Raw genomic sequence first — 56,993 nt, forward strand, 5'->3', positions numbered from 1 at the left:
GTTGTAACTTTACCATAGCTTGTATCGGGGCCGAGATACATAGTGACCTCATCGTCAATAACATATAATTCCGAACCATATTTGATCTCTCTGTCAGGCTTGACATAGGAATTATTGTCGCCTATGGTACAGGTCACAGCATTCTTGATAGCGTTTGCAGTGTCCCATTTACCGTTCACCCTTGCAGCTATAGCAACTTTGTAAGTCTTGCCGGGAGTAAGGTTCTTGGGGGAAGTATAGGTAGTTTCAGTTATTTTCGATGTCTGTATTCTCCACTTGCCGGCAAGGTATACAGCTATACCGTATCTGTCAGCACCTTCGACTTTATCCCATGTGATTCTTACCTGGTGATAGTTTTCGCTGTATTCTACCTTGATGTTGGTGGGATATCTGAGATAATACACATAGGGGACACGACGGATGCGAATGTAGGTGTTCTTGCCTTCGTTTTTGATGACAGCATTTTCATGTTCACCGCTGATGCGTTTTGTGGGCTCATTGGCGTTTGCCCAGCCGTTGTAGCTGTGTAGATCCATTTCTTCGGTTATTTCAGTAAACTTCTCACCGAGCGTGAGGGTTTTCAGCTCGCTGCAACCTTGAAACATATTGCGTACACTTGTCTTGCGATTACTTTCATCAGATGCCCGGCTAGTGTCAAAACTGCTCAGATCAAGTTCTATAAGGTTGGAACAATGAAAGAACATCCAAGACATATCAATGACATTACTTGTATCAAAGCTGCTCAGATCAAGTTCTGTCAGAGCGAAGCAGCTTTCGAACATCATATGCATATCAGTAACTTTGCCTGTATCAAATCCGCTCAGATCAAGCGATGACAATTCAAGACATCCACTGAACATACAGCTCATAGTTGTTACATTGCTTGTATCAAATCCGCTTATATCAAGCGTTGTCAATTTTTGGCAGGCATCAAACATACTTTCGAAACTTGTGACCTTGCTTGTATCAAACCCACTCAGATCAAGTGATGTCAATTCAAGACATTTTTCGAACATACTGCTCATATCTGTTACATTGCTTGTATCGAAACCGCTTACATCGATGGTTTTCACTTTATAACAGCGCTCGAACATATTGCTCATATCTGTAACATTGCTCGTATCTGCATTTGAAAGATCGATGGAAGTACAATAACTAAAGCCCAAAAACAGCTCACTGCTATTTTCAGGAAAAACTGTTCCATTTTCAGCGACAATAGATATGACTTTATCCCTGCTTGTTTTGAGAATTTCAATTAATGAACCACGATCTACCGTTCCCCTTAGCTTTAGCACACCTGTCGCTTCATCAAATGAATAACACGCTGTCTCGGAAACAGCTTCTGCCTGTGCTGTGATAGGCTGTGTGATAACGGGTGCACCATAGCTTACAACACCTGCTGTCAAACAAAGCGACATCAATACGGCTAAAACTTTTTTCATCTGCATTTTAATTACCTCCTGAATTATCGATTTGAAAATTGTAATATATATCAATATTTCCCACAATATGATAGCACATATAATTATCAATGTCAATAATTTCGATATATTTTCTTAATCTTTAGTTGCATATTCATAATAGAAAATCATATTAATGTATATTCTTTACAGCAGTGAGTATATATTTGATGGGCGCTGTCGATGTGACTATTTAAAATTTATGCCTTTCCTACGGGCGCAGTGTGGGAACATAAGTTATACTTGATAAAGTACGTCAAGTGACGTGACTGCATATCAAGGAGGTTTAACAAAGTGTTCTGTTGACTTTTTTACGTCCGTTTGATATAATAACGTCAGTAACTATGTAGAACGGGAGATGACATTTTGAAGAAGCTTTCTGCATATTGGCGAGTGCTTATCGTTCTGTTGATATGCTCTGCGGTTATGGGGTTCGCCTGGTTCTTTCCCGAACTTTGCGATAAATACACAGACAGCATTTTCTATAATATATGTAACGGTGTGAGCCGCGTAACAGGACTTGTTCCGTTTGCGATAGGTGAGATTATTATGTATATCGGTGCCGCGGCAATGGTGTTTGCGGTGATATTTCTTTTGTTGCTTATCTTCCTGCGCCAAAAGGGCAGGTACCGCAGGTTCTGTGCAGTGTATTTCAAAACGCTGCTGATGGCTCTTGTCTGTACGGTATTTATCTATATGCCGACCTGGTATATACCCTTCTGCGGGACGGTACTCGGAAAAGGTGAAACAGATGCTCGAACAGAGTTCACACCTGACGAGGTGGAAAAGCTGGTAAGATATTCGGTGGATGGGATCAATTCTGCTGCTGAAGAAATAGAGATAGCTTCCGATGGTACGGTACTTTTCCCGACTGCAAAGGAAACTCAGTCTCTTATCGCAGATGCCATGCGGTCGATGGGAGATGAATTTCCCCGTCTGAATGGTTACTATCCGCCGGTGAAAACGGCACTCTGCTCAGATATACTTGAACGAATGGATATAACAGGGTACAACTATCCGTTTACGATGGAGCCCACTCACAGTAAGTATCAGGCACCGCTCGACAGCATCGTTACCGATGCTCATGAGCTTGCTCACCACAAGGGATATTTTCTTGAAAACGAGGCGGAGATGCTGAGCATAGTCGCGCTGACCCAAAGTCCCGACCCTTATCTCCGTATTGCAGGTTATCATGCCCTCTATTGGTGGGTATGCGACAGCTATTACGAAAATATCGATACTGATATGGAGAAGGAGTTCAAAAATATGATTGAAAGCGGTGAGCTTGACATTGATCTTCCTATTGATTCAACGGAAGAATCTGAGCGAGCGTATGAAGCAATGCAGCTTCTGTACGACAAGTATTATAAGAACGAACCGCTGATAAGCGATAGGGCACTGAGAATATTTGATGCATCTAACGGTATCGGTGAGGAGATATTCGAGGAAGACGAGCACATCATCGACGAAATGCCCGCAGTAGACAGTGCTATCACGGCGACCGCCGACAAGGGTTGGGAAATACAGGAGGATATCCTCGAAGAGAACTGCTATGACGGCGCTACGCTGCTGCTTTTGCAGTATTATGACGGTAAATTGTACTAACCGGAATAATTATGTCTTACATTATTATAGGAACACGTTCGCAGTACCTTCCGTGACGGAAGAAACTCTGTCTAAGTAAAAAAGCCGCAGTTTGGTCTGCGGCTTTTTTTTACTAATTGGCAAATATTTTTGATGGTGGTTTACAATAGAATCTGCAAATTAAAAATATAGCTTTTAGTCGTGATAACTGCTTGCTAATTTTTGGTAAATATATTACCTAGTGTTTCTTATTTGTACGATATGTACAATAAATGGTTAATATTTTGTGATATATACTATTGACGTTATATATTTAAAATGATATACTATTAGTAAACATAATCATGATGATGTTTACCATAGTATGGTAAATAGCTATATCTGGATTTTTACTTAATATAAATATTTTGCTGTTTGCTAAGTTGTTTCTGGGAATAATATTGGTCGTACTTAAAGTGTTATAATATTGAGTAATAATATGATTATATGTTGAGGAGCTTGCATCGTGCCTTAATTACGCAGGTAGTTTCTCTGACGTTTTTGAGTTTGAAAGATCTTATACAGTGATCCGACTTGAAATTCAGACAAAATCCGGTCTCAAAACCCATATATCCGAGCTTTTGCGACCGGATTTTGTGAATTTAAATAGTTGGATGGCTATAAGTATATAATGTTGATAACTCGTAGAACTAATGCGAGGAGATCTTTAAAAAAGAAGGAGGATTTGTGAATGTTTCAGAAATTGTTTAATGTCGCACAAGATATCGCAAAACAAAAACTAAACACCGGTCAATGCACACCGGATGACACTGTTTGCGTGATCTTTGCGGCATCCCAGCGCGTATTCTATGGTGTCAATCATCTTGAAATGCAAAATGGTATGCAAGTGAATGTTCATGCTGAAATTGATGCGATGCAGCATATGATCGCAGGCGGGGAATTCGTTGCGGAGTATCTCCTGCTGATCAATGTCATGTCTATGCAGGCGATGCTCCCATGTGCCAACTGTGCCGGCTATATTATGAGCCAGGCTCCGCTGAATGCAAATTGTCAGATCGTCCTGCCCGATCGTATGATGCCGCTTGCACAGCTTGTTCAGATGAACGGTAATGCCGGATTCAATCAGGGAATGCCCGCAGGCGGTCAGATGTACGGTAATATGCAGTACGGTGCGCAGCCGCAGAACGGGATGAACGGACAGGCTACGATGTCCGGATATGTCAGTATGCCGTTCCAGCCGCAGAATCCGGGCGTGACAACATCCAAGTATACCAGCGGCAACGCCAGTGCATATCTCAGCGGCATGATGCGTGCCAAAAAATCCACTGGCAGTAAACTGAAAGACAGAGTTAACGGATTGACGAATGCCGGAAAGGATATTGGCAGCGACGAACCGGAAGAGAGCGAGTTCATGAAAAAGCTCTTTAAGAAGTAAATCAATCAGAATCATACAAAAAATATAATTTAGAAAGGATTAGATAATATGGCTACGAAGAAAAGAAAACCGAAAAAGCTTTCACCGATTACCTGGATTCTGATCGGTGTTCTGGCAGTCATGGCGATCCTGATTACATTTATGACGGTTTCAGTCAGCCGAATCACTGCAAGAAATGCACAGAGCAATATGCAGACCGTAGCTGCTGAGCGTGCAAAGGTCATTGAAGACTACGTGATCTGGGCGGAAGATACTCTGACAAACTTCAGCCATGCAAGTGATGTCAAAAATCTGCTGCTCAATCCGAATGATACTGAAGCAAAGAATCAGGCACAGAAATATACCTCCGATTTTGCATCCAAGATCGGCGACCTTGAAGGTCTCTACATCGCTGACTGGAATTCAAAAACTCTGACGCACAGCAATCCGGAAACAGTCGGCACGATCATCCGTGAGGGCGAGCGTCTGGATCAGCTCCATAATGCGCTGCTCGCAGCGGGTGATGATACATATACCGCCGGCATACTGATCTCCCCGTCATCCGGCAAGCAGGTCGTTGCGATCTATAGGTGTATCTACAACGGCAGCGAGCCCATCGGCTTCGTCGGTCTTGCTATACAGTCTGAAAAAACACTGAGTGACCTTGCGGATATGCAGATCTCCGGTCTTGAAAATGCGTCATATCTGCTGCTCAATACCGAGGATAATGTGTACATATATGCGCCGGATCCTTCGATGGTCGGTCAAGTCTGCGAGTTCCCTGATGTTCAGAATGTCAATGCTTCGATTATTTCAGGTTCTGGAGAATATAAAGGCGTTGGTGAATTCAAGGATGATTACTCCGGTACAATGATGCTTTCAACCTATGTTTATCTGGATGAGTACGGCTGGACACTGCTATTTAATGCGCCTTCTTCGGAAGTTTACAGCATGAGAAACCAGCTCCAGATCTTCATTCTGATCTTCGGTGTACTGATCCTGCTGCTGGTTGGTATTTTCGGTATCATCAATGCGCACCAGGAGAATGTTAACCGTAAGCTTGGTCTCCAGGTACAGAAAAACGCTGCAACGGAAGAATCTCTCCAGACAGCGATGTTCCAGGATATCCTGACAGAAGTTCAGAACCGTGTATCGTTCTCTGTCGATATCGAGAATATCCAGACAGATATCGATAACCCCTGCTACTGCATTATGTTCGATATCAGCGAGCTCGCTGCGATCAATATGCAGTTCGGCAATGATGCCGGCGACGCGGTGCTCACACGTACTGCACAGGTTTTGAAGGAAGCATTCCCGGACGGAAAGGTTTACAGAACAGGTGATGACGAATTTGTTATCACGATCCTGAAAAATGACAATTCTCCCTTTGCCCATAATCAGGTCGTTAACGAGATCATAAAAGCACAGAGCGAATTGATGAAGAAACAGGATATTCCTGACGGCCAGATCGATGTCGCATATAAGATCGCAGCCGTGCGCACTGCCGATGAACTTAATACCACGGTTATTGCAGTTCTCAAGGACATGGCAAAACACAACGGCATCAGCTCGATCGGTCAGTTCCCGTTCCTCGATCTCGATTCGATGTAATTCACAGTTCTCTGTTTGCCGATGAGAATATTATAGTATCCTTTTACAGTTTGACCGCCCCATTTCGAAAGAGAGTGGGGCGGTTGTTTTGGGTAAAACTGTGCATCAGCGGAAACGACCTTTCCGTACCCGCTGACATCCGCAGCAGTCAGTGTGCCGGAATTGCCGGTCATGACTTCGGTATCGTGGATCAGTGCTAGCTGCTGTTCTTCAGGGAGATTGTTTTTCATTTAGTGAAGCGATAGATGTGCTTACGCTGAGAGATGGGATCAAAAATACAAAATTTTGATCCTAAAACTAAACCTGAAGTTGAATACGGAAAAGGGGATGTCGTGTGCAACGGCTGTTCAAAAGAAATATCATAATGCAGCTCGCGTAATACATGCTGTATACATATGATAAAGTTTTTTATGCAAAATCTATAAATCCGTTAGCTTCTTATTATTTCTTTTACGAAAATCAACGTTGCTATTTATATGGTTTTGTGCTATAATATTTAGGTATAAATCTATTTATGGGACTGGTCAATGAAATGAAACTTGAATATGCCAACCGCATACTGAAAAACGAATACTATAAGGATCAGCTCCACAGACTGTGTGAGCTCGAAAAAGACAGGATCTTCTGTCGGCATAATATGGAGCATTTTCTTAACGTTGCAAGGATCGCAATGATACTTTGTGGACAGAAGAGAATCAGGCTTAATGCTGATATCATCTATTCAGCCGCACTTCTCCACGATATCGGCAGAATACAGGAATATACAGATGGTATCGACCATGATATTGCAAGTCAGACCACAGCAGCTGAGATACTTGACAGCATAGATTGTCCGCGGGAGATCCGCGAAAAAATCATCAGTCTCATTGCAGGTCATCGGAAGACAGATCTTCAGCATGATACAGCGGAAGCTATATTCAGTAAAGCTGACAAGCTCTCACGAAATTGCTTTGAATGTGATGCAAGGTCGCAGTGTAAATGGCAGAAAGATAAAATGAATTTGGAAATAGAGGTATAATAATGAAAATTGGCAACAGAGAATTTGATACGGCAAACGAATGTTATATTATGGGCATTCTTAATGTTACACCTGATTCCTTCTCGGATGGCGGAAAGTTCAACAACATCGAAAAAGCAATATCTCACGCAGAGGAAATGATATCAGAGGGTGTTGATATCATTGATGTTGGAGGAGAATCAACAAGACCGGGATTTGTACGTATCAGCGATGATGAGGAGATAGGCAGGATAGTACCTGTTATTGAAGCGTTAAAAGCGAGATTCGATGTTCCTGTGTCTATCGATACTTACAAATACAAAGTCGCATCTGCTGCTGCAAAAGCAGGTGCTGATCTTTTCAATGATATTTACGGACTTAAATATGACAATGGTGAAATGGCAGCGCTAATTGCAAAGACAGGTCTGCCCTGCTGCCTGATGCATAACAGGGATGATATGAACTATAACTGCTTTATGGATGATCTTATAAATGATATGCGTGGTTCTGTTGATATTGCTAAGAGAGCGGGTATCTCCGACGATTCAATTATTCTTGATCCGGGTGTTGGTTTTGCAAAGTCTTTGGAAAATAATCTTGAAGCCGTCGACCGTCTGGATGTACTTAAAAATGAGCTGGGATATCCTGTACTGCTGGGAACATCCAGAAAATCAGTGATCGGACTTACACTTGATCTTCCCAGTGATCAGCGCGTAGAGGGTACAATAGCAACCACTGTAGTAGGAGTTATGCGCGGTGCTGCATTTGTCCGTGTTCATGATGTCAAGGAAAATCTCAGAGCAGTTAAAATGACACAGGCGATTATGAGAGGTTACAAGCGTGGATAAGATATTTATCGAAGAGCTGAGGATATTTGCACACCACGGTGTTTTTGAACATGAAAATATAAACGGACAGAATTTCTATATCAATGCTGCACTGTATGTGGATACTGAAAAAGCAGGCATGAATGATGACCTTGAAAGCTCGGTGGATTACAGTAAAGTCTGCGAACTGCTTGAAAGAGTAATGACTGAAAATACCTACAAGCTGATAGAAACTGCCGCACAGAAAGCAGCTGAAGCTATTCTGCTGGAGTTCCCCCTTGTGAGAGCAGTGGATGTGGAGGTGCGCAAGCCCGAAGCTCCTATAGATATGGATTTCAATTCCGTATCTGTAAAGATACAAAGGGGATGGCACAGAGTTCTGCTCTCTCTTGGTTCAAATATGGGGGACAGCAGGGGATACATTGAAAACGCTTTTGAAAAGCTCCAGAAAAGTCATTATATACGAAATATAAAATGCTCACAGCTTATAATAACAAAGCCTTACGGTTATACAGAACAGGAGGATTTTGTGAACGGCGCAGTGATATGCGAAACGATGCTCAGCCCTCGTGGATTGCTTGAATATACGCGTTCCATAGAGAATGCCGCTGACCGCAGACGTGAGATACACTGGGGTCCCCGCACCCTTGATGTGGATATTGTGTTCTATGATGATGAAGTGATCTCTGATCCTGATCTGATAATACCTCATCCTGATATGCAAAACCGTGGCTTCGTACTTGAACCTGCAGCTGAGATTGCACCCTACTACCGCCACCCAATATTCGGAAAGACGGTTTTACAGCTCCTTGCTGAGCTGCCAAAACAGTGATATGTATTATTGCGGCGGTTGCCGCTAACGGTGTCATCGGATCAAATGGCAGTATCCCGTGGGATATTCCTGAGGACAGACAATATTTCAGAGATACAACTCAGGGCGGTGTTGTGATAATGGGCAGACGCACCTACGAGAGCATCGGAAGACCTCTGCCCGAAAGATACAATATCGTGGTTTCGGGAAATGCTGACTATACAGGCAGTATGCTCAAGACTGCCACGAACCTCGACGAAGCCATCAAAGCAGCAGAAATGTATATACATCGTAAAAGGGAAGGTGATATATTCCTCTGCGGAGGAGCTGAGATATACCGACAGGGGCTCAGGTATGCGGAAAAATTGTATCTCACCGAACTTTATGACGAATATGAGGGCGATGTGTATTTTCCTGAGTTCGACAGAAATGAATTCAATTGTGTAAGCTGTGATGTACACAATGAACTGAAACTCAGGTTTTGTGTATATGAACGTAAAAAAATAATACGCAAAGGTTCGCTGAAACGGATATTATTTCATATGTTATGACAACGAAACTCCGCAATAAATAGTTTAAAAACGTCTCTTTTAAGAGGCGTTTTTTAATTGCAAATCAACTAGAATAAAGCGATAAAATTAAGCTAAAATACTTATACTTTCTGAATGAATAGCTGTTTAACATAGTGATTCAGCAGTGTGGCATGAGAAAAATAATTATAAAATAGCACAAAATGCTAAACGTTTTCATTGAGATTTTAGTGCTATTGCAAAATTTGCGAAATTGCGCAATTTTTGTTTAGCTTATCTATTTAAAAAATGTTATAATTTATATACAGACATTTCATTTATAAATTAAAAACAGGAAACTTCTGCTCTAATTAGTGGGCTCAATCATCGAATTAATTAACATAAATACAGCAGCATATTAATTGAACTTAATGCAAATTCATTTTAATTCTATCTCAAATTAATTACGCAAATCAAATCAATTTTATAATGATTCGGAGATTAATAAATGTTTAAAAAAATTTTTTTATTTAATGGCATTGGACCAAGTTATGAAAAGTTACTAGCAAAACTTACACCTGAGCTTATGGATAAATATACATTCTATTACGAGACCGCCTGCATAAAACTGGGGCTGAGTAAAGATATCGAAAAGAATCATGGCTATGACTCGAAGATCGCTCAGTGGCTTGTGCCGTTTATTTGCGATAGGGTGATCTATGAACACTGCATCAGCAAAGGCATAACTCCTGATATCGGCATCGGCTACAGTTCAGGCATAGTGAGCGCAAGTGCCTGCTTCAAAGCGATACCTCACGAAGCTGCATGGGATATCGTAAAGTCTCATCGGTCTATGCTGATCGCGCTGGATGAGGCGCATGAAGAACTTGATACAGGTATAATCGTGGGATTTTCCTATGATGATCTTTCAGAACTTCTCAGCAAGGAGTTCTCAACGGATGATCTGGTCATAGGCAGTTGCAACTCAACGTTCCACTCTATGATAAGCGGTAAAGCAAGCGCAGTCGAAAAGGCGATCGAACTTTGCAACAATGAAGGAGCGTTGAAAGCCTTCCGACTGAATACAGGCACAGCTTTCCATCATTCCATAATGAAAAAATACTCGCTGGAATACATAGCTTATTGCAATGACCTTAAATACAACGACCCTGAGTACCCGATGATGTCTGTTTTCGATCTTACTGTTCTCAGCACGGCTGAACAGGTCGCTCGTGAAAATCATCTAAATGTGTACACTCAGATGCGCTGGGATCTTGCGATTAAAGAACTTGAAAAGCTTGGCGCAACGGAATTTTTCGATTTAAGTGCAAACGGCTCGCTCAGTAAATTTTCAAGGGTTGGCAGAAAGTGTAAAATGTACACCTTCGATGACATTTGTTCATGATCGGCACTAATAGCTAACAACATCAAAAATCGCACTTTGAAAACAAGAAAAAGTTGAATAAGGTTTGCTTTTAATTATATCTGAGATTGTTAAATAATTGTCAATATGGCGCTAAAATATAGGCATGGTGCTGCCAAAGCTTTAGGAGATGGCTTTCAGTTTTCAAACAAAATGCTTTGTAAGCTGAAAGCAGTACCCAACATTTAAAATTCATTTTTGGAGGTAAACATAATGAGAGAAATTACAAACGAGATCAAAGCAGAGATCAAGGATATGATATTTGATTATTATGCAGAGGAATGCGAAGTTGATAAAGCTTCCATCAATGATAATACCAGTCTTCAGGACGACCTGGAGAGCGATTCTCTGATGTTGGTAGAGCTTATCGAAATGACCGCTGATAAGTTCGATATGGACATCAAGCTGCAGAGCATCGGCAAATATATGCTGAAAACACCGATGAATACCATGAATGATGTTATAGATATGTTCTGTAAGGTATACCAGTTCGGAAACGATATCGTTGAGCAGTAAGAGGATAAGCGGTGAATTCAGTTTTATCAGAGATCCATTCCGAAGGCTGCATTGCAGTACTCACCATTGAGAACGGTGCGAAGAACTTTATATCAGAGCCCGAATTCATCGAGCGTGAGAAACTTCTTGCATGGCTGGAGGATAATCCGCAGATTAAGGCACTGGTCATCACAGGAAAGGGCAGGCATTTTTCCCTCGGTGCTGATGTGTCGCTGTTTGATGCGGCTAACGTAAGCACTATTTCCGAAAAGCTTAAAAAGGGGAGAGAACTGCTGGATACTATCGAGCATCTGCCGATAGTAACTGTTGCCGCTGTTAACGGAGGCTGCTTCGGCGGCGGACTTGAAATAGCAATGAGCTGTCAGTTCCGCATAGCTTCATCTAAAGCACGCCTTGGACTTACCGAGGTCATGCACGGAGTAGTACCGGGTATGGGCGGAATGGAACGGCTTTCACGGATAATAGGCAGAGAAAAGGCTCTGCAAATGATACTTCAGGCCGAAATGCTCTCCGCTGATAAGGCGCTCTCTATCGGACTTGTCACAAAAGTTACAGAGGAAAAGGACGCTCTTCAGGAGGCATTGAAATTTGCTGAGGATATAGTTTCGTCAGTGAGTCTCACACAGATAAATGCGGTGATAAATACTTTGAACCGTGCAGCTGACGGTCATCCTGACCCCTCGTTCGGAGCATTTGAAACGACACTGGAGGAGGCTTTCGGAAAATGAGCAAATGTGTGTACAACCTGACAGTCAGGGGCTATGAGCTCGACTCATTCGGTCATGTGAACAACGCAGTTTACTTGCAGTACGCTGAAGCTGCACTCTGGAACTTCTTCAAAATTAACGAACTAATGGAGTACACTATTGACAGAAGCATATTCCCCGTGCTGATGGAGTGTTCACAGAGGTATATGCACGAACTTAAACTTCTGGATGAGGTGCGTATCGAGTCCGAGTTCACTTCTGACGGCGGAACGATCATCTGCAAACACAAGATCATCAACAACGCTACAGGCGTTCTGTCCTGTAAAATAAAGGGCAAGATAGTTTTTGTAGACCATGAAAGAGTGATACACAGTATCCCTGATGAGGTTCTGGAAATATTAGGGCGTGAGACAGATGAAGATAATAAAAAATGAATTATATACAGATGTAAGCAACATCGATAAGCTTTCGGAACTTATCTGTGCAGACATGGGCGAGCCGTGCCTGCTTATTGTCCATGATAATGGAAGTATGCAGGCAGGTGATGAAGCAAAAGTGGGCAGTATTTTCTCTGACCTGCCATATATCACAGCGTTTGCTTCTGATGAACCATATACAGATATAGCAAAGTTTTTCGATATTGTGATACCTGCTGAAAAAGCTGATGAATATGCAGAGAACCTGTTCAAAGATAAGACTGAATTTCAGATCAGGGAGATCACAAGCTGCTTTGTAACAGCGAGAAACGGCAGCACAGATGATATTCTTAATGCCGAATCAAGGGCATTTTACCGACTTATAGCACATATCGGCAGGGGGTGAGCATGATGGGTGATATCCTGCTAAATAACGAAAACGGAATACTATCCGTTGTGATGAATGCTCCAAAAAATAACCTTATGACCACTCGGTTCCATGAGGAATTTGAGGCTGTCATGGAAAAAGTTGGGGTGATAGCAGAGGGCGGTGGTATAAGAGGTATGATAATCCGCGGCGGCGGAAGACATTTCTCCGTAGGTGCTGATGTTGATGCACTTAAAGAGCGCACTGCTAAGGAGCAATACGACGATGCCGCGGGAAAACTGCCTGAAAGCCACATTGTACAAAAGCGTCATTTCACATTTCTGCGTGATCTGCCATTCCCTGTAGTAAGCGTAGTTTCAGGATTCTGCATAGGCTCAGGCAGCGAGATCGCTCTGAACTGCCATTACAGAGTCGTTGAGAAAGGCGCAAGGATCGGTCAGCCTGAGTCTACATTCGGAATACTTCCCGGACTTGGCGGAATTGCCAGAACTATCGAACTTTGCGGCATGAAGAACACCTATGAGCTTGTTATGACAGGCAGACTTTTTCCATCTGAGGAAGCTTGTGAGCTGGGCTGGGGAGATATCCTCACCGATAAAAAACAGGGTCTTGCCGAGGCGTATTCCCTGATAGATTTTATCTCGGAGAAATGCGGTGAATTCTCACCTGCGGACTACCGCAGGTATATCGGACTTTACAAGAACAAGGGGGAATGACATGAATATCGCAATTGCAGGATTCGGAAAAATGGGAAAAGACATTTTCTCCTTTTTCTTCGATAACCTGAAGAATGCCGGATTTACTATACTTGTCCGTTCAGGTGCGGAAGAATATACTGCCGATGTAGTAAAGATTCTTGATAAACAGCTTCGGCGTAAGAAGCTGACTCAGGAGGATTATGAAGCTAAGAAGTCGGCATTCAGGTTCACTTGTGATCCGTCTGACCTTGATGGCTGTGATGCGGTGATCGAGACTATCACGGAGAACCTTGAGGCAAAGAATTTGCTTTTCAGGAATATTGCAGGTATAGTTTCAGATAATTGCCTGCTTATGACTAACACATCCTCGCTGAACATAGAAAAGGTATTCGAGGGTGTTTCAAACCCTCAGCGATGCATAGGTATGCACTTTTTTTACCCTGTCAAGCTGTCGGAATTTGTAGAGCTTAACATATTGGATAATACTTCGGATGAAGCACTGCATTTTGCGGAAAGTCTTGTGAATGACTGCGGACGCAGGTGTATCCGATTTTACGGGGATTATCATGTGTACCTTAATCAGATCCTTTCCGCAATGGTTTCCCACGGCATATATCTTTGTGAATATTTTCATACTTCCGTTCAGGCACTTTCAGATTCTTTGGAAAAGATGTACACCGTAACAGGCGTATTTGATATACTTGACAGCGTTGGGCTTGGACTTATGGCTGAAAATCAGAATAATTTCCGCTTAGAACGCAATAAGCAGCTCCTTGGATACGGCTGTGAGAAGATGAAATACTGGCTCGGTCAGGGGTGTCCTGATGGTTCAAGGAGTTTCCTTGACTTTATCAGCAGTCAGGAGCAGGAAAGTGTCGGAATCTGTGATGATGCACCGATCTATATGGCTGCATTTATCCTTGCTGAAACTTCTTTCGCACTTGAAGAATCAGGGATCAGACCCGATCTTCTCCTGGAAGCGGTAAGCAGCACTCTCGGCACAGTTGATACTCTGTCTGATATGTACAGAAAATACGGTGCGGAAAAGCTTGTATCTGCACTGGATAAACTTTATGAAAAGACCGGTTTTGCATCTTACAGATATGATGCGGATCTGTTGGAAAAATACTATTCGTGATCCCGCAGGGGAGAGCAATGAAAGAGGTGTAGCAGAATGAAAAAAGTAGTTATAACAGGTCTTGGCGCAGTAACAGCACTGGGAAACAATGTACAGGATTACTGGAATGGGCTGATCGAAGGCAAAAGCGGTATGCGTACTATCACCCGTGTATCGCCGGATGATCATGATACAACAGTTGCAGCCGAGGTTGATGACTCCTTTGAGCAGGCAGCTTCAAAGTACTGGAAAAAACGTATGCTCAGCGCAACTACCAAAGCCGTAAGAATGGGACTTGCTTCCGCGGGCGAAGCTATTGAGGACTGCGGCGCTGATTTTGCTGTCCTTGATCGTTCTAGGATAGGCATTATCTTCGGACTTGCAGATAATACCTACGAGGGTGTTGAGCTGGAGAATAAGTCACACATGACTCTGAAGCGTATGCAGAGTGAGATACCTGCTATGATAGCGATCAAGCACAATATTACAGGGCCGTCCTTCAATATGAGTACTGCCTGCGCCTCATCTGGATATGCGCTGGCTCTCGGTAAGCACCTTATCCAATCAGGGCTCTGCGATATGATAATAGTCGGCGGACTTTCCTATGTGGTCAATGATGCAGTGCTTGACGGATTCAACCAGCTTCTTGCGATGTCTGTAAATCCTGACCCTGATAAGGCGAGCCGTCCTTTCACCAAGAACCGTGATGGTTTCATCATGGGCGAGGGCGGCGGCACTATAGTTCTGGAATCTGAGGAACATGCCAAGTCAAGAGATGCTAAGGTATACTGCGAACTTGCAGGTGCTTCCATAAGCTGCGAGGCAAGCAGCCTTACTGCTCCACAGGCAGACGGTGCAGGCATGGCGTACTCCATGAGATGCGCCCTTGAAGATGCAGGTATCGCTCCTGAGGAAGTTGCGTACATCAATGCACACGGCACTTCCACTACTCTCAATGATCTTTATGAAACTATGGCGATAAAGCAGGTCTTCGGCGAAAAAGCTTATGATATCCCTGTTTCTTCCATAAAAGCTGCTATCGGTCATACCCTTGCGGGCTGCGGAGTACTTGAGGGTATCGCCTGTGTCAAGGCTATCGAGGAAGGCGTACTCCCGCCTACAGTTCATTTCGATGAACCCGATCCGCAGCTTGACCTGAACTACATACCCAATACCGCACTGAAAAAGGATATCAGCGTTGCCGTATCAAATGCATTTGGCTTTGGCGGGCATGATGCGACACTCGTTTTCAGAAAATACAACTGAGAGAGGACTGTATATAATGCCTATTGCACAGATGAAAACCAATTTAAAAATGAACGATGTTTCTAAAACGGAATTCCTCAATGATGTTGCAGAGGAAATGGCAAAGCTTCTGAAAAAACCTCTTCCTGCTGTAATGGTCATGCTGGACGACTGCCCAATGTGCATGAACAGATCTGAAGATACAGTAGTTTTCTCGGAATTTCGCTACGTCTTGCCGCGGGAATTCGCAGACAATAAAAGTGGATTCCTGAAGCAGTTTGCGGATACTATGCTGTTAGTGATACAGAAGCATACAAAGGTCGATCCATACCGAATATATATGCAGTTTACTGAAATGGACCGACAGAGCGCCTGGCGATATACAGAATAAGAAAGGGATGACAATATGAAATGGTCTATCAGAGAACTTCTTAACCCTGTGGTCACAAGATCAATGCTTTATGGAAGTGATCCCTTTGACACTGAGTACGTTCTGAAAAGAGTGGACGAGATAGATGTAATGAGCGGAAAGAAAATACAGGCTGTATGGCTTGGCGAATGGGAAAAGAAGATCTCTCACTACGCAGAACTCCGTGATCAGAATGAGGCTAAGGGAAACAGGATCTCGGCTAGAGCATACGCTAAAATGGTGGCTCAGTGCTGGTATGCGTGCTATATGGTAAATATCCAGGACTTAGAGCAGAAGGTCTCCATATATAATAACATTGCCGAAAGTTACAGAAAATACACCGAACTTTGCGATAACAAGATAGAGTACGTTGAGATAGATACTGCTTTCGGAAAGCTTCCTGCTTATATCCATTATCCCGACGACGGCAGCAAGGAAAGCTACCCGATCGCAATTACATACTCAGGTATCGGAAGCTGCAAGGAAGAGCTTGATATGCTGGCAATGCCTCTGAATGAACGCGGCGTTGCGGTCATCACCCCTGATATGCCCGGTACAGGCGGCGCTGTTATATGGAATAATGTGAAGTGCGGCGGTGACGAACTTGAAGCGGCGTTCGAGGGTATATACAAGTTCATTGAAAGCCGAAGTGAACTGGATAGCAGCCGTATGGCTAACTTTGGTCTGTGCATGGGCGGCGGTTATGCTATCAGAGCAACTGCCAAGAATCCCGCCGTTAAGTGCTGTGTAGCGCTGTTCCCGCTGATGATATGCTATTGCAAGCTTGATTCCGTTCCGATATGGATGAAGAAAGGCAAGTGGACTTCATACCAGACAAATGATGACTATATGGAGACAATGAACGTTCTCTCAGATGGTACTCTCAGCTCCGATTTCTTCCTTGTTCACAGTGACTACGATAACTGGATGACCCATGAGGCAAATGATATACTCTACAGTAAGGCTACGGGTTACAAGGAACGGCTTGAAGTTACCGAAAGACCAGCCTATGTTTCCGAGGAAACTATCATGCACGCAATGCCTGTCGGTGAGCAGTTCCATTGGGTTAAGCATATCACCGCTGATTTCATAGCACAAAGACTTACAGGAGAGAGCAAATGAGCAAGAATTTCTTTGATTACTACAGCAAATACGCTCAGGAAACACCCGACAAGGTACTTCTGAGAATAGATGAGGATACACTGACATACAGACAGTTCATGGAGAAGACCGCCGTTTTCGGTTCAGCACTAAAAAAACTGGGCATTGGTGTTGATGATAAGGTAGGACTGGTAATGCCTAACAGCATCGAATGGTACATCGCATTCTGGTCAGCTGTAAGAATAGGAGCTCAGCCCGTTCCGATAGATCCCCAGAGCGGTTCATTGGAACTTTCCAGACTTATCCCCGCCACAACAGTTAAAGTACTGTTCGCGTCTGAAAAATACAGAACCAATCATATAATCAATGCAGTGGAGCAGATCATTCCGAGTGAGTTCCAAATTTCAAAGGTCGTATGCTTTGCACCTGAGAGCTCTGTGCCGCAAAATGATTGCTACATAAGTGCCGATAAGTTCGCCGCTGAATTTGGTGAGGCTGACTGCGAGATCTATCAGCCTGAATACCTTCACACCATGTCACTTGCCTGCACATCGGGAAGCACAGGCAATCCCAAAATACTTGCCGTACCTTCAGGCGGATTCCTATCCACTCAGAAAGATATGGGCGATTATCTGGAATTCAAGTCCAATGACGTTATGATGGTGGGCATGACCCTCTATCATCAGGGCGGATTCGGAATGGGTCTGCAAATGGCACTCAAGGGCGGAACAGTAATGTATCAGCCCCAGTTCAATCCCATCTCTTTCCTGGAAACTGTCCGGAAATACAAGGTCAATATCATTCAGCTCACTTCCACACTGGCTAAGGTACTGCTCTCAACTCCCGATTTTGAAAAGTACGACCTTTCATCTGTCCGCATATGCTACTTTGCAGGCGAAGTTCTGCCAAAGGAGATCGCTGATACATTTGCTAAGAAACTGAATATCCGTGTAATAAATATAATCGGTTCATCGGAGACCTGTACTATGGTGGTATGGGATTCTGCCAAGGACGGTGACACTGACCCAAGCGATTTCAAGAAACTTTACTTCACCGACTACCGTGTGATCGATGCAGACAAGAATGATGTCGCCGAGGGTGAAACAGGCGAACTGTGTGTATATACCGACGGTGTTATCACTGAGTATTTCGGAAATCCCCAACTGTCTGCCGAAAAGATATTGACCGATCAGCAGGGCAGAAGATGGTTCTGCACAGGAGACCTAGTGAATAAGCTTCCGGGTGGTGTAGTTCGATTCGCAGGACGCAGCAAACGTATAATCAAACGAGGTGGAAACCTCGTCCATGCGGAAGAAGTTGAAGCCTGCCTTCTCACTCATCCAATGATCGCCGCCGCAGCTGTAACTGATGAGCCGCACCCGATCATCGGACAGCAAATAGTTGCTTATATTCAGCCAAAGGGCGACGAAAAGATAACAAGAGGCGAACTGGCACGCTATTTTGATGGTAAACTCTCTGCATACAAAGTGCCTGACAAAGTGGTACTCGTAGAGGAGATACCAAAGGATATCGGTAAGATACAATTTAAATATCTCAGAAAAAAGGAGTACAAATGCTCATGAATAATCTTGATTGGAACGAATTCAGACAAGTAATTTCCGACTATGTAGGCATCAACGCTTCGGAGATCACAAGAGATACTGACGTTTTTGACGACCTGTATCTTGATTCTCTCGGACTGTTCGGACTTGGTTCACATATTACAGATACATATAAGCTGAATGTTTCACTGTCATTGGTAGCATCTATCAGCAGGGTAGGGGAGTTCTTCAACCTGCTCAACGAAAAGGGCACACCTGTTGAGGAATAATATGACACTTTTCTTTTTTCCTCACGCAGGCGGTTCTGCAAAGAGTTACGCATCATTCAAACGCTTTCTTCCAAAAGATTTGAACGTTGTCACTATGGAACTTTCAGGTCGTTTTACCCGTTCCGACAAACCTGTACTGCATGATATCGAGTCATGTATAAGTGAGCTTTTTGACAGTAACGTAAAACTGCCGGAACTTCTTAAAGATGGTGACTACGCTGTATTTGGTCACAGCATGGGAACAGTCCTTGCTGCCGAATTTGTAAGACAGATACGGAAAAAGGGCTATCCTGCGCCCATCCACATATTTCTGTCAGGTAAAAATGCTCCTGACGAAGATCTGCACTGTTTTGGAGATATCGATAAGGTCAGCGATACGGAGATAATTCAGTTTTTTAACCATAACAGTTTGACTTCCTCGGCGGTGATACAGGACGAGGAACTCGTTGTACAGCTTAACATGATCCTTTGCAATGATGTGCGTATGGCTGAGAAGTACTGTGCTACTCCGAAGCAGGTACAGTTTGGCTGCGATATCACTGCGATATACGGCACTGATGACACCATGCTGAAAAATGCCGACATGAACGGTTGGGGAAGGTATACCGATAAAAGCTGTGAAGTTGTATCATTTAGCGGCGGACATTTCTACTATATCCCGCATAAAGAGGAAGTTTGTAAGCTTATCTGCAAAAAACTCGGACTTAATTAGAACATATTATTACTGATCCTATCTTGATCAGTATCTACACTCAGTTTAACAGTAAAAACTTCAATTACCGCACATATCTTCTGCCAAAGTCAAAAAGTGGAGCAGTCGGTACAATAAACAACAAAACTCGTAGCATGAATAATTTTACGGAAATATCATTGAATGAATTATTCTTAGCACTTCTCTTGAAATTTCGAGAGAAATATGATATAATCAAATAAAGATATGAAAATATTAAGGAGACAACATGAGAAAATCAGTATTACTAACAGCCATTCTCATCATATTTGTAATATGTGAGTTGTTTGCATTTTCTGCTGCTAAAGACTGTAAGCAGACGGAAAAAGATTCAAACGAAAATTACACTGAGTATGAAGCGGCTCCCGATGATTATATTGTGACTACTGGAACGATAACCGACATAATCGAAGCAGGTACTGTTCCTGAAGAACAGCCGCTGGCAGGCGGAACAGATTACCGTATTTGTATCATAAAATTTGAAACATCTGACGGAAGGTCATTCACAGACTTCTTTTTTCCGTCGGATTCAAAAAAAGATAAAGTCGGCAGGAACGTGGAGATAGCTTATAAGCCAGTCGAAGACTCTATGGTTAATAATGTCATTGCCACAAGAACAGAGTATATCCCGAATACTATCCCTATAAGGAATAATCTGATATTGCGGATAGTTTTCGGAGTCGGTATAGCTGTTTCGCTGGTGTTGAATCTTCGTGCTAAGAGCTAAAACTCAAAAAGCACTACTTGTCGCACATTCTTGCGCCGATGATCGGGCTCACATGGCGATGTGGAACGGGGCTGAGTTCCGAAGCCGGAATACTAGAAAATATTTTTTAATAGGGTGGTTGAGAAGATCACCTTATTTTTATATAAGAAAAAATTATTAAGGAGGTACTGACATGACAGACGTTAACGAAAGATCGAGGATATTCCGTGAGATGTGTCTAAAAGCCGATACTGAGCGCGACAAGGGGCTCACAACGCCTGAGAATATCGCACGCTTTGACGATATCCCATACGGTACGGACGAAAAGTGGCAGATACTCGATGTTTACCGCCCGAAGTCTGCCGAGGGTGAAAAGCTCCCCGTTATTGTGAGCATTCACGGCGGCGGCTGGGTTTACGGCAGCAAGGAGATCTATCAGTTCTACTGCATGGATCTGGCTCAGCGCGGTTTTGTCGTGGTGAATTTCACATACCGCCTTGCCCCTGAAAACCGCTTTCCCGCTTCGCTTGAAGATACGAACACTGTGTTCGCGTGGATTAGGGATAACGCGGAAAAGTACGGCTTCGACCTGGGCAATGTTTTCGCAGTGGGCGATTCTGCTGGCGCGTTTTGCCTGTCGGTATACGCCTGCATACTCACAAACTCCGTGCTTGCAGCGGAGTTCGGAAAGTATTTTTCTCCTGCGGACGTTGAGCTCAAAGGCATAGGTCTCAACTGCGGCTTGTTTACTACCGCAGACTACGACGAAAGTCTTGAAGCCTACCTTCCTAAAGAACCCTCTGAACACGCCGAAGTTCTTCGTATGCTCGATGCAGTTTCCCATATCACACCTGATTTCCCGCCCGCGTACATTCTTACGGCAAACGCCGATTTCCTTGTGGATGCCCCCGCAGTGCTCATTCCTGTGCTCGCGAAAAACGGTGTGAAGTACGAGTCGAAGGTCTACGGCACCAACGAAAGCCCCCTTTTTCATGTCTTCCACTGCGATATCAAGACCGAAGCCGCCACACACGCAAACGACGACGAGTGCGGGTTCTTCCGCGGGCTTATGTGAGTGGAGTTCAGTGATTAAATATTAAAACCTGTCCGTGTTGACAACATACATAATAAAATAACCCATAGTTTCAATACAGAAACTATGGGTTGCTTTTTACCGCCCTGCACAGGCAATTTTACTTGTATCTATCACGTTTCTGTCAGGTTCTTTCAGCTGCTTGCAGCTTACAAGACCCCATATAAGCACTGGTGCCATGAAAACCCAGGATATTGGTTCAGCTATAATAATAGCCTTGTAACCTATCTTTGGTGCGAGCCAGAAAGATACGATGATCTTTCCCACAAGTTCGATAAAGCTTGACAATGTCGGCATAAGCTTTATCTTGACGCTTTGCAGCGAGTGCCTGAATACGAATATAATACCGAGAACGAAATAGAACGGCATATTGAAATGAGTATACTGACAAGCTGTATCGATTATGTATTCTTTGTGCAGACCTGTTATTGCCTGAACAAAGAAAGGAGTGCCGATATATACGGCTATGATGACAAGTATGCTCCATATCCAGGTCAGCATGGTAGCACTTAAAAAGCCCTTGCGTACTCTTGAGTATTTCCCCGCACCGTAGTTCTGACCCGAGAAGTTTGAAGCAGCACCGCCGAATGCCATCATCGGCATCATGCACATCTCACTTATCTTTCTTGCAGCTATATGAGCATTAATTGTATCGGTTCCAAGGTCGTTGATAGCGCCCTGCATGATAAGTGAGCCAAGACCTACCATAGAATTCATAAGACCCATGGAGCAGCCGGATGAGTACATTTCGCTCGCAAATTCCTGTGAAAATTTAAAATGTTTAGCCGAGGGTATAAGGAACGGGTATTTCTTTTTCATGTAGATAAAGCAGGCAACTGCTGACATACCCGAGGTTATAAGTGTTGCAGCAGCAGCGCCTCTTATACCGAATCCCAGCTCTCTGACAAACAGTATATCAAGGAATATATTTGCAAATGCAGAGAATATAAGGAATACCAGCGGCATAACAGTGTCGCCGATAGCACGCATTATTGAAGCCTGAGCATTATAGCTGAGGGTTATCCCCATTCCGCCAAGAATCAGGGTTATATAACTTTTGGCATCTTTGTATATGTCGGATTTTACGTTTATCGCTTGCAGGATCGGATCGAGGAACACAAGGCTCAGTATAGTAAGAACTATACAGGTCGCACCCCCGAGTACCAATGTAGCTGCAACTGTTTGTTTCAGTTTTTCATTGTCTTTTGCGCCGAATGCACGCGCGGCAGACAAACTGAATCCGCCTGTCAGTCCGTGCATGAATCCGATTATAACAGTATTTACCGAAGACGTAGCCCCGACAGCAGCCAGTGATTTGTCTCCGAGATACTGTCCGACTATCCTTGTGTCTGCCAGATTGTAAAACTGCTGGAATACGCTTCCAAGCAACATAGGTATGGCAAACATAAGCAACAGCCGCGTAGGGTTGCCTTTTGTCAGATCCTTCATTTTTTTACCTCACAATACTATCCTTAAACAATTATCATTGAAATAGTATATCATCAGTGACCATCATTTACAACAGACATTTGATGATATACTATTAACTTTTCGTAAAACGCAGATACGCTCTGCGGAAAAATTGTTATCTATGAAAATCTTCATTATATCTACTAAAAGTGAAAATCGTGATTTGTGTTTTTCTGAAATTAAACAAGGCAGAGGTACAAGACCTTTTCTGCCCTATAAAAATTATATCATATTTGTTCTGGGAAAAGTGTAATATATTCTTATAAAAATAGTATAAAACTATAATCTTGCAGCTTTATTGAAAAGTTTTGATTTTTTGACATCAGGGCTTTTGAAACATCGTAAATTGTACGTAAAATAGTGAATATATTCTCATTGTTGATTGACTTAGAAATATTTATATGACATATTTTTTTATGGGTATCCAGCTGACACACCCGATTAACAGCGTATAAAGGAATATAATGAGAGTATGGCGGTTATCTTTTCCCCCGCCGCAGGCGGGGGAAAAGATAACGTCAACATAATATATCCCTACTGATACGGAATTTTAAGTGGAGTGGTAAAGGGATAGTCAGATATTTTTTAACGAAGTATTAATCGTATGAATCAATATACAGATGAGAAGGTAAACAGCATCGGCTGAGAGGCGTTCTACTATTGCTCTGTTCCGATCACAGCTGTTACTATCCATTTCACTCATAACCCAAAATCTCCAAACAATAGTATTTTACAAAAGTTAATTGTTTCAACTTTTGATACTGATTTTGTGCATAATTCATGTAAAAATCCACCTTTTCTTCATTTTTTTAGTTGCATTAATGCTCGCTTTTATGTACAATAATAGTGGAAAATCATCAATTTTATATATTTATTTGGATCAGGAAAAACTATTTATGTAATCATGAGCCGAAGACGGTACATTTGTTGGTAGCTGATGTCTAAAGGCTCAAAAATAAGGAGGTATATATGAGAAAAAAGATCACATTTATCGTGTCAGCCCTTATGCTGACCCAGTCATTGAACGGTCTCACTCCGCAGAAAGCTGCTGCGGCAGGTGTGTCCTTCACTCACAAGGAATGGACAGGCCAGTCAGGGTCAGAGGATATTTTTGCTGTGAACCGTGAAGCAGCTTCTGTGAATCCCGTACCATTTCAGGATGACACATCAGCTGTAAACGCCGTATGGAACTACAACGACCGTGAAAAGTCGGACTATCTCCAGATGCTTACAGGAGAAAATGAGGACTGGGAACTGAACGTTGTACAGAACGACGATCAGGCTGCTCCATACCGCTGGGGCGGTTTCATGAATGCCAATTACACCGGAAAGAACGGCGATGGCTGGAAGACCGTTCAGCTACCTAAAAGCTGGACTGCTCTGGGATTCGACCACTCGATATATACGAATATCAGCCAGCCGTGGCAGAGCGACTATGACCCTTGGGTGACCTGTCCGTCTGCTCCTACGAAGTACAATCCCGTGGGACTTTACCGCAAGAAGTTCACTCTCGACAGCTCCATGAAGGGAAGCGGAAGACGTATATACATCCAGTTCGATGGCGTTGAATCCGCTTATTATGTATACATCAACGGCAAGGAAGTGGGCTACAGCGAGGACACTTTCAGTCCTCACCGTTTCGACATCACCGACTACCTCACTGACGGCGAGAACATACTCGCTGTTGAAGTGCATAAATTCTGCGACGGTACATGGTTTGAGGATCAGGACATGATATACGACGGCGGTATCTTCCGTGACGTTTTCCTTGTCAGCGCTCCTGACGTGCAGATAAGCGACTATACTGTCCGCACTGACCTTGACGACTACTATAAGAATGCGCAATTGCAGCTGAGTATAGATGTGAGGAACCTGACAGGCAGTTCAAAGAGCGGCTGGACTCTGGAAGCTGCTGCTTTTGATGAAGCAGGAAACAATATCATCAGCGGAGCCAAAACATCTGTGTATGATCTCGGCGCAGGCAGAACAGGCACATACTCCATCAAAACACAGGTCACAGCTCCGAAGCTATGGTCTGCGGAAACTCCAAATATATATGCTCTCGTCCTGACTCTCAAGGACGACAGAGGGAATGTACATGAAAAAGTCTCCACTCAGCTGGGTTTCCGTGAGATAGGTTTTACTTCCACATCTGTTGACGGTTCATACAATGTCACTACAAAACAGTGGCAGCCCATAACCATCAACGGCAAGCGTCTGCTGCTGAAAGGCGTGAACCGTCACGATTCCGATCCCTTCTACGGCAAGGCTGTTCCTCAGAAGACAATGGAAGAAGACATACGCCTCATGCAGAAATACAACATCAATGCCATACGTACGTCCCATTACAGCAATGATTCCTACCTTTACTGGCTGTGCAACAAGTACGGTATGTACATGATGGGCGAGACTAATATGGAATGTCACGCTCTTCAGGACGGCAAGAACAATGCCTCCAAGGCTCTGTTCTACGAACTTGCTATGGACAGGACTGAGACTGCCTACAAGCGTCTGAAGAACAATCCCGCCATTGTTGCATGGTCCATCGGAAACGAAATGGGCTACACTACTAATCCAAGCGATGCAGGCGGTATGTTCAGGGATATGATATGGTATTTCAAGAAAAATGACCCTACACGTCCCGTACACAGTGAAGGACAGCATTTCGGTATGGGCGTTGACATGGGAAGTGATATGTATCCCGGCTCGGACGTTATCCGCTACAACGCAGGTACAGGAAAGATGCCTTATGTAATGTGCGAATACGACCACGCTATGGGCAACTCCTTAGGCGCACTCAAGGAGTACTGGGACAATATAAGAAGCGCTGACAATATGCTGGGCGGCTTCATCTGGGACTGGGTAGACCAGTCAAGAGCTGTAGCACTTCCAAACGGCGGCTGGGATTACTACTCACAGAGCTATGCTCACAAGAACCTTTACTCCGATGAAAGCAAGGGGAAGTACTTCGGCTACGGCGGTGACTGGGGTGACAAGCCCAACGATAACAGCTTCTGTGAGAACGGTATCATCTGCCCTGACAGGACTCCTCAGCCCGAGGCTGACGAGGTAAGATACCAGTACCAGAGCTTCTGGTTCTCAGCAAATGCAGGACAGCTTGCCAACAATACCGTATCGGTATACAACGAGAACAACTTCCTCGATCTCAGCGATTTTAATGTTGAGTGGAAGCTCCTGAAAAACGGTTCTGCAATAGACGGTGGCACGGTCAAGAATGCTAAGTGTGCTCCTCTGACAAGGGGTACTATCACTGTTCCGTTCAAGCTGCCCCAATCGTACTTGTCGGGCGATGAGTTCATACTTGATATATCCGTAAAGACCAAGAAGGCCACAGACCTTTTGCCTAAGGGCACCGAGGTGGCATACGAGCAGATAGACCTCGACTCCGCAGGCAGCTCAGCTAAGTACGACGGCGGCGATGCAGTCCTTACCATAGTTGATATCGGCAGCGCATACGTCCCTACCAACGACCATAACGACTTTAACTTCGTGATAAACAAGTCTACTGGCCTTATTGAAAAATATTCCTACAAGGGCTCACTCCTCATCGAAAACGGTCCGACTCCTAATTTCTGGCGCGGCAACGTTGAAAACGATACAGGCTGGGGCGCAAAAAACCTCTTTGACAGCACATGGAGAAATGCTATGTACGGCGCAAAGGTCACAGGCATGGAAACAGGCGATGCAGCCGACGGCGCCAAGACCGTGACAGCACACCTTGAACTCCCAAATGCAGGCGGCACAAAGGTGGATATCGTATATACGATATACCCAGACGGACGTGTAAATTGCGAGTTCAATGTTGACGCAACAAAATCAGGTCTGGGCAACTTCATCCGTGTGGGCTCAATGATGACACTTCCCGAGGGTTCGGAGCAGCTCTCTTGGTACGGCAATAAGACCGAGAGCTTCAATGACCGTAAAACAGGCGGCCGTCAGGGCATATGGGAGAGTACAGTTTCAGAGCAGTATTTCCCGTATCTGAAGGCTGACGACTGCGGAAACCTCACCGATGTCAAGTGGATATCTGTCAAGAACAAGGCAAACAAGACAAGTCTGCTTATTGCTGCAAACGGCACTGTTGAAGCGAGTGCTCTCCACTTCTATCCCGAAGATCTCCAGAAGGCTGACCACGTATACAAGCTTTCACCGAGAAAGAAAACTGTACTCAGTGTTGACTACGGCTCAATGGGTACAGGAAGCGCTACCTGCGGACAGGCTACACTTGAAAAGTACCGTCTGCCTTCAAGCAGGACTTACAGCTGGAGCTACACTATCATTCCCGTAGCTACAGATACAAGCAGCACCACCATGTCTGCAACAGCTGCAAAGCTTCGCTCAGACGGAGTAAGCATACAGGACAAGAGCTCCAATGCACTGACTATCCCCGTGAAATCACCTGCAGTACTTAAGTCAACATCATCGGGCAATGCAGTATCGGGTCAGCTTTCGATACCCTCATCCAACAGTATCGGAAGTTCCTTTGAAGGTAAGCACTCATTTACTGTAGAAGCTGAATTCGTCCCCACAGGCAATCCCGAATTCAACATGATAGCAAGCAAGGGCGATTACTCTTTCGGTCTCAGAACAGAACAAGGCCAGCTTTACTTCTTTGTTTATGCAGGCGGATCATGGCGTACAGTTTTATACAAAACAGGTACTGATTCATCCTCAGGCTGGATCGGAAAGAAGCATCAGATGGCTGGTATCTACGATGCTGATACCGATACTATAAAGATATACTGCGACGGAAAGATACTGGCAGAAAAGAGCACAGGCACCACCGCAGGTATAGCCTCCTCTTCCTATGACCTTACACTGGGAGCCTGCCCTGAAACAGGACGTACCTCCATGGCAGACTTCTATGAATTCCGTGTATACAGCAAGGCACTCAGCGAAAGAGAGCTTGCTTCGCAGAATACTTCTTCACCTGCATACGGTCCCGACAGCAAGTACGTTCAGCTTTGGTTGGATTTCGATAATGTAGTTCAGCCCACACTTCCTAATCCGACTGTTTCTTATGTACCCGGTGACGGAGCTGTCAAGCTCTCCTGGAATAAGGTCGAGGGCGCAGAAAAGTACGGTATCGCCGGTTTGGTAAACGGAAAGTGGCAGCTGCTGTATAAGACGACAGGTACATCATATACGCTGAAAAACCTCACTGCGGGCACGAACTATAAAGTATCTGTCATCGCGATGTTCAATGGCCAGTGGAACATGGATCTCAGCAACACGATAATCGTTACACCCAATAAAGCAACTGTCAACGTAAACACACTTACATATCCCACGAACATCAAAGTCGAATACAGCAAGGAATATCACCAGGTCAAATTTACATGGGACAAGGTAAAGGGTGCTGACAGATACGGCATCGCCGTTTATCTGGCAGGAAAGTGGAGAGTTCAGGCACAGAACATAACCACCACTACATACACATCTCCTAAAAATCTTGCTCCCGGCAAGACATACTGGGTAGCTATAGCAGCAAGAGTAAACGGCAAATGGGATACTGCAAATGCTATTAAATATGCCGGTACTGTTACTATAAAATGATCAGCTGAAATTTGTCTGACCAAATAAACGCAAAACGGATAGTCGTCTTTATCGGACGGTTATCCGTTTTTGTTATGAGAGTCCAGAATAACAGCAAGCGTAGTCAGGGGAATATAAAAGATAAATCTAATCTGGAATTCCGATAAATAAAGCGGCAAAGGACTGTTGTCCCTGCCGCTTTGATGCTTTTATTATATTTGGGTAAATATTTAATAGTTCGAGATCAGGAAACCTCGATAGTAATTGCATTTGAGGCAGCGTGAGCTGTTACCCATTCGCCGTTTATTTTAGCTATTACAACTACCGCGTATGTGCCTTTGGGAAGTCGGGGTGTTGTCCATGTGTGGACACTGCTGTCAAACTGCTTCATGGGGACCCACTTGCCTGCACGGTATAATGCTATTGCATAATTCTCAGCATCGGGAATTGCCTGCCATTTGAAGCCTAGCTTGCTGTCGATTACTTGTATCTCGAAAGTTGGATAGGGAGATGTCACTGCTTCATTCGGGGTCACAGTTATGGCATTGCTAAGATCCATGTTCCATTTGCCGTTGAACATTGCGGATACGGCTACCTTGTACTGGGATCCTGCCTTGAGGTCTCTAAGCACATATGAAGTGCCGTTGCCCTCCGCCAGTATCTGCCATCTGCCGTTTACATAGCCTGCAACCGCGTACTTTTCTGCGCCGTCAACAGCATCCCAGCTGAGCTTGACAGCGTTATTTCCCTTAACATATGTAACAGCGGGATTGTCATTCACTGTCTTGAGCTTTGGTGTTACCACGATAGCATTGGACGGATCAGTGAACCATTCACCGTTAAGTTTTGTGGCTACACATACCTTGTATTCCTTGCCAGCCAGGAGGCCTTTTAGTACATATGATGTACCCTCGCCCTCATCTATCATTCTCCATTTGCCGTTTATAAAGCCTGCAACCCCGTACTTCTCAGCACCATTGATATCAGTCCACTGGAGTTTTACAGCGCCCTCACCCTTCTGGTAAGTGATCGTGGGAGGCGTGTAGGTGAGCTTGTCTATGATCACTGTCTTATTTGTGGTGTAGGTCTGACCGTTAAACTTTACGGCAGCGGTATAAACTATCTTACCCTCTTTGACATAAGTCGGGCTGGTAGTCTTTGAAGTGATGGTCGCATCAACGGTCTGAACGTCTGTGCAACGTTCACACTTAAAAGTTGCCGTCACGGTGTGATTCTTTTCGTCGTACTTCCACTCGGGTCTGCCATAGCTGTGACCCAGAGCGCCTGCACCTTTATAAGTTTTGGGTTTAGACCTGTATGTTTCACCTTTAAATTCTACAACAGCGGTGTAGCTGGTATATGCGGGTGTGGTACAGGTAGCGGCGATAGAACTGCGCTGTATCTCTGCTTCAACGGTGTGCTTTTCGCCGCAGGCTTCGCAGGTGAATGTGGCAGTAGCGGTTTGGGTTTTCTCGTCCCAGTTCCATTCGGGTTCACCATATCTATGCCTGCCTACGGTGGGAATAATGACATCTTCCTCGGTTATCTCGTTTGTGGCTTCTTCATCGCTGTAATACTTATCGTTGTATTCGTCGTACCAGTGTTCGATGTTGCCTTCGTTAAGGCAGCCCACGGGTACAGCATCAACATGAGTAACTGTTACAGGCAGATCGGCATTGAACTCTATTTCGGACATCTGCGCGATATTATCGCGTGAATCAACGATATCATCAAGAATAAGCAGATAATACTTATACTTGCACTTGTTATGAGGGACTGCATACGGAAATTCGGTGAAATTCACAGGTTCTAAAACAGTATCGTCTGTTACCTGATGTACCAGTGACCAGATATCTTCGTCAATATCTGTTACTTTATGGTCAGTATATGAAGGTGTGTATTCCGCTGCCGCAGCGCTGTTGCTTCCGTAGATACGCCAGCTTTTCCAGTTTCTGCCCGTGTATCTTGAAGTATCATTTGCAGTAGTCAGAACATAGTTATGTATGGCGAAAGGTGTATCTGCTTCAAACAGCAGCCAGTCACTGTCTCGGTTTGCATATTCGCCTGCGCTTATTACTCTGCTGCACCACTTGGTGTTTTTGTTTTTGTCGAATATCAGCCAGAGATGTTCATTTGAAGGCGTATGTGTACCCTGACCGCCGTCAATGATTGAAATACCCTCGTAACCGCTTCCTACGATATCAAAGGACTTATATACAACACCCTGATAATCACCTATACCGGTGATAACAGCATCATATTTGCCTGCTTGCTTGGGGGGCTCAGAAAACTCAGTGGTATTTCCATCGGAATCCTTTTGGGTATAAGAAACAGTGTAATCGATGTTTTTCTGCAGTATTGTTCCGTCAAGCTCTACTGAAAGAACTTTAGGTGAGTGCGCTTTCATTGTTATGGTTGCTTTGGTAATGTTCTGTTCCGACTCTGCTGCGCTTGCCACAACAGCAGTACTGCCTGACAGGTCAAATACCCCAATGTTTGCGGGCACAACTCCTCCTGCAAGGATAATTGCCAGTACTCCGGCAGCTAAACGTTTTCCGGTATTGTGAACTTTCATTTTTGCTTTCCTCCTTCTAACAAAAAAGATTATTTCATGAGATACAATGTGTGATCCCAAGAAAATGGTCACTGATGTGTTTTAACGTTAATTATTATACCATATTCATTTATTTCTATCAAGTGATTTAGATAATTTAAGTATATTATACATAAAGTTTGTAAAAAACTACGAATGGCATAAATTTGATTTAAGCAAATATGACAAGCCATCTTGCCGCATATGAAGGCGTCTATCCGTTTAATATTATATCAGATCAGGCAATATTATTTTCAGGCAGGAGATAATCGCCTTTAAAACGGTCTGTATTTATGCTGTTCTGGCGGGTTTAAAACAAACCGCAGCAACAGCGTTGAGCAAGCTTCCAACTGCATAAGCCAGGATATCTTCCCAGGCGAAACCGGTGCCGATGAGAATTGCGGGCAGACTGCCGGGGGCGAAACCGAGGACTTTGTAGAGTTCGAAATACTGTGATACTTCGACGGCGCAGGCAAAGATGAAGAGTATCAGCGGGAGAGTGCGCGGAAACTTTTCGGTGAATATGCGCACGAAGAAGTACATTGTGGGCATAACGAGAACATCTCCGATGTATGCACGAACAAAACCGTGAGCATACTTTCCTATCAGTATCTCGGTGACGAGCAGTGCGGCGAAGATAGCCGAATATATAAGTTTACGTTTAGTTGTTTGTTTCATTTTTTCCTCCCTAATCAACGTACTGTAAATGCACGCGGAATTTATCTTCATACGGCTCTGTCCTTACATAAACCGTACCTGTTGTGCCAACGCTGTATTTGTAATCATATTGACAATTTTTTTCGATATCGGCCTTTATGTTGTTTTTCAGAAAGCTATCCGCGTCATCGACCTCAACAATAAGATTGCAGTCTATCACACATAAAAAGCTTTCGTCGCGATAGCTCACAAGCTTAACATCGTCGGTTAGGTCGAGGGCGTAAGTTTCTTTCACCATATCGCGATCGATGAAAATGCCGTGCGGGAATATAACCGCATAGTAGACTAACAGTGGCAATACGATTACGATAATGGGAACGACCGAAACGATCACGAGTGTCTTTATTTCCTTTTTGCTCATACCGTTATCTCCTACTTGAGAATTGATCGAGTCCTGTTTTGGTATCGACAATGACTGATGTAAAGCTTGTAGATAGTCTTAGCGACCTTGTTTTTGTCCACATAAGATAACCTCCCATGGATTTTAATTGTGACACCATTATATCATATTTAAAATTGTTTGTCAATAGATATTTACTGAAAAACGATATATTTTTACTAAATTTCAAAAAGCAATACAGCGGTAACCTTTTTGTTGTGGTGTGTCACGGTATATTCAAAAAAGAAAAATCCCCCGATACAGTGTGATCACTTGTATCAGGGGATATCTTATCTCAGTTCACCATGTTTTTCATAGCTTGCAACACGGACAGCCTTGTTGTTTTCATCAACAAATACAACTTTCGGAGCAAAAGTCTTCAACTCCTCCGGGGTCATATCAGCATATGACATTATGATAACAGGATCACCTACCTGACCTGCCCTTGCAGCTGCACCGTTGAGACATATCATACCGCTGCCGCGCTCGCCTGCGATGACATATGTTTCAATGCGGCTTCCGCTGTTAACATTCACGATATGAACGTGCTCGTACTCATAAAGACCTGCCGCATCTATTAGATCCTCATCGATGGTGACACTTCCCACGTAGTTCAGCTCAGCCTGTGTGATGACAGCACGGTGTATCTTGCTTTTAAGAATGGATAATCTCATGCTGCCTCCTTAAACATCTTCGGTAAAGAAGTTATCTATCAGGCGGGTTTTGCCGATATATACTGCTATTGCACAAAGCGCAGGGCGGTCGATGTTTGTTATCTGCTGCATCGTTGCCAGGTCAACTATCTTTACATAATCTATCCTTGCACGGGGTTCGGCGCTGATATGTTTCTTCATAGCTTCTGTTATGGCAGAGCAGTCTTTTTCACCGTCTCTGACCATCTTTATTCCCAAATTGATAGCCTGCGAAAGCACTAGCGCAGCTTTTCTTTCCTCAGCATCAAGATAAGTATTGCGTGAGCTTTTTGCCAGACCGTCCTCTTCGCGTACTATCGGGCAGCCGATGATCTCGATATCCATATTCAGATCATCGACCATGTGCCTGATGACTGCAAGCTGCTGGGCATCCTTTTTACCGAAATAAGCCCTGTCAGGCTGTACGATATTGAACAGCTTTGATACCACAGTGCAAACACCTCTGAAATGAACGGGGCGGCTGAGTCCGCAGAGTTCCTGTGTCAGCACGTTCATATCCACAAAGGAAGAAAAGCCCTCGTGATACATCTCATTTGGTTCGGGATTGAAGATTATATCACCGCCGTGTTCTTCCACAAGTGCTGCATCGTGCTGGATATCCCGGGGGTAGCTTTCAAGATCCTCTGTGGGTCCGAACTGCATGGGATTTACAAAATCTGATACTACAGTCCTGTCATTATCGCGGTGAGAAGCATCTATAAGGCTTGCATGTCCCTCATGGAGATATCCCATTGTCGGCACAAGTCCTACGCTGAGACCCTGTGCCTTCCATTCCTTAACCTGTCTGCGAACCTCATCTATTGTCTTAACTATCTTCATATCATTCAAACTCCTTTGCTATAACTGCTATCACATCATCATCGATGGCATATGTGTGTTCTTCTGACGGAAATGTGCCGTTCTTGACTTCTTCAATGTAGTCCGAGATGCCCTTGCGCATAACATCACCCACATCTGCGAATTTTTTTACGAACTTTGCAGTATGGCCTAAAGTCATTCCAAGCATATCCTGATAAACAAGCACCTGACCGTCACAGCCGTTACCTGCGCCGATACCTATGGTCGGGATAAACAGCTTTTTGGTTATTATCTCAGCCAGTTTTGCCGGTATGCCTTCTAGTGTTACAGCACAGGCACCAGCTTCCTGTATCCTGAGAGCGTCTTCCACAAGTTTTTTTGCGTTGTCAAGACTTTTGCCCTGAACTTTGAATCCGCCGAAAACATTGACTGACTGTGGAGTAAGTCCAAGATGCGCCACAACAGGTATAGAAGCATTCACGATTGCTCTGATCTGCTCGCAGACCTCAGCACCGCCTTCAAGCTTAACGGCATTAGCGCCGCCTTCCTTGATAAGCCTGCCGGCATTTTTAACAGCCTCATTAACGCTTGCCTGATATGACATAAATGGCATATCAGCTACGATAAAGGCATTTTTTGCACCTCTTGCAACGGCTTTGGTGTGGTGTATCATATCCTCCATAGTGACGGCCAGGGTGTTTTCATAGCCCAGCATCACCATACCGAGGGAATCCCCGATAAGTATGGAGTTGACACCGCACTCATCAATGATACGTGCAGTAGTGTAGTCATAAGCGGTAAGCATCGTGATCCTGTCACCCGATTGCTTCTGCTTAAGAAGGGTTGAAACTGTGTTTTTCATAAGCATGAACTCCTTAAAATTATGTTACCTTTCCGACTTATTTCGGATAAGATACATTACAGGAAAGACCTGCGTTATACATTATAACACATGATATATTTCATTTCAAGTATCGGAATGTGATTTCTGATTAATTCATTTTGAACATCATGAGAGATATCTGATCCTGTTGAAAACTAAAACCTCAAAAGCAGTGTATCATCAAAAATACACTGCTTCAGAGGTTTAGAAATGTTTTTCAGGGATATGAAAATATTTTATGAAAAGCAAAATTATATATGAATTTACTCGCCGAATCCGTCCTCAAACATTGTGGCTATCTCGTCAAGGACCGCCTGTTCGTCTCCTCCGTCTACCACGATCTCGACTAAGGTGCCATTTTTCAGAGCGTATTCATAAGCTCTGCTATTCTTTCTTTTGTTGCAAGTCCGTCTGAAAATGCGGTCGCACCGCCTGCGGCTGTTCCGAGTTTCAGCGCATATTCGTAATTGCCGTCTTTTGAACCTGCCACAAAGCCTGCAACCATGGAATCGCCTGCACCCACTGAATTTTTCACGGTGCCCTTGCAAACTCCGCTGATGTGAGTTTTGCCGTTTTCGTCAACAAGAAGTGCGCCGTCGCCTGCCATGGATATCAGCACGTTCTTTGCGCCTTTTTCCCGGAGCTTTTTTGCATACTTTTCTATCTCTTCGATAGTGGTTAGTTTTACGCCGAACATCTCACCGAGCTCGTGATTATTTGGCTTGATAAGGAACGGTTCATATTTCAGAACGTTCATCAAAAGATCTTTTGTAGCGTCCACAACAGTCTTGATATTCTTGCATGATAACCGATGCAGTATTTTTTCATATATATTGGAAGGCAAACTGTTTGGGATACTTCCTGCAAGTATCAGCGTGTCGCCGTCTTTCAGACCGTCCAGTTTTCCGAAAAGTGCTTCGAGGGCTTTGTCATCTATGTGAGGTCCCTGACCGTTTATCTCGGTCTCTTCCGCAGCTTTTATCTTTACGTTGATGCGTGAATTTCCTTTTTCAAGTCTGACAAAATCAGCATCTATGCCCATTGACTTCAGTCCGTTTTCGATAGCTTCACCCGTAAAGCCAGCGGTAAAACCCAGAGTTTTTGATTTGATGCCAAGCTCGTTCAGCACTATCGAAACGTTTATTCCCTTGCCGCCGAAGAACATTTCTTCGTAAGAAGTGCGGTTCACTTCTCCGAGTTTCAGGTCTTCCATGCGTACAACATAATCGATGGCAGGATTAAATGTTACCGTGTATACCATCTACATTACCTCCTTGATATTTGCTGCTGACAAATATTTTTTGTCACCGAGCTTATCGGTTATTATCATTACCCGTCCCAGATCGGCAAAGGTGACGGAAGTTATCTGCTCGAATTTGGAATGGTCTGCAAGAATGTAGACCGTTCTGCTGTTTCTTATTACCGCAGTCTTTACGCTTGCTTCGTTTCTGTCGGGAGTAGAGATATCACCCGAAAGGGAAATGCCGTTTGCACCGATAAAGCTCTTGGTGAAGTAATAGCTTTGAAGACTGCTCACACATTCCGCACCCACGATAGCTTCGGTAGAAAGCTTTATCTCACCTGCGGGAATGAACACCTTGAAGCCCCGCTGTGCCAGCTTTTTTGCATGGATAAAAGCGTTGGTCACAAAGGTCACATTCTTTTCGGGGATAAAGTCGATCATCTTTTCGGTTGTAGTACCCGCATCGATGAACACGAAATCACCGTCATCTATAAGTGAAGCAGCATATCTTGCGATAGCCAGCTTTTCATCGTTGAACAGCTTTGATTTTTTCTCGATATCCTGTTCTTCAATTACAAATGAGTCATTTACCGAGATAGCACCGCCGTGTACCTTTACAAGAAGCCCCTTTTCTGCGAGAGCGTTAAGATCACGCCTTACTGTAGATTCAGAAGCGTTCAGCAGTTCGCAAAGCTCGCCAAGCTGTACACTTTTATTTGAATTAACTGAATTTAAGATTATTGAATGTCTTTCCTCAGTCAGCATTATCGTTCACCTCTTATGGCTGTTGTTGAATGATTTTGATTGTTTCTGACGTAAATATATCATATTTTTTCAGACAAGTCAAGAAAATTCAGTCATCTTCATTCAAAATGCTTCGCTTTTGTATGACTGCACACTTTTAAAAGTTTTTGTTTGTTGATTTTGAATATTTTTTATTTTCGATATCTGAAAAACATTGATAAATTCGCTGCGATTATATTAAGGAACAGGAAGATATCTCAAAAAGAAAACTACGACATCCGCCTTGTTCAAACCTTTAATTCTGTTAATACTATCTTCGTTGACTGTATTTTTGCGTTGACTTATCTATATAATTATGTTATAATATGTTCAGTCAAAACGCTATAACATGGGTATTTATCAGATCCTGATATTACCGGTTTTCAGGAAAACTTGAATTCTAAGATCTATAATGTACACAAAATATTAAGTATATACGACATGGGCAGACAGCCTGTTTGGCTGCTGTTGAAATTTGAAATTTACTATATAAAGGTGATAGCATGAATGAAAGACCGTTGCTAATCGTTATGCTGACTTATGACGATAAGACCTCTTCCGACGCGGAGGAGATCTTTGAAAAATGTAAAGATACTCCTGCCGAGTATTTCGGATTTAAGGAGCTTGACCTTCCTCATGACAAGATGAAACGTCTTTTCGCCCGCATGAAAGAGTGCGGCAAAAAGACAGCCCTTGAAGTTGTGGCATATACCGAAAGTGAGTGTATTGAAGGTGCGAAACTTGCGGTGGAATGCGGTGTTGATATGCTGATGGGCACAGTGTATTCCGATGCGGTCAGGGATATATGCCGCGGTGCAGGAATACTTTATCTGCCCTTTGTTGGTGATATTGAGGGAAGACCATCGGTGCTTTACGGCACGGCAGAAGGTATGATATCTCAGGCGAAGGCTTTGCTTGAAAAGGGCGTGGACGGCTTTGATCTGCTGGGCTATCGTTTTACAGGCGATGCTGTGGAACTTAACCGCCGTTTTGTATCGGAGGTAAGTGCACCTGTGGTCATAGCGGGAAGTATTGACAGCTTTGAACGAATAGATGAGGTACTTGAAACAGGCGCGTGGGGATTTACTATTGGAAGTGCATTTTTTGACAAATGCTTTGGCGAAAGTTTTCTCGAGCAGATCGATAAAGTGTGCAGGTATATTCACGGAAAGGAGACTGTTTTATGCTGAAAAAACTGTTCCCTGCATCTTACGCTGACAGCGTGTATATGCTGGATTATGATAAATTGTACAAAAAAGGGTACAGGGGACTTATCCTTGACATAGATAATACCCTTGTACATCACGGCGATCCTGCAAACGATGAGATAAAGGCGCTTTTTCAGCGCATACGAGCTGCGGGTCTTAAAACCGTTCTGCTTTCGGATAATGATATTGACCGTGTTCGTCCTTTTGCTGAAGCGGTAGGCTCACCCTTTGTGTGTGATGCGGGAAAGCCATCAACTGCGGGATATAAAAAGGCACTGGATATACTTGGGCTTGATAAAAAGCAGGTCATCAGTATCGGAGATCAGCTTATACTTGATGTTCGCGGAGCGAATCGCAGCGGTATCGACAGTATTCTGGTGCATTTTGTGGAGGTCAAGGGTGAAAAGGAACTGGGGCAGAAACGCTATTTTGAATACTACGCATTAAAGCTTTGGGAAAAAACACCTTTTTTCAACAGGCTTGGAGACATCTATTCAGGCGGAAATAACCGACCATTCCTGCGCAGTGAGAAGGTACTGTTCTGTGATATAAATGACACTACCTACGCTATTTCCGAGGCTAAGGAAAAAATCAAGCGGATAGTTCGTGATGCAATAAGCGGCGAACGTTTTGCTTTCAGACGAACAGGCAGCCGTTTGCCAAATGTGGTTTCAACATACAGCTCACATCTTATAAAAAAGGGCAAGGGCATAGACCCCACTTTACAACGCAACAAGGCAGTAAATATAAGGATCGCAAGCGATACGATGAACGGTATGCTGATACTGCCCGGGGAGACTTTTTCTTTCTGGCGTACAGTAGGCAAGATAACCGCTGCCAAGGGCTACCGTGACGGGCGAATAATATCCGGCGGAAAACTGGAGCCGGGTCTCGGCGGAGGTCTTTGCAATCTGGCGAACACGATACACAACCTTATACTGCACAGTCCACTGGAGGTCACAGAGTTCCACAGCCATTCTGATGCGCTGGCACCTGACGGTCCTGTGCGTGTGCCATTCAGTTCGGGAACATCGGTGTGCTATAACTATGTGGATTACCGTTTCCGCAACTGCACCCATCAGCCTGTTCAGCTTTGTGTGTGGTGTGAAAAGGGCGAACTGCGTGCAGAGCTTCGCAGTAAGCGTCAGTTCCCGCAGACCTTTGAACTTGCTGAGGAGGATCACCATTTTTCCAAAGAGGGTGACAAGTATTACCGTATCTCTAAGATATACAAGCTGACCCGTGACCGCAAAACAGGGGAGATAATAGCAAAAGATCTGGTGCGCGATAATCACTCCGAGGTCATGTATGACCCGAGTGAGATACCGCAGGAACTTATAAGAAACTGATATAAGACATCTGAAAGATAAAGACCTCGGTATCTAAGATATCGGGGTCTTTCGTAATTAAGGAATTGTTCAGCGCTATGCAATAACATGAGGATACGCTTTTGTGTGAAGTAATGGTAACCATAAACGATAGATATAAATGACATGAAAAACGGCAGTCTCCGAAGAAACTGCCGTTATTTCAATTTTATTGAGTTTGTATCATTTTAATGACCAACTGACCTGTGTGAAAACTTTTTTAGTTTTCAGAATCAATTGGGCGAACATTCAAACTCTTCTGGAGATAAGAAACTAGAGCCATCGAAGTAGATAGACAACATATTCTCGTCCTCATTCACCATTTTGTCTGTTAAAGAAACAGTGTAAGCCACACCTGTTTCTACATTGGTTATTTTCAGACAGGAGCTAAGATCACCGACACCCTGAGTTTTCTGCCTGATACCGAACTGCATAGAACCGCCGTTAGGTGCACAGATGTGTCTGGGCAGAGTTTGCTGAGCGGTATTGTTCTTGTTACTGTCGAAGAACTCGAAGTACTGAGAATCACCGGGGACAGCACAACTGATATCCCATGTCTGATGTGAACCACTGTAGTTGTAAAGTGTTATCAAGTATTCGTTAGATTCAAGGCTCAGCTGATCGGCTGCCGAGGAGACGGAAACAGTAACAGCGTGTGCGGGAGCCTGTGCAGTCATCCATTTGCCGTTAACTTTTGCTACTACAACTGTCTTGTAAGAACCGCTCTGTACCTTAGGTGAAGTCCATGTGCGGACATTGCTGTCCAGCTGCTTAGCGATCTGCCACTTGTTTGCGAGGCAAACTGCTACTGCATATTTCTCAGCACCGGGAACTGCTTCCCACTTGTAGCCTATCTTTCCGTTAATGACCTTGGTCTGGAATTCGGGATAGAGGTTGGTGACTGTATCCTTCGGGGTAACTGTTATAGCATTGGAGAAGTCAGTGATCCACTGTCCGCTGGATTTTGATACAACTGCAACTTTGTAGCTGCCGCCTGCCTTCAGGTTTTTAAGTACATAAGATGTACCTGTGCCATGATCGAGAAGCTTCCACTTGCCGTTAATATAGCCTGCAACACCGTACTCTTCTGCACCTTCAACATCTTCCCAGCTGAGCTTTACTGCGCCATTGACCTTTTCATAGGAGATCTTAGGTGCGGCATAGGGCAGCTTGTCCAGCACTTCATCCTTTTCGTCTACATATGACTTGCCGTCAACGGTCACTGTTGCAACATAGCGAAGCAAGCCTGTTTTTGTGTAGGTGGGGTCAGATATATTCTTAACAGTTATCTTAGCGTCAGTATTGATCACCTTCGTACCGCATCTTTTGCACTTAACGGTAAGGTGGGCGGAGGAATAATCGCTGCTCCATTTCCAAACGGGTTCATCGAGGTCATGTCCGAGAGCTTTGATGATGGCTTCATCCTTAGTGATCTCGTTCGTACACTCTTCGTCGGAGTAATACTTGTCGCTGAACGAATTGTACCAGAATTCGATATTGCCGTTATGGGTGCAGTTAGGTTCGCAAGCTTCATAGTGTATGCTTCTGTTGTATTCGCCTATTTCGTAAAAATTGATCGGATCAGAATCGCCAAGCCTTGCACCTCCATTATACTCTTCATATATGGTGATCAACTTGAATTCCGGTTCAGCATCAGGATAAACAACTGTTGTCCTGCAAAGGATCTTGTGCATTTTACAAGCTACGTAACAAGTTCCGAAGTATGCTATCGGTTCATAATCCACGCCATCGAGTCCGTCGATAGACTGATTGAAAGCAGTCAGAATTTCTTCATTAGCATCAAGCGTGGTATCTCCATCATTTACGTCATAGCCACCAGCAGACCCGTATGGGCTGCTTTTCAATACCGTTGTCCTGCCGATGATCTTAGCACCACCCTTAAGATCCTTATAAATGTATATCAGATAATAAGAGGGTCTTGCCAGCGGAGCAACAGCCTTTACCTTGCATAAAATACAGTAATTTGTACCCGCCACGCACTGCCTTGCAAGCACTGCAACAGGAGTGTATGCAACTCCGTCGATGTTGCTGGTCGCCTTGTCCAGAGCATCAATAGCATCGGGATTGTTTTCGGGCGATGTACTGCCTTTTACAGCCGCCCAGCCGCCTGACACCTTATCCGAAGCCGAGTGATATCCGGAACTTCCGATGTTATCCTCCGCACTTGCTGCTACAGCAGACATACAGCCCGCAATGCACAAAGCAGCGGTCAGACCCGCCAGTGTACGCTTCATAACGTTATGTTTCTTTTCCAATTTGATTACCTCCGTTTACAAAAATCTTTTTGCTACACAAAAATGTTGTTAGTTTATTCATCTAACATCAATGATTATATTACAGTTTTTCTGACAACGCAAGCATTTAGTTGTATTTTTTAGTATTTTAGCATCGATTTGTAGAAAATAAACATTCAGTATACTGGATATTGGTCAAATGTGCTGAGCAAAATATTGACATTTCTGGCAATAGCAGGAAATCAGCGCATTGCAGAACTTAGACATATCGGTAAGTCGGGAGCAGTATCACATCAATGTCTGCTCGTTTATTATCAGATGAAATTCAAGATCAAGAAAACCTGCAGCTTTGCGGCAGAGCAGCATACGTTCCATGAATATCTCAAAATATTCGCCTATCTCACCGTATCTTGTATCTATTTCAAGCTTCAGCTTTATGGCTGTATGCTCCTGATTGATCTTCAGCTTGGAAGACTTTACAGAATAGTTTACCCTGTCATGGATATCATAATTTCTTTTATCATCATCCTGAACACGGCTTCTTCTGACATCGGATTTATCCGCCAGGATAAGTGCCGCGGCTATCTTGCTTACGGGAAGACCGCAGCCTTCGTCATGGTTGCCGATGGCCTGTATTATCGGAGCTATATCCTCAGCGGGGATACCCATTTTATCCAGAAGATAGAATGTCATCATCGCGCCTGACTGGCTGTGATCCTCGCGGTTTATGACGTTTCCCAGATCGTGCATCCATGCTGCTGTTAATGCAAGGTCTATTGTGTGGTCGTCCAAATCTAAAGTTTCAAGAATGTATCCCACACGGTCGGCAACAACTCCTATGTGCGCAAAGCTATGCTCGGTATAACCCATAGCCTGCATCGATTCGTTTTGTGCCTTTATATATACGTTTATATTGTGATCCTGTTTTATCCTGTTGAACAGCGGAAATCTATCCGCATTTTCCTGAGCATTATTTATCCACACAGTTTCAAATCAACTCCTTATAAAGTAATCATCAAATGTCAAATCTATCTTTGCGGGATCATATGAACTGATCTACTAACTATTGATATTATACTATATTTGTGTGAGTGTTGTCAATCGGCATAATGAGCTTCGCGGGAAAAGGAAAGGGGAGTGCCGGGCAGAGATCTTACTATCTCCGAGTTTTATGCAATCATCATATCCGAGTTATTTCCGAGAAAAGGCGCGTAAACAGCTGTGCCGTTTACGCGCTTTCTCACTCGTTTTGTTATCTCAGTTCGATAATATTATTCTGCGGGATTCAGTGCCAGCAGGTCAGCTGTATTTAAATTCTGATCCATGTCAGCAGTTTTGTTAGTGAAATCCACTGCATATTCCCCATAAATTACCGATTTGTCTGTTTCATCGCTTGTAATTATAATTGTGAACTTCTCAGCGCCAATGCCTTCCAGGTCAAAGTCGAATGTTTTTACCTCTCCAAGCGTATCTGCATTTATGGATTTTGTATACTTCACCGTTCCGTCCTCGTCACAGAGATCAATACGGTAGGAGCCGCGCAGATCTCCGGGCAATGGTGTCCTTATTGTCAGCTTGACAGGTTCAGTAATGCCGGCTGAAACAGAAATGGTTATTTCGTCGTACTTGTTCAGCGTTGTATCGGGTTCGACAGACTGCTCAACGACAGTACCCTTTTCTGCACTGTTCAAGACATCTTTATTCTTTACGGAAAGACCCGCCTCTTTCAGCAGCAGCATTGCCTCGTCTTCTTTCATACCTACTACATTTGGGACCGTTACGGTTTCGGGTTCACCTAACTTGCCCTTTGAAATAAACAGCGTTACTCCACTATCCAATGCAAGCTCAGTGCCTGGTGCGGGTTCAGTTCCGATAACCATGCCCGCGGGAATTACATCATCGTATTTTTCCCTTATTACTGGGATGAATCCTGCTGCTCTAATCGTACTTTCGGCAACTTTCTGTTCATATTCTGTCACATCGGGCATGATGTTTTCTGCGTTATCATCCGTAGTGTCGGTATCCTCATCACCGGTCGCATAAACGTCACTTGTCGGCTGACTTGCGGGTTTAGGGATATCGGCATTGATATTGTTCATATGGAGCATACCCGCTGTGATCACACCAACTGTCAGAACTGCGACGCAGGCTGCAATGATACCGCCGCGTTTTACCTGTATCTTGCCTCTGCGAACCTCTGTATCATCCGTTTTTGATGCTGTTATATTCTTTCGTTTTTCGTTGATTATCTCGTTCATCTCAAATCCTGCCTTTCTCATTACGGAGGAAAGTACACGCTTCTTTTGGGCATCGGTGACTTCGGCATTTTCTTCAAATCCCGCAAATGTGTCCTCGAAAAGCTCTGCGTCCTGAACAGAAAGATCTATCTTCAGCTCTTCATTTTCACGCTTCATTACTCTTCCTCCTTTAGAATTTTTCTCAGCTTGACAAGACCTCTCGATACTCTCTTGTCTACCGCTTTAGGATTTAAGTGAAGTTCTTCGGCGATCTCCTTTGTTTTCTGACCGAAGAAGTATTTTCGGATAAATATGCTTGTATCAGGTTCGCCCAGCTTTTTTATTGCCGCGGCGAGAGCGGTACGGTTATCAGACAATTGCTCCTGCGTAGGTATCTCTCCCGCATCTTCCAGTGGAAGGATATCCGGGGAAGATATGTGTTTGCGGAACACATCGGTGCAGTGTCTTCCCGCTATCACGGAAAGGTACGCCCTCACCGAACGTATATCAAAGCCGTTGCTCTGACCCGTCTGATAGAATTTGAAAAATATATCGCTGACCGCTTCTTCAATATCCTCGCTGCTGCAAATGCCGTTCAGTTTGGTACGCGCTATCTTCATCACATAAGCCGTATACCTGTCGACCACAGCCGCCAGTCCCTCTTTGGGTGAGCTTTTCAGCTTTTCGATAAGTTCTTTATCCGTCATACAATGACCTCACTTTTTGAAACGTTTCACTATGTTAGTCGTATCCGAAGCAGGAAATGAGACATCATCGGAAGAAAATTATAACAGATCTTTGTTAATATTTTATGAACACATCTGCTGAGGTAAAATCATGGTGTAGTTCAATTGCTTATGTCTTGTGTTATTCCTGAAAATTACGGTTCATATGGTTGACGGTTAGGACAGGTTATGATATAATCATCATATCGTGACAGGGGCGCTTATTCAAAAAACATGACATTTATAAGGAACTATATTATGAAAATTAGAGACAATTTAAGAGACAAGGAATACTTTGATACTTTTATCGAGGAAGAACTGGAAGACATACAGATGTTTGAGGACAGCCTTGCCGACGGTGAGATCGAAGAGGACAGGATAGACTCTATAAAAGATGAGATACTATTGATCAAACTCGGTATAATCATTGCAAAATATTCAAGGGGAGATCCTCTTGATGATATAAGGCAGGAGTTTGAAGATATGATCGACTTGTTTTGCGGAGCATGGGACGGCGGTATTTATGAAGATAATCTGTGGTTTGCATCAATAGCCTATCTTCTTGGTCTGGACAGCGTAATACTTAATAAGATCAGGAAAAAAATTAATGGAAAGTGACACATATGACTATCTTATTGATTTTATTCTTACTGGTGCTGAAAGTGAATTTGACAATAGCAGGATATCTTTCCCGCGTTCCTATAAAATGCTGGTCAAAAGCATAAAGGAGAATGACAGGGAAGCCCTGCTAAAATATCTGCGCGGATGGTACAAGGGAAGTCGTGAAAGTTCCTGCTATGATACACACAAGATAAAAGATGATAATCTCTATTACGGATACTGGTGTTTTGAAGCAGGTGCAGTTGCCAAAAGGCTCGGAATGGACGACAGTGATATGCAGAATGAACAGTATTATCCCTACGATTTGGTCCATTTTGATGCGTGATAATTCCTGAAAACATAAAATGAAATGGGGGATTATTTCGGTGAAAGAATCGATTATAAAAGATTTTTATAACATAACAATGAACGGCAGACTGTGCTACATTTTCATGTGTATAGAACGATATCTGACCCAACTTTATCCTGAACGGGACTGGGCACCGATATCAAAAAGAATGTGGCAGTGGACAACTCATTTGTGGGACGAATCATCTGATATTTATTCTGAAGCGGTACCCGAATATATCCTTGAATTTGAGGGCTATGAAAAAACAAACGAACTGGTATATGATGGAAATCTGAAAATAGAAGATTACGATGAGATCACCGCATTATTCAAAGACATTACAAATGGTGACGGTGATGATGAATTCTGTCACGTATTAAAAATACCCATCGATTTCGGCTGTATATGTGAGGGGACAAGCTTTAAGTGTGCAGAACCGCTTGTTGTTGAACTGATCGTAGAAATTGAAAACATTCTGAAAAAGCATGATATCCGATACCCCGATAAAGCGCTGCTGAAAAGCTTTGAAAATGAAAGAGATAAGCCGATTGAATGTTATGAAAAAGAACCGGGCTGGGGAGATTTTGAAAATACTGAGTACTTATCGATCATCTTGAATTAAACAGCATAATGTTATACAAAGGAGAAACGGCAATATGACACACGATATATGTTTGAATATCCACTATTCAGCACCTGATGAAATTTGGGATATGATCGGAGAAGTTTATCGTTCAATGGATCATTGGTGTGACAATGCAGGTTATCCTGCCTGGAGAGGTGAGAATATTAATTTATCTGCATTTGTTGAGCCGGGAGGTATACAGATCAGCGGAGAAATGCCTGATGAATTGTGGGATAAGTGGTGCGGCGAATTGAAATCAAAACTGTCATTAAAACTTGGGTACGAAATAGGTGAACCGGAAGATGGTTTTAAATTCAAATACTGGACTCCTTTTGAAAAAAAATATTCTGATATAAAAACCATCGATGATGTAAAGATAGTATTCAATGATTACTCAACTTTTTATTGGGACGATTTCACAGAACATGAAAGAGATATAACTGTCAAACGGCCTTATCACGCTTTTAGATCTCCGCTGATCGAACTGTATATTTACTTCGATGATACAGATATACTATCAGGAAAGAAACTGCAGCAAGAGTTTCTGGAATTTCAGTCAAGACTTAACGAATTGAATATTCATATTTGTCGGTTTAAAACGGTCGATGAGATATAGAAAAAAGATTTCAAATACTGAATAGCATACAGTTTAAACGAATATGATAAACACCCCTTCGACCCGAATAGATCGAAGGGGTGTTGTTTTTTGTATCAGTTAAGATATGTGTTATTACCTGACAGTTACTGTTACAGCATTCTTGATAGATGCTGTTGCTGTCCATTCACCGTTGACCTTAGCTGCAATCGCAACTCTGTAAGTCATGCCGGGAGTTAGGTTCTTGGGTGTTACATAGCTTCTTGAAGAAGCGGGGATAGAGGAAGTCTGAACTCTCCACTTGCCTGCCAGGAAAACTGCGATACCGTAGTTGGTAGCGCCCTGTACAGGTGACCAGATGAACTGGATCTGGTGATATCTCTGGTTGTAATTTACAGCGGTGATAGCAGGATATACCTCAGGGTCATTATTACCGTGGTTATTATTGGATTTGATCCCGAAAGAATAATTCTTCTTGAATTCAGGAGCACTGTTTACGATCCTTGATGCGCCGTCGCTGGTGCAGCCGTTCAGATTTACAAGTGCTGCACAAGCCAGAGCGAAGCATCCGTTGTAGTCAAGGGCACCCTCTGTCCAGCGGTAGCTGTCGGTAACTTCGTTGAATGTACCTGAAGAATCAGGTCCGCCGATGAGGTAGCCATAGTTTACATACTTTGCATCAGGGTTGGAAGAAGCATCACCGTTGCCGGGGTTTGCAGCTCTGTGGTGTACCTTGGAAGACCATGAGTTGCCGAAACCGGTCAGGAAGCTCTTGTTCTGGGGGTTGTTGCCGAGGATATAGTTCATCTGATACTTAGCACCCTTAGCAAGGGCATCATCCTTATTGTTGCCGATAGAAGCAAGGGCTTCCATCTGAACAGCACAGTTGTAACGTGTGCAGCCCCACTCCTGTTTGCAGGAATTGTAAGTGCCCTCTTTCAGACCGCCCATGTTATTTACTTCAAACTGAAGCTCCTTAGCGTATGCTTCATCGCCTGTCTTTTTGTACATCAGTGCAGCATAACCTGACCAAACTTTGTCCCAGCTGTACAGATAATAATCATAGTACTGGTTATTGTAGCAGCCGTTGCCTGTGGGCTTGAAGGAAGGCATTGAGCCCTCGCCCAGAACATACAGCCAGCCTTCAGCCATTGCCTGCTCGTCCTGATACTGTGAATTGGTAGCATACATGGAACCCATACCTTCCATATAGTTGCCTGTATGCTGTGTGCCGAACTTGTACAGAGCCTTAGCGTACTTTGTACACTGTGCAGCGTATGAAGCGTCAGTATCCTTGAAAGCAACAGCAGTACCTGCAAGTGCGCTTGCCATTTCCAGTACTATAGCAGAATTGTTACTGGAAGTTGTCAGCCAGTATGTAGGACGGTCGCCGTTCTGGTTTTCGGGAGCGCCCCAGTAGCTGTGGTCGCCCTCGTTGGATACCATATAGCATACAGCGCCTACTTCGCCGCTGTTATCCAGGAATGTTGTCTTCATCATGTAATCTGCGCCATTCTTCAGAATGTACAGCAGATGGTCGCGGCAGCCTGCCTTTTCATAAGCACCGGGATTGAGATAATCGGAAAGTGCCAGGCTGTTCATGCCGAAGCCGATGGTCAGATTGAACTTGATATGGTCGCCTGCATCGTGATAACCGCCCGAAACATCAACCTTGCCGTCTCCGTCAGGGTCAACAACGCTGCGTGCGCCGCCGAGGTTTACAGCGTTTGAAAGGCTTGCCTGTGCATCGCTTACATGGCAGTTGCCTCTCCATGCCAGCGGGTTATCGTCCACCCCTGTACCACACTGGTTGGAATCATAGAAATACAGCGACAATGCCAGCGCCTCTGCATAATTCGCGTCCTCGCCATATGCAGATGCTGTTAACGTCGCAGACGGGATCACCGATGTCATCATTGTGCCTGCTGATAACAGTGCAGTTGTGAATGCGGCGATCTTTGAGAGCTTTTTCCTTTGATTTTTCATCTCTAAACACTCCTATTCCATAAGTTTTAAACGTATACGGACAAAATGACCGATCCTGCCACCCATGCAAGATCATTATCCAATATGAAAATATTATAACATATTATTTCGTTTTTGTCTACATATTTCTACGAATTTGTTTGTAAACTTTTTGCATATCGACCAATCAAATTTGCATTTTTGCCGGCTCATTTCAAAAAGGATAGTTTCTACGCTGACATGGTGATGATTCAACCGTATTTTGCAAAAAAAGCACCCCTTTCGTCAGTTTTCAATTTGGTAGATCTCCATCATACGAAACTGGCTGACAAAAGGAGAGCATTCAATTTTATGTAATTTGTATTTGTAATATCACCTTATAGAAACCGTCACAGCATTTTTTATGGCGTTTAAGGTATCCCATTTGCCGTTTACTCTTGCTGCAATAGCCACCTTGTAGGATAAACCGGGGGTAAGGTTCTTTGGAGTAGTGTAAACAGTGCCTGTGATATTCTGGGACTGTATCCTCCATTTGCCTGCCAGATAAACAGCAATGCCATATCTGTCAGCACCTTCCACCTTATCCCATGTAAATCTTACCTGGTGATATTGCTGATTGTATGTGACGTTGATATTTGTGGGGTATGTTACAGGATCTTTCTCAATGTATGGCTTATCTTTTTTCGGATAGATGCGGGTGAATACATCCAGTGATTCGAGAGGGTAGCCATTGAAATCGAACAGCGCCTGATTATCAAAAGATGATCCGCCTGCTGAGGTTACATCGTGATCGTACTCTGAAGCATAAGATGAAGCCCAACCGCATCCGTATTTATCCCATTTATTCCTCTGCTGTGAGGAAGTACCACTGACACCAAGCCATGCAGGTTCCCAGTAGAATGCACCTATGCCCTTATCGCCGCAGTTAGCGATAGCCTGAAATACATCGGTAACTGCCTGTGTCTGTCCTTGAACGGAAATATCATAGTTCAGATCTACGCCGCTTGACCATGCAGAGATAGTATTGCCGAATGAATCGCCATTCTCTGAAGTATATGGATATGCCGTTTCAGCAACCATTACATACTTGCCGTAAGTATCACCGATAGTCTTCAGCACGCTGGTAAGGTTACTCAGCGAACCGTGCCAGTATGGATAATAAGAAGTTGCAAAAACGTCATAATCAAGATTGCACTCGTTCATGACTTTTGCGTACCAGTTGAAGTAATCTACATGGGAAGGATTGGCAAAATGATGGGCGATAAGGATATTTCTGTCAAAGTCACGAACTGCCTTTTCACCGCTTGCAAAGAGTTCGCAGATCTTATACATATCCTTTTCACCGCAGAAGAAGCACTCGGTCTCATTGCCGACCTGTACCATGCCTATATCTCCGCCTGCTTCCGTGATAGCTTTCAGAACCCAGGTCGTCCACTTGTATATCTCTCCCGAAAGGGTATACTGATCGTGAGGTGCCCAGTATTTCGGGCGTGTCTGCTTGGAAGGATCAGCCCAGAAATCGGAATACTGAATGTCCACCAGCAGCTTGATGCCGTATTTTGCAGCTCGTCTGCCGATCTCGCAGGCAGCATTAACATCATTGTTTCCGCCGCCGTAGCTGTGCCCCTTTCCGTCATTCGGTTCATTCCACACACGTACACGAATGTAGTTTACATCATGATCGTAGAGCACACGGAAGATATCTTCTTCCTTGCCGTTATCATCATGGAAAACGACACCAGCCTGTTCGATGGAGAGAATGGAGGAAATGTCTACACCACGAATCGGTTCGCCTCCATTGACATTTGCGGGAAAAGAATTGAATGTGACGCTCTTGTTATAAGTAGCAGCTGATGATGTTATCATAAATGCGGACGATGTCAGCATCATTACAGATGCAGTCAGTCCAGCGCATACTTTTGCTGCACGCTGAAATATTTTTTTCTTCATAACACTCAGATTTGACCTCCCTATAATATTATTTGGTATAATCAAATAACCATTTTTGCATCTTTATTATATCAATTTTTCAGGCACTTGTCAACTGAATTTATTAACACTTATTTGGGTTCAAATTTGTATATTATCTGTCAAATATCTTATTGTGCTGTGTATGATTTTTATATAAAGGCAAAGATATCAAAAACAGAAAACTTTCATTGAAGAAATTAACCTTATTTACAGAAAACGAAATACATTTTTTCTGACGCTCGAATATTCATGTGCCGATATGAAAATAAGACCGACTGTTTTCACAATCGGTCTTATCAATTATTTATGGTCACACAAAATTTGTCAGTGACAAATTTTTATGGAATTATTATTTTACTACAATAGTGTCGCTTCCGCCGGGACGTCTGTATGTGCCCTTGTAAGTCTTGCTGAAGCAGTTGAATTTACCGTTACCGCGGAAATACAGATAACCCTCATCGAAGGTCTTTTTGTTATTGAAATAGTATGTAACAGCTTCCTTAACTTCATTGGTTACCTTGCTTGAATATGTTTTCAGATTTGCATAGCTTGATGCACCTGAGAACTGGTTCTTCTGTGTGATTACTCCCTTTATAGTGTTAGGAAAATCCTTTGAGTTTTTGCGGTTCATTACTACTTCAACTACAAGTGCCTTTTCATACATTGAAATGTTGCTGAGATTTGCCTCATGTGCAACGCAGTTACAAAGAAGTATATAATTGGCCTCGCTTACGCCCTTGGGAACTTCTATTTTTATTCTCAGTGCGTTCTTCATTGCTTTAATTGTCTTGGGACCAACGATGCCGTCAACTTCTTTTGCTCCCATATATTTTTTCTGGAAATTTCTAACTGCAGTGTCTGTATTTTTGCCGAAATCACCGTCAACAGTGAGTTTTGCCTTCATCAGCTTGTTAAGACCGCACTGTACCCACTTTACCGAATCTCCCTTGCTGCCCTTCTTCAGGGTTGTAGTAGGAGTAGCGTGAAGCTCAAAGCTGGTGGAAGAGAGCTTTGCAGCTGCCGAAACAGTGATCGATGTTGCATCAATGATATTTGGTGCTATACCCGGGAGTGCTGTGCCTCCACAAAGAAGCGAAAATGCCAGTAATACTGATGCAGTTTTTTTTGCTACGATTTTCATTGGTTTTTCATCCTTTCGTAAGTTAAAATAAATTTCGGATTAACAAAAAATCCATTATTATTATATTTTATTTTTTAATCAATTTCTAACCAATTATTGTCAATAATTTAAACCAAAACGCAATAATTGGTCGGTTTTTGATGCGACAAAAGTTTAATATATTCTGATTTTATGGCGTTTTTACAGCTTTCAATGTGCGTCATTTTATGCTACTACATTATTAAAGAATAATAAATTGACTAAATCTTTTAGAGCTTAATATATTTTGATATATAATATTTTAACTTTTGTCAATCTTTTCACCTCTGTAACTTTACCAAACTGCTTGACTTACTCGCCATTATCATGATCATATTGCCTTTATGATCCACAAAATACAAATATCAGACAGTTCAAGTCTGAACTAACTTGATCTGATCTAATAAATTCAAAACGGATAGACTGTCATTATCTGCTGTCTATCCGTTTTGGATTATAACCGTAAATCCTTCTGCGTAGTTCTTGACATAAATATTGCATTTTGCTATACTTATCTATAAAAAGGAGGACATGGCTATGGTAGATAAAAAAGCAATTGCGTTATTGAAAAAGTACTATCTTTCCTACAAATCAGAGGGACAGCCATCGGAAGCTGATTTAGCAGATGCGGTCAAAAGCGGTGTATTTGTGGCTGATTCCGAAATGACACACGATGAGATCGTAGCAGCAGTCAAAGAATTATCCGAACGGATATCACTTGAAAGTGCCGCAAAAGCGTTTCTTTACAGTCTATCAAGCGGAGATATGCGCTATCGTTCAGCTGTGTCATCTCTGTTATGGGCAAAGGCACTGCCAAAGCATGAGTTTGTATCCAACGGTGTTGAACCGGGCGGCTGGAGAAGCCCCATGTGTATCGTCTGCGGGTGTACACACGGTCTGGAAACAAGTGAGAATATCGACTGGAACAAGTTCAATGTTTTCCGATATCTTCCGCCTAAGCAGTACGGACGTGAACCCGATTATGTCAGTGCGGAATACGTGCTTAACGATCTGCGTGAATTTGAAAAACTGCCTGCGGTTGAACCATGTGATGATGACTACCGCATACTCAACGGAATATTTGCCTGCGCAAATGAAATGAAGTCACATAATATGGATACCGCCCTTGTTGCCGAGATCCGCAAGCGCAAATTCTTTGATGCAACAGGAAACGCTATACACTGTATACTCGGCATACTTTCGGAGTGCGGTATATTTCAGAGCGATGAGAAGAAAGGCTTTCTCTATGAGTTCACCAACAGGGACGAACAGGGCTTCGGGCGCGACGGGCTGACATTCTTCCCACTGAATTTCTGGCGTGGGAAGTTCGGCGTGAACTATGATGCGGTAAACAAGATATTCGGCAGTTTCAGCGGTGATAAGCTTCTGCCGGAAAAGGCAGCTGCTCCCGAGAAAAAGGAGGAAGCAGCACCTAAGAAAAAAGCACTTTCAAAGGTAGAACAGTATTTCAAAGATCGTGATCACTGTATAATGCTGACAGATGATGAACGGCGTTATCTTGCTCTAGATCCGATAGATAAAAGCTGGGAGACCGAATGTATATACAGTGCACTTCGTAATTTGAGAAAGCGCATTGTTATGTTCTATGACGGTGATACGATAGTAAAGGTCATAGAGGAATATTCTTATGTCAATGAGGATACCTGTGTAAGAAAGGGCTACTGCGAATTTGATACACACCTGAAGACCGATAAAAGGTCTATGATACTACCGCTGACTGACAGAGGACGTGCAAAGCCTATCACCCCTACAAATCTTATGGCGATAGATCCTTTCGGCTGTGAAGTTGACATTTCCATGTCGGAAGAGGGCACTTCGATATGGGCTGGCAACAGGCGCAATTCACAGATACTCACCATGGGAGAAACCGATCGTATCAAGAAGATACAGAATGACAGCGATTTCCATGATTTCATGCAGTACTATATTTCCACCTGTCCCGATGATTATTTCCAGCGTATAGCTGAGATAAGGGGTCTGAAACATCAAACGGTGAAGTTCAAGGCGGGGGATATTTTCCGCTGTCAGGAAGATCGTGAACACTACACCTACGGACTGATACTCGGTAAAACCCGTGAGATCGAGAAATGGAACGAGCTGCCGAAAGAGCATTCTTTCCGTCATCTGATGACACAGCCTATCATTGTGAGAATGTACGATTTTGTGACTACCGATAAGGATATGACAGCGCAGCAGCTGAAAGATATGCCCCTTTGTCCGCCGAAGATATGCTCCGACGGTGATATCATATGGGGCAGACACAAGATAGTTGATCATAAAGAGCTGGTTCCCGATGATATAGAGTTCTGCATACACCTTACACGTATCGTCACTAAAAACGAACATGTAACGCCGTTTACCGCTGAGATGTTTTTGAGGGAGAACGAGAAAAAGGGCAAAAAGTCCCGTGAGCCTATGTCGCTTTACATCGAATGGGGCTTTGTATCAATGGAGATACCTTGGGCAGACGTCCCCGATGATATCAGGGATACGGTAGAGGAGCGCAACTGGAGCGACGGAGGTGTGTCACTTGGTATAAGCGGAGCTTACTGCGGCATGACGCTGACTCAGTTACTGAAAAAACACCCAAAACATATATATGGAGGAGATCTCCATTATCCCGAAAACAGGGAACGCTTTGATATGGTTATGGACTTTCTGGGTCTCCCAAAAGGTGCTGGATATGATGATTTTGCAGAAAAATACGGCGGTATATCACGGCAGAAGTATATCGAGCTGATCGGTGAACGAAGCAAATGATCTTTATAGTATCGTTATTTATTACGGAGTATATATAAATAGTATCCCAACAAAGTCATAAAAATCTATATATGAAAAAGCCCTCGGAATGATCCCGGGGGCTTTCATAGTTATTTTGTAATAGAAATTACTGTCCTTCGTGGAAGAAAGAGGGAAGAGCATCGTAAACGTAATGTCTTACATAGCCCCACCAGTGTGTTTTGCCTGATGCTACGAGGAAGTAGAAATTACCCTTGGAGAAATCAGATGTGTAAACGAACTGGCTCATCTTCTTCATTTCATTGATCTGGGGATTAACGTTAGGATAAGCGATATCGTCAGAACCTGTTGCTGCAAAGATGAAGTACTGGTTCTTCTGCAGACCCGATCTGTCGATCGCATTGGCAATTGACTTAGCCTTGTCGTATGCGGAGTTGCCGTTCCAGTGATCACCGCTGAGAGGCATGAAGTAGCCAACGATGTCGAGGCAGTTCTCGAGTACAGCCCATGTAGAAACTGAACCCATGGAGAATCCGCCGTATGCTCTGTGCATTCTTGATGCCTGGAGTGATGCCTGTGAAGTATTTCCGCCTGCATATGTTGAATATTTGCCTTCAACAAAAGGAACTACGCTCTGACGGAACTCGCTGTAGAATTTGCCTGCCTCAGTCTTGTTGAATGTAGGTGTAACAACGATAAGAGGCTCCATTTCGCCATTCATGATCATGTGGTCGAAGAGGTTCTGCATCATTGTATCGTTCTGACCGAACAGAGTATTCTGATCCTCTCCGCCGCCGTGCATCAGGTAGAAGATGTTGTACTTCTTGTTGCTGTCATAGCCGTAAGGCAGATATACGTTAAGGGAGTTATAGCCGTTGATGCCGTTATAGGATTCCTTTACTACCTTGCCTGCCTGTGAGCAGCTGTTGAAATAGTAGCTGGGAGCTTCCTTGAACTGCATATTTGATGTGTAGTTGTAAGCCGGTGTCTGGGTCTGCGTGTTGTTACCGCCATTGTTACCACCGTTGTTACCGCCGTTGTTGGTGTAAACAGGTGTGCGGTACTGAATGTTGTTGGAGGATCTGGTGATCACTACTACGTAGCTGTCCAGAGCGCCTGCTGTATCCCACTTGCCGTTTACTCTTGCAGCAATCGCTACTCTGTAGCTCATGTTAGGAGTAAGACCCTTGGGTGTAGTGTAGGAAGTTCCGGAAATGTTGGAATCCTGAACTCTCCACTTGCCTGCCAGATAAACTGCGATGCCGTACTTGTCAGCGCCACTTACAGCGTCCCAGGTGAATCTCATCTGGTTGTACTGGCTGCTGTATTCCATCTTAACGTTTGAAGGAACAGTTGCACTTGTTCCGCCTGTACCTGTGCCTGCGCCTGTGCCGGAAGCAACATAGCCCTTGTTTGCGATTATAGCTCTGTCAACATAGATGTCGCAGAGGCTGTCGGGAGCTTCAACATACATCTTTACATTAGATGCGCCCGAAGGAATTGTGAAGTTAGTGTTCTCAAGCTTGGACCACTTGCCTGCTGTGCAGGTGCCCTCAGCTATCTGAGTGTAATTTGTGGTACCGTTCTGATCATACTGCATGGTCAGCTGAACAGTTGTGCTCTCGGTAGGATTTACCATAGCGCTGAAGCTATAAGAGCTGCCAGGCTTGAAAGTAGAAGTGTTGACATCTACCTCACCGCCGTTCCAGTTATCAGTTCTGCCGCTTACATACAGGGACTTGCTGCCCTCATAAGCCTTGGAAGAAGATGATGCTACACTTGCAGAACCTCTGCCGCTCCAGGAATTGGTGCCGTTCTCGAATGTAGCTGAGTACAGTGTACCCTCGATCTCCGGCTCATCCGGCTCGGGGTCAGGAGTGTAGCCACTTTTGCCTTCATACATCTTCAGATTAACGTCAGCTGAACCATCGGATTCCCAACCTTCAACGTTGAAAGCAACTTCGTACAGGTTGCCCATCTTCAGGCCCTTGGATTCCCATGCCTTGAAGTGCTCGGAAACGCTGATGGTACCCTTGGTTCTAAGGTTCTGACGGATGCTGATATACTGTGTGAAATTCTTGTTGCCTTCGATGGTGTAGGAATTTCTTGCACTTGTGTAGATCTTGTATTCACTGCCGTCGATATTAACGGAACCCTTGTACTGCGCAGAAGAATCCTGTGCAGGAGACCAGTTCTTCCAGTCTTCGATGATGTAGTACTCTACCAGAGGATTCTGAGCCCAGCCGTAGATACAGATTCTGGAGTTACCTGATGAACCTGCCTGCCAGTTGCAGTCATAATCACAATAGAAATCACCGTAATCTTTGTATGTCTTAGGGTTATTCAGACCCCAGTAAAGACCACGACGAGCAAGGAAGTTACCTCTCGAACCATTAGGACCACACTTCCAGGATGTGCTGAAACCACCGTCATTGTCGTGCAGTGTCAT

The 56,993-nt window shown here is 43.8% G+C and carries 49 protein-coding genes; 30 read left to right on the top strand and 19 right to left on the bottom strand.

Annotated elements, in window-relative coordinates; all coding sequences use genetic code 11:
• Positions 1-1,448: BspA family leucine-rich repeat surface protein (locus tag BMY75_RS14960; RefSeq protein WP_074835367.1), on the bottom strand; the 1,448-nt coding region annotated here is incomplete at its 3' end.
• Positions 1,449-1,826: 378 nt separating this feature from the next.
• Between BMY75_RS14960 and BMY75_RS14965 the strand changes: the two genes are divergently transcribed.
• The 3 genes from BMY75_RS14965 to BMY75_RS14975 all read left to right on the top strand — a co-directional run bounded on the left by BMY75_RS14965 (position 1,827) and on the right by BMY75_RS14975 (position 6,069).
• Positions 1,827-3,065, top strand: a complete 1,239-nt coding sequence (locus tag BMY75_RS14965; RefSeq protein WP_074835370.1) for a DUF3810 family protein — start codon at positions 1,827-1,829, stop codon at positions 3,063-3,065.
• Positions 3,066-3,774: 709 nt separating this feature from the next.
• Positions 3,775-4,479: a cytidine/deoxycytidylate deaminase family protein gene (locus BMY75_RS14970; RefSeq protein ID WP_074835372.1), complete on the top strand. Its 705-nt coding sequence runs from the start codon at positions 3,775-3,777 to the stop codon at positions 4,477-4,479.
• 48 nt (positions 4,480-4,527) lie between these two features.
• Positions 4,528-6,069, top strand: a complete 1,542-nt coding sequence (locus BMY75_RS14975) for a sensor domain-containing diguanylate cyclase (protein WP_074835375.1) — start codon at positions 4,528-4,530, stop codon at positions 6,067-6,069.
• Here BMY75_RS14975 and BMY75_RS18270 read toward each other — a convergent pair.
• Positions 6,036-6,299 (bottom strand): hypothetical protein, encoded by a 264-nt coding sequence (locus tag BMY75_RS18270; RefSeq protein WP_139199846.1) that lies wholly within the window; start codon positions 6,297-6,299, stop codon positions 6,036-6,038. The genes BMY75_RS14975 and BMY75_RS18270 overlap by 34 nt on opposite strands.
• 302 nt (positions 6,300-6,601) lie before the next feature.
• On the opposite strand from BMY75_RS18270, the gene BMY75_RS14980 reads away from it, so the two are divergent.
• From BMY75_RS14980 to BMY75_RS15070, 19 genes are all read left to right on the top strand, one after another.
• A complete protein-coding gene (locus BMY75_RS14980; protein ID WP_074835481.1) occupies positions 6,602-7,087 on the top strand; it encodes an HD domain-containing protein in 486 nt (161 codons plus the stop codon).
• A gap of 2 nt (positions 7,088-7,089) precedes the next feature.
• Entirely contained in the window at positions 7,090-7,914 is an 825-nt protein-coding gene (gene folP / locus BMY75_RS14985) for a dihydropteroate synthase (RefSeq protein WP_074835378.1), read from the top strand.
• Positions 7,907-8,725, top strand: coding sequence for a 2-amino-4-hydroxy-6-hydroxymethyldihydropteridine diphosphokinase (gene folK, locus BMY75_RS14990; protein WP_074835380.1), 819 nt, complete (start codon positions 7,907-7,909; stop codon positions 8,723-8,725). The genes folP and folK overlap by 8 nt, the downstream gene beginning before the upstream one ends.
• Positions 8,722-9,255 carry a dihydrofolate reductase gene (locus tag BMY75_RS14995; RefSeq protein ID WP_074835383.1) on the top strand — a complete coding sequence of 178 codons (534 nt, stop codon included), beginning with the start codon at positions 8,722-8,724 and terminating at the stop codon, positions 9,253-9,255. The genes folK and BMY75_RS14995 overlap by 4 nt, the downstream gene beginning before the upstream one ends.
• 544 nt (positions 9,256-9,799) lie before the next feature.
• A complete protein-coding gene (locus tag BMY75_RS15000) occupies positions 9,800-10,618 on the top strand; it encodes an ACP S-malonyltransferase (protein WP_242940253.1) in 819 nt (272 codons plus the stop codon).
• 231 nt (positions 10,619-10,849) lie between these two features.
• The gene (locus tag BMY75_RS15005) at positions 10,850-11,152 is read left to right on the top strand and encodes an acyl carrier protein (protein WP_074835388.1); all 303 of its coding nucleotides are present in this window, start codon (positions 10,850-10,852) and stop codon (positions 11,150-11,152) included.
• 11 nt (positions 11,153-11,163) lie between these two features.
• Positions 11,164-11,880, top strand: coding sequence for an enoyl-CoA hydratase/isomerase family protein (locus tag BMY75_RS15010; protein ID WP_074835391.1), 717 nt, complete (start codon positions 11,164-11,166; stop codon positions 11,878-11,880).
• Positions 11,877-12,293 (top strand): acyl-CoA thioesterase, encoded by a 417-nt coding sequence (locus tag BMY75_RS15015; protein ID WP_074835393.1) that lies wholly within the window; start codon positions 11,877-11,879, stop codon positions 12,291-12,293. The genes BMY75_RS15010 and BMY75_RS15015 overlap by 4 nt, the downstream gene beginning before the upstream one ends.
• A complete protein-coding gene (locus BMY75_RS15020; RefSeq protein ID WP_074835396.1) occupies positions 12,274-12,681 on the top strand; it encodes a hypothetical protein in 408 nt (135 codons plus the stop codon). The genes BMY75_RS15015 and BMY75_RS15020 overlap by 20 nt, the downstream gene beginning before the upstream one ends.
• A gap of 2 nt (positions 12,682-12,683) precedes the next feature.
• The gene (locus BMY75_RS15025; protein WP_242940254.1) at positions 12,684-13,379 is read left to right on the top strand and encodes an enoyl-CoA hydratase/isomerase family protein; all 696 of its coding nucleotides are present in this window, start codon (positions 12,684-12,686) and stop codon (positions 13,377-13,379) included.
• Between the two features lies 1 nt (position 13,380).
• Positions 13,381-14,499 (top strand): 3-hydroxyacyl-CoA dehydrogenase family protein, encoded by a 1,119-nt coding sequence (locus tag BMY75_RS15030; protein ID WP_074835399.1) that lies wholly within the window; start codon positions 13,381-13,383, stop codon positions 14,497-14,499.
• Positions 14,500-14,535: 36 nt separating this feature from the next.
• Positions 14,536-15,744, top strand: coding sequence for a beta-ketoacyl-[acyl-carrier-protein] synthase family protein (locus BMY75_RS15035; RefSeq protein ID WP_074835402.1), 1,209 nt, complete (start codon positions 14,536-14,538; stop codon positions 15,742-15,744).
• 31 nt (positions 15,745-15,775) lie between these two features.
• Entirely contained in the window at positions 15,776-16,114 is a 339-nt protein-coding gene (locus BMY75_RS15040; protein WP_242940255.1) for a phenylpyruvate tautomerase MIF-related protein, read from the top strand.
• Positions 16,115-16,129: 15 nt separating this feature from the next.
• The gene (locus BMY75_RS15045; protein ID WP_074835407.1) at positions 16,130-17,254 is read left to right on the top strand and encodes an alpha/beta hydrolase; all 1,125 of its coding nucleotides are present in this window, start codon (positions 16,130-16,132) and stop codon (positions 17,252-17,254) included.
• Complete coding sequence (locus BMY75_RS15050; protein ID WP_074835409.1) at positions 17,251-18,816, top strand: class I adenylate-forming enzyme family protein; 1,566 nt, start codon at positions 17,251-17,253, stop codon at positions 18,814-18,816. Before BMY75_RS15045 ends, BMY75_RS15050 begins: the two co-directional genes overlap by 4 nt.
• Positions 18,813-19,064, top strand: coding sequence for an acyl carrier protein (locus BMY75_RS15055; protein WP_074835412.1), 252 nt, complete (start codon positions 18,813-18,815; stop codon positions 19,062-19,064). The genes BMY75_RS15050 and BMY75_RS15055 overlap by 4 nt, the downstream gene beginning before the upstream one ends.
• Position 19,065: 1 nt before the next feature.
• Positions 19,066-19,776 carry a thioesterase II family protein gene (locus tag BMY75_RS15060; protein ID WP_074835415.1) on the top strand — a complete coding sequence of 237 codons (711 nt, stop codon included), beginning with the start codon at positions 19,066-19,068 and terminating at the stop codon, positions 19,774-19,776.
• A 247-nt stretch (positions 19,777-20,023) separates the two neighbouring features.
• A complete protein-coding gene (locus BMY75_RS15065) occupies positions 20,024-20,521 on the top strand; it encodes a hypothetical protein (RefSeq protein WP_074835418.1) in 498 nt (165 codons plus the stop codon).
• A 172-nt stretch (positions 20,522-20,693) separates the two neighbouring features.
• Positions 20,694-21,575, top strand: coding sequence for an alpha/beta hydrolase (locus tag BMY75_RS15070; RefSeq protein ID WP_242940256.1), 882 nt, complete (start codon positions 20,694-20,696; stop codon positions 21,573-21,575).
• Between the two features lie 96 nt (positions 21,576-21,671).
• On the opposite strand, the gene BMY75_RS15075 is transcribed toward BMY75_RS15070, so the two are convergent.
• On the bottom strand, positions 21,672-23,042 hold the full coding sequence (locus BMY75_RS15075; RefSeq protein ID WP_074835421.1) for an MATE family efflux transporter: 1,371 nt from the start codon (positions 23,040-23,042) through the stop codon (positions 21,672-21,674).
• 990 nt (positions 23,043-24,032) lie between these two features.
• Between BMY75_RS15075 and BMY75_RS15080 the strand changes: the two genes are divergently transcribed.
• The gene (locus BMY75_RS15080; protein WP_074835426.1) at positions 24,033-28,640 is read left to right on the top strand and encodes a glycoside hydrolase family 2 TIM barrel-domain containing protein; all 4,608 of its coding nucleotides are present in this window, start codon (positions 24,033-24,035) and stop codon (positions 28,638-28,640) included.
• Positions 28,641-28,863: 223 nt separating this feature from the next.
• Here BMY75_RS15080 and BMY75_RS15085 read toward each other — a convergent pair whose 3' ends face one another.
• From BMY75_RS15085 to BMY75_RS15125, 8 genes are all read right to left on the bottom strand, one after another.
• Positions 28,864-31,194, bottom strand: a complete 2,331-nt coding sequence (locus BMY75_RS15085) for a fibronectin type III domain-containing protein (protein WP_074835429.1) — start codon at positions 31,192-31,194, stop codon at positions 28,864-28,866.
• A 309-nt stretch (positions 31,195-31,503) separates the two neighbouring features.
• Positions 31,504-31,890 carry a ribosomal maturation YjgA family protein gene (locus tag BMY75_RS15090; RefSeq protein ID WP_074835431.1) on the bottom strand — a complete coding sequence of 129 codons (387 nt, stop codon included), beginning with the start codon at positions 31,888-31,890 and terminating at the stop codon, positions 31,504-31,506.
• A gap of 10 nt (positions 31,891-31,900) precedes the next feature.
• Positions 31,901-32,290: a hypothetical protein gene (locus BMY75_RS15095; RefSeq protein WP_074835433.1), complete on the bottom strand. Its 390-nt coding sequence runs from the start codon at positions 32,288-32,290 to the stop codon at positions 31,901-31,903.
• Positions 32,291-32,598: 308 nt separating this feature from the next.
• Complete coding sequence (gene panD / locus BMY75_RS15100; protein WP_074835439.1) at positions 32,599-32,982, bottom strand: aspartate 1-decarboxylase; 384 nt, start codon at positions 32,980-32,982, stop codon at positions 32,599-32,601.
• Positions 32,983-32,991: 9 nt separating this feature from the next.
• On the bottom strand, positions 32,992-33,840 hold the full coding sequence (gene panC, locus BMY75_RS15105) for a pantoate--beta-alanine ligase (protein WP_074835442.1): 849 nt from the start codon (positions 33,838-33,840) through the stop codon (positions 32,992-32,994).
• Between the two features lies 1 nt (position 33,841).
• Positions 33,842-34,681, bottom strand: a complete 840-nt coding sequence (panB, locus tag BMY75_RS15110; protein WP_074835445.1) for a 3-methyl-2-oxobutanoate hydroxymethyltransferase — start codon at positions 34,679-34,681, stop codon at positions 33,842-33,844.
• 382 nt (positions 34,682-35,063) lie between these two features.
• Positions 35,064-35,963: a 1-phosphofructokinase gene (gene pfkB / locus BMY75_RS15120; RefSeq protein WP_074835447.1), complete on the bottom strand. Its 900-nt coding sequence runs from the start codon at positions 35,961-35,963 to the stop codon at positions 35,064-35,066.
• On the bottom strand, positions 35,964-36,710 hold the full coding sequence (locus BMY75_RS15125) for a DeoR/GlpR family DNA-binding transcription regulator (protein WP_074835450.1): 747 nt from the start codon (positions 36,708-36,710) through the stop codon (positions 35,964-35,966).
• Positions 36,711-37,231: 521 nt separating this feature from the next.
• On the opposite strand from BMY75_RS15125, the gene BMY75_RS15130 reads away from it, so the two are divergent.
• The gene (locus BMY75_RS15130) at positions 37,232-37,918 is read left to right on the top strand and encodes a beta/alpha barrel domain-containing protein (protein ID WP_074835453.1); all 687 of its coding nucleotides are present in this window, start codon (positions 37,232-37,234) and stop codon (positions 37,916-37,918) included.
• Positions 37,912-39,285, top strand: coding sequence for a VanW family protein (locus tag BMY75_RS15135; RefSeq protein ID WP_074835456.1), 1,374 nt, complete (start codon positions 37,912-37,914; stop codon positions 39,283-39,285). Before BMY75_RS15130 ends, BMY75_RS15135 begins: the two co-directional genes overlap by 7 nt.
• A 251-nt stretch (positions 39,286-39,536) precedes the next feature.
• Here BMY75_RS15135 and BMY75_RS15140 read toward each other — a convergent pair whose 3' ends face one another.
• The 4 genes from BMY75_RS15140 to BMY75_RS15155 form a co-directional block, all read right to left on the bottom strand.
• Positions 39,537-41,579: a fibronectin type III domain-containing protein gene (locus BMY75_RS15140; protein WP_074835458.1), complete on the bottom strand. Its 2,043-nt coding sequence runs from the start codon at positions 41,577-41,579 to the stop codon at positions 39,537-39,539.
• A gap of 267 nt (positions 41,580-41,846) precedes the next feature.
• The gene (locus BMY75_RS15145; protein WP_207646279.1) at positions 41,847-42,542 is read right to left on the bottom strand and encodes a phosphohydrolase; all 696 of its coding nucleotides are present in this window, start codon (positions 42,540-42,542) and stop codon (positions 41,847-41,849) included.
• Between the two features lie 287 nt (positions 42,543-42,829).
• Positions 42,830-43,972 carry a PASTA domain-containing protein gene (locus BMY75_RS15150; protein WP_074835459.1) on the bottom strand — a complete coding sequence of 381 codons (1,143 nt, stop codon included), beginning with the start codon at positions 43,970-43,972 and terminating at the stop codon, positions 42,830-42,832.
• A complete protein-coding gene (locus tag BMY75_RS15155; protein ID WP_074835462.1) occupies positions 43,972-44,502 on the bottom strand; it encodes an RNA polymerase sigma factor in 531 nt (176 codons plus the stop codon). The genes BMY75_RS15150 and BMY75_RS15155 overlap by 1 nt, the downstream gene beginning before the upstream one ends.
• A 276-nt stretch (positions 44,503-44,778) precedes the next feature.
• Here BMY75_RS15155 and BMY75_RS18525 point away from each other — a divergent pair, with 276 nt between their 5' ends.
• Genes BMY75_RS18525 through BMY75_RS15170 form a run of 4 tightly spaced genes read left to right on the top strand, consistent with a single transcriptional unit; the run spans position 44,779 to position 46,710 of the window.
• The gene (locus tag BMY75_RS18525; protein ID WP_242940257.1) at positions 44,779-45,138 is read left to right on the top strand and encodes a PoNe immunity protein domain-containing protein; all 360 of its coding nucleotides are present in this window, start codon (positions 44,779-44,781) and stop codon (positions 45,136-45,138) included.
• On the top strand, positions 45,128-45,466 hold the full coding sequence (locus tag BMY75_RS18530; RefSeq protein ID WP_242940258.1) for a PoNe immunity protein domain-containing protein: 339 nt from the start codon (positions 45,128-45,130) through the stop codon (positions 45,464-45,466). Before BMY75_RS18525 ends, BMY75_RS18530 begins: the two co-directional genes overlap by 11 nt.
• A gap of 40 nt (positions 45,467-45,506) precedes the next feature.
• Positions 45,507-46,091: a hypothetical protein gene (locus tag BMY75_RS15165; protein ID WP_074835464.1), complete on the top strand. Its 585-nt coding sequence runs from the start codon at positions 45,507-45,509 to the stop codon at positions 46,089-46,091.
• A 34-nt stretch (positions 46,092-46,125) separates the two neighbouring features.
• Positions 46,126-46,710, top strand: coding sequence for a hypothetical protein (locus BMY75_RS15170; RefSeq protein WP_074835467.1), 585 nt, complete (start codon positions 46,126-46,128; stop codon positions 46,708-46,710).
• Positions 46,711-46,824: 114 nt separating this feature from the next.
• Here the strand turns inward: BMY75_RS15170 and BMY75_RS15175 are convergent, their stop codons facing one another.
• The 3 genes from BMY75_RS15175 to BMY75_RS15185 form a co-directional block, all read right to left on the bottom strand.
• The gene (locus BMY75_RS15175; protein ID WP_074835469.1) at positions 46,825-48,675 is read right to left on the bottom strand and encodes a glycoside hydrolase family 9 protein; all 1,851 of its coding nucleotides are present in this window, start codon (positions 48,673-48,675) and stop codon (positions 46,825-46,827) included.
• 351 nt (positions 48,676-49,026) lie between these two features.
• Positions 49,027-50,604 (bottom strand): glycosyl hydrolase 53 family protein, encoded by a 1,578-nt coding sequence (locus BMY75_RS15180; RefSeq protein WP_242940259.1) that lies wholly within the window; start codon positions 50,602-50,604, stop codon positions 49,027-49,029.
• A gap of 370 nt (positions 50,605-50,974) precedes the next feature.
• Positions 50,975-51,766 (bottom strand): peptidoglycan-binding protein, encoded by a 792-nt coding sequence (locus BMY75_RS15185; RefSeq protein WP_074835472.1) that lies wholly within the window; start codon positions 51,764-51,766, stop codon positions 50,975-50,977.
• A gap of 555 nt (positions 51,767-52,321) precedes the next feature.
• Between BMY75_RS15185 and BMY75_RS15190 the strand changes: the two genes are divergently transcribed.
• Positions 52,322-54,565: an immunity 26/phosphotriesterase HocA family protein gene (locus tag BMY75_RS15190; protein WP_074835475.1), complete on the top strand. Its 2,244-nt coding sequence runs from the start codon at positions 52,322-52,324 to the stop codon at positions 54,563-54,565.
• 127 nt (positions 54,566-54,692) lie between these two features.
• Here BMY75_RS15190 and BMY75_RS15195 read toward each other — a convergent pair.
• The coding region (locus BMY75_RS15195) for a glycoside hydrolase family 11 protein (RefSeq protein WP_074835478.1) at positions 54,693-56,993 on the bottom strand (2,301 nt) is incomplete at its 5' end.

Origin of the sequence: Hominimerdicola alba, from assembly GCF_900109655.1 — a bacterium.
Classification (GTDB): Bacteria; Bacillota; Clostridia; order Oscillospirales; family Ruminococcaceae; genus Hominimerdicola; species Hominimerdicola alba_B.

Excerpts from the sequence above, each read along its gene's own strand:
- BMY75_RS18270 (WP_139199846.1), bottom strand. The coding sequence starts at position 6,299 with ATGAAAAACAATCTCCCTGAAGAACAGCAGCTAGCACTGATCCACGAT.
- BMY75_RS15125 (WP_074835450.1), bottom strand. The coding sequence starts at position 36,710 with ATGCTGACTGAGGAAAGACATTCAATAATCTTAAATTCAGTTAATTCA.
- BMY75_RS14975 (WP_074835375.1), top strand. The coding sequence starts at position 4,528 with ATGGCTACGAAGAAAAGAAAACCGAAAAAGCTTTCACCGATTACCTGG.
- BMY75_RS15185 (WP_074835472.1), bottom strand. The coding sequence starts at position 51,766 with ATGAAAATCGTAGCAAAAAAAACTGCATCAGTATTACTGGCATTTTCG.
- BMY75_RS15025 (WP_242940254.1), top strand. The coding sequence starts at position 12,684 with ATGATGGGTGATATCCTGCTAAATAACGAAAACGGAATACTATCCGTT.
- BMY75_RS15005 (WP_074835388.1), top strand. The coding sequence starts at position 10,850 with ATGAGAGAAATTACAAACGAGATCAAAGCAGAGATCAAGGATATGATA.
- BMY75_RS15190 (WP_074835475.1), top strand. The coding sequence starts at position 52,322 with ATGGTAGATAAAAAAGCAATTGCGTTATTGAAAAAGTACTATCTTTCC.
- BMY75_RS15035 (WP_074835402.1), top strand. The coding sequence starts at position 14,536 with ATGAAAAAAGTAGTTATAACAGGTCTTGGCGCAGTAACAGCACTGGGA.
- BMY75_RS15040 (WP_242940255.1), top strand. The coding sequence starts at position 15,776 with ATGAAAACCAATTTAAAAATGAACGATGTTTCTAAAACGGAATTCCTC.
- panC (WP_074835442.1), bottom strand. The coding sequence starts at position 33,840 with ATGAAGATAGTTAAGACAATAGATGAGGTTCGCAGACAGGTTAAGGAA.
- BMY75_RS15000 (WP_242940253.1), top strand. The coding sequence starts at position 9,800 with ATGGATAAATATACATTCTATTACGAGACCGCCTGCATAAAACTGGGG.
- BMY75_RS15085 (WP_074835429.1), bottom strand. The coding sequence starts at position 31,194 with ATGAAAGTTCACAATACCGGAAAACGTTTAGCTGCCGGAGTACTGGCA.
- BMY75_RS15155 (WP_074835462.1), bottom strand. The coding sequence starts at position 44,502 with ATGACGGATAAAGAACTTATCGAAAAGCTGAAAAGCTCACCCAAAGAG.
- BMY75_RS18525 (WP_242940257.1), top strand. The coding sequence starts at position 44,779 with ATGAAAATTAGAGACAATTTAAGAGACAAGGAATACTTTGATACTTTT.
- BMY75_RS14970 (WP_074835372.1), top strand. The coding sequence starts at position 3,775 with ATGTTTCAGAAATTGTTTAATGTCGCACAAGATATCGCAAAACAAAAA.
- BMY75_RS15180 (WP_242940259.1), bottom strand. The coding sequence starts at position 50,604 with ATGAAGAAAAAAATATTTCAGCGTGCAGCAAAAGTATGCGCTGGACTG.
- BMY75_RS15030 (WP_074835399.1), top strand. The coding sequence starts at position 13,381 with ATGAATATCGCAATTGCAGGATTCGGAAAAATGGGAAAAGACATTTTC.
- BMY75_RS15015 (WP_074835393.1), top strand. The coding sequence starts at position 11,877 with ATGAGCAAATGTGTGTACAACCTGACAGTCAGGGGCTATGAGCTCGAC.
- panB (WP_074835445.1), bottom strand. The coding sequence starts at position 34,681 with ATGAAAAACACAGTTTCAACCCTTCTTAAGCAGAAGCAATCGGGTGAC.
- pfkB (WP_074835447.1), bottom strand. The coding sequence starts at position 35,963 with ATGGTATACACGGTAACATTTAATCCTGCCATCGATTATGTTGTACGC.
- BMY75_RS15080 (WP_074835426.1), top strand. The coding sequence starts at position 24,033 with ATGAGAAAAAAGATCACATTTATCGTGTCAGCCCTTATGCTGACCCAG.
- BMY75_RS14980 (WP_074835481.1), top strand. The coding sequence starts at position 6,602 with ATGAAACTTGAATATGCCAACCGCATACTGAAAAACGAATACTATAAG.
- BMY75_RS15050 (WP_074835409.1), top strand. The coding sequence starts at position 17,251 with ATGAGCAAGAATTTCTTTGATTACTACAGCAAATACGCTCAGGAAACA.
- BMY75_RS15095 (WP_074835433.1), bottom strand. The coding sequence starts at position 32,290 with ATGAGCAAAAAGGAAATAAAGACACTCGTGATCGTTTCGGTCGTTCCC.
- folP (WP_074835378.1), top strand. The coding sequence starts at position 7,090 with ATGAAAATTGGCAACAGAGAATTTGATACGGCAAACGAATGTTATATT.
- BMY75_RS15090 (WP_074835431.1), bottom strand. The coding sequence starts at position 31,890 with ATGAAACAAACAACTAAACGTAAACTTATATATTCGGCTATCTTCGCC.
- BMY75_RS15175 (WP_074835469.1), bottom strand. The coding sequence starts at position 48,675 with ATGAAAAATCAAAGGAAAAAGCTCTCAAAGATCGCCGCATTCACAACT.
- BMY75_RS15170 (WP_074835467.1), top strand. The coding sequence starts at position 46,126 with ATGACACACGATATATGTTTGAATATCCACTATTCAGCACCTGATGAA.
- BMY75_RS18530 (WP_242940258.1), top strand. The coding sequence starts at position 45,128 with ATGGAAAGTGACACATATGACTATCTTATTGATTTTATTCTTACTGGT.
- BMY75_RS15045 (WP_074835407.1), top strand. The coding sequence starts at position 16,130 with ATGAAATGGTCTATCAGAGAACTTCTTAACCCTGTGGTCACAAGATCA.
- BMY75_RS15070 (WP_242940256.1), top strand. The coding sequence starts at position 20,694 with ATGACAGACGTTAACGAAAGATCGAGGATATTCCGTGAGATGTGTCTA.
- BMY75_RS15020 (WP_074835396.1), top strand. The coding sequence starts at position 12,274 with ATGAAGATAATAAAAAATGAATTATATACAGATGTAAGCAACATCGAT.
- BMY75_RS15060 (WP_074835415.1), top strand. The coding sequence starts at position 19,066 with ATGACACTTTTCTTTTTTCCTCACGCAGGCGGTTCTGCAAAGAGTTAC.
- BMY75_RS15135 (WP_074835456.1), top strand. The coding sequence starts at position 37,912 with ATGCTGAAAAAACTGTTCCCTGCATCTTACGCTGACAGCGTGTATATG.
- BMY75_RS15130 (WP_074835453.1), top strand. The coding sequence starts at position 37,232 with ATGAATGAAAGACCGTTGCTAATCGTTATGCTGACTTATGACGATAAG.
- BMY75_RS15150 (WP_074835459.1), bottom strand. The coding sequence starts at position 43,972 with ATGAAGCGTGAAAATGAAGAGCTGAAGATAGATCTTTCTGTTCAGGAC.
- BMY75_RS15065 (WP_074835418.1), top strand. The coding sequence starts at position 20,024 with ATGAGAAAATCAGTATTACTAACAGCCATTCTCATCATATTTGTAATA.
- BMY75_RS15055 (WP_074835412.1), top strand. The coding sequence starts at position 18,813 with ATGAATAATCTTGATTGGAACGAATTCAGACAAGTAATTTCCGACTAT.
- panD (WP_074835439.1), bottom strand. The coding sequence starts at position 32,982 with ATGAGATTATCCATTCTTAAAAGCAAGATACACCGTGCTGTCATCACA.
- BMY75_RS15075 (WP_074835421.1), bottom strand. The coding sequence starts at position 23,042 with ATGAAGGATCTGACAAAAGGCAACCCTACGCGGCTGTTGCTTATGTTT.